The following is a 57671-nucleotide window of genomic DNA, read 5'->3' as shown; positions in this document are numbered from 1 at the left end:
TTTTTTACCAATGTCTTTGTAGAAGTGAATAACCAACCGTGAAGCGGTATAATTTACTGCAATGAACTTCGCTACTGCCTCCCTGATGGAACCTGCAAGACTTATGGTATCATCACCCTTGAAGCAGTCAAAGCCTTTGAAGATGCCCTCATTATTAAAGCAGAAAGCTGACCCTACAAATCTTGATTTACGGGTAACAGAATAGAATGCACCAACGCCCACAATAAGCTCATTGTTGGTTGGCCTGTTCAGCCTCCAGGGCACACCACCTAATTTTGCCAGCATGGCAATTTCTATGTGTGGCAGGAACGTGTTGAAGTATGAATTAGGCTTTCCGTTTTTATACAGGTGTTCACTTTTGATTACCTGCGAAAGCACACCTTCATACAAGAGGATTTCTTTGATCTTATAGTAAATGTTCTTCCGGGTTTCGTCTTTCTCTAATTTGGGCACAGGGTTTACAAAGAGTGCCATGTATTGCGTGTCGGGAAGCCAGTCTGCGTTCTTTACCGCATTGCGAACATCGGCTACTGCATTTTCAACGCTTTCAAACTCTACATTCTTTGTAATGTCTAACTCAAAAGGCACTTTGATGTAGTCCTGCATTTTTGGGAATGGAAAACGGTCGTCTTTCCATCCACTATGCAGATACCTGTATAGCTCAGTTACAGCAGTGGCTTTGTCTGCCTTTTGATAAATGAAAAAGAATTTGAAGTTGCTGGGCTTCTGCGGCAATTGGTAAGGACCTTTTGACTTAAAATCTTTCTTTGGTTCTTTACCTGTTCTGCCACCGGCATACAACAAATCATTCGAACTTGAACTAATGACACGGTATTGCTCTACCTGTGGCCGATAAAAACCTTCTTCGGTTATAGGAATGATTTTGCGGAAGGCTGGCGTATTCAGATACTTGGTGTAAAAATCATGCAGAATGTTCAAGTACTTAGGGTAACGGTTTTTTAAGTCCGGCACATCAAAAGCAATCTCCAGATGTGGTTTTAGTTCATTGCTCAGAATAGGGTAACAGTTCTGCGGCTGGTTGATTACTTCCTGCGGTCTGAATTTCCATTTGTAGATAACGCCATTACAAACTACCCAGTTGTACAGGTTGGTATTGAAGTTGTAAATCTCTGAAACGGGCTTTGCAAATACTTTGGTAGTGCCATCATAAGAAAGTACTAACTCGGGTTTATCTGTTACCCTACCATATTGGACTTTAAGCGTAAACTGATTGTACACTTTGTATTTGGCAGTGCTTTTCTCAGGACTGTGAAACCATACTTCTGTTTCGCTGGTAAAGTCCTGGTGCATGATGTCAGCAATGCCTTCAAAGTGTTTTCTAATAAGGTAACGATAGTAATGATTGGCAAATCGGGTGCTTACAGATAAATCAATATCCAACAGTATTGCACCTTCTCTGGGTGGCTGAAAATCGGTGTACAGCTTTTCTAACTCCAGCAATTCTAATGCAGACAGCTTATCATCAAGAAGCCCTTGCAGATCACCCTTAAACACCGGATAAAAGCCAGGCTGCTTCTGCCTGTAGAATGCAAAAGTTTGTTTACCTGCCGGAGGATTGAAAGGAATGATATTTAAGAGTAATTCTTGCTGCATTATTCGTTCATTTTATCATGGTCTAATTTTTCGATTTCCTTTTTCACTTCATCAATCAACTGCTGTTCAGTTGGCAAATACAATTGGTATTTGCTGGCTATAATGGTTTTATTGTTTTCTGGCAGTGTAATTTTTACCACTGCATCGTTTTTATCGGCACATAATAAAATGCCGATGGTAGGATTTTCAAATTCCTGTTTTTCAAAACGGTCGTAATAGTTTACATACATCTGCAACTGCCCAATATCCTGATGGGTGAGCTTGGTGGTTTTTATTTCAAACAGTACAAAACATTGCAGCAGCCTGTTGTAAAATACCAGGTCAATAGAAAATTCATCGCCTTCTATGTGTATGCGTTTTTGCCTTGCAACAAATGAAAATCCGTTGCCTATTTCCAGTAAAAATTCCTGCAAATGGGTTATGATGGCCGCTTCCAAATCTTTCTCGTAATAAGCCGCCTCCCTCTTTAAACCCAAAAACTCCAGTACCATAGGATCTTTGATGATTTCTTTGGCATCGGAGGGTTGCTTTTCATCCCTTGCTACGGCCAGCACCTCCTTTACATCATTGCTCAGGAGCAACCTTTCAAAAAGTTGGCTGTTTACCTGCCGTTCCAGTTGCCGGGCAGTCCAGTTATTTTTGGCTGCTTCGGCTATGTAAAACTCTCTTTTGTCTTGATTTTCAATGCGTATCAGTGTACGGTAGTGTGTCCAGCTGAATTGCGAACGCAGTGCGTTCGTATTTGGAAAAGTGCGGTAAAACTGGCGGCACATTTCCAACTGCCGTACAGAAAATCCGCTGCCAAACTGGGGTTGCAGGGTTTCGGACAATGACTTAATCAGAAACTCTCCATAGCCTGCCCGTTCTTTGCCCTGCTGCTCTTCTTCCTGTATTACCTGCCCAATTTGCCAATACATCAATACCCGTTCAGTATCTACCGAACGGATTGCCCTTTCTTTTGCCGTAGCAATGATGGACTGTATTTGCTGTATGAGTTCTTGTTTTAACTGCATGGTGTGTTTTTTATTGCAGGTTTTTACTATTGGCCGCCACCCCACTGAACTGTTTCCAAAATGGAAATAGTTGAACAAATGAACTACTCGAATTTTTCGAGCAGTTGCCATTTACATCTTTCACATCACCGGTGGGGGTGTTGTAAAATATGATGTCGTTATGTTGTGGTGTATCACTCATTTTAAATTACTTATTTTTTTAACGCTTACTTATTGGCATTGAACTTCATAAAATCTCTCTGCATTATCTGGAACATGGTTCCGGCAAAGAAATCCCTGAACTCCTTGTTATCATTATACTCCTTGAATACCTCGAAATTGGTCTCGATGTGGTCTATTAGTTTCCGCTTTAGTACATCTTCAAATGTAATCCTTGCATTTTGGGTGTCTGAGTGCTGGAAAGCATTAACAAACTCACTATCATTGGCTACATCTTGCATTAAATCTTCTGTCATTTTCTTCACCTTATCTTCATTGGTAAAGGCAGTACCAAATCTGTCATTAAATGCTTTTACAATGTTTGACAAGTACTCCATTTCAGGTTCGGCAACTCCACCTCTCATTTCAGTGGGGATAGGTTTTAATTCCTCACCCTGCTCAAGTGCAATATTGGTGGTTGCCTCTAATTGATATCGAAGGTTCTCCATGTCTATGTTATCCAAAATGCCTTGTGCTAAATCTTCCTCCTTCTGACGGCCTAACTTATTCTGTAAATGGTTTAAGAATAGGTATAGCCTTTCCAGATATGGGTTGATAAAAGGAACTATTTGAGCAAGGAAAACATAGAGACGAACAAACGTTTTGCATTTGGCACGGAAATCTTCTTGCTGTTCTTCGTTCAAGTGGCTTCTGAAAACTTCGGCAGCGGCATCCAAAATGCTGTGTAACTGATCAACCGGAACATTGGCAATTAGGCGTTGTGAAAACTCCTGCACTTGTTCGGGTGTGTAAACCTGAAAAGCATCTAAAGCCGATTGCAGGTCGAATAGTTTATTAGGGTCTGTTGCCTCACCCAAAATCGTGGTTTCGTAGAATGGGTCGAAAGACTTTTTGATGTCTTCTGCCTTGTTTGCAAAGTCTAATACGAATGTATCTGTTTTACCAGCCGTGGTTCTGTTCAGTCTTGAAAGGGTTTGAACAGCATTTACACCTCCCAATTTCTTATCAACATACATTGTATGTAATAGTGGCTGGTCGAACCCTGTTTGGTATTTGTTGGCAACGATAAGAAAGCGATACTCTGATTTCTTAAACTCATCTGGTATTGCTGAACTTGAAAAGCCATTCAATGAGGCTTCGGTTTGCCCGCCTATTTCACCTGAAAATGCAACAATAGCTTTGAAAGGGTTTCCCGTATCTGCAAGATATCTATCGAATGCTTTTTTATACTTAACTGCATTTTTACGGCTGCTGGTAACCAGCATCGCTTTTGCCAAACCATTTATTTTTTTTCGCTTAATCACCGAATCCATGAAGTGTTCAATCATGATGGCAGTTTTCTTCTCAATAGCCAGGTCATGGCTTTCTACATAGATGCGTAATTTCTTTTGTGCCTTTACTTTATCGAACAGTGGATCATCTTCAATGCGTTTGTATAACCCATAAAAACTTTGGTAGGTAGTATAATTTTCCAGCACATCCCGAATGAAGTTTTCTTCAATGGCTTGCTTCATTGAGTATAAATGAAAAGCCCTGAATTTTTCTTTACCGTTATCGTTAAACTTCTCACCAAACAATTCCAGTGTTTTGTTCTTAGGAGTGGCAGTAAAGGCGAAGTAGCTGGCATTGGTCAGCATCTTCCTGCCTTTTACAATATCTACCACCAAATCTTCAGAAGTAAGTTCATCATACTGGTCTTTGTCCACAAAAATGTATTCATCACCATCCACTTGTACTTTTTCAAAATCTTTGGCCAGGGTTTCATTGAGCTTACCAGCAGTATTACCACTTTGGCTACTATGTGCTTCATCAATGATGATAGCAAACTTGTTGCCCGGCAACTCTCCAATTTCATTAACGATGTAGGGAAACTTCTGAATAGTCGTAATAATTATCTTCTTGCCTTCTTCTAAGGCAGTTTTTAGCTGCTTACTACCTTCGGTAATGGCTTCTACAACCCCTTTTACCTGCTCAAATTGTTTGATGTTATTCCGTATCTGAGCATCCAGTACTTTGCGGTCGGTAACTACAATGACCGTATCAAATACTGTATTGGTATTTGAGTTATCAAATAAACCTACTAACTGGTGAGCCAGCCAGCTGATTGAGTTACTTTTACCTGAACCAGCGGAATGTTGAATAAGGTATCTGCGGCCTACCCCATTTAGTTTTGCATTTTGCAACAGACTGTTTACTGCAAACAACTGATGATAACGAGGAAATATGAGTTTCTTGACTTTCTCCTTTTTGATTTTACCATCAGGCAATATCTTCTCTACTTCCTCTTCAAACAACTGCACATAATTCTGAATGATATTGGTAAGGCTGTCTTTAGTCAATATTTCCTTCCACAAGTAGTCAGTTTTAATGCCCGATGAATTGGGGGGATTACCTGCTCCATTATTATGTCCTTTATTGAAGGGCAGAAAATATGTGCTGCCATTTTTTAAGTGAGTGGTCATCCAAACCTGCTCTGTATCTACGGCAAAGTGCACCATGCATCTGCCGAGGCGAAACAGTTCTTCTTTGCTATCTCTGCTTGTTTTGTATTGTTTGATAGCATCTTTTACATTCTGCTTGGTAAGCTCATTCTTTAATTCAAAAGTGATGATGGGTAAGCCATTGATGAAAATAACCATATCGAGGCTATTTTCATTTTGTGTGCTGTAATGCACCTGTCGGGTTACAGAGAATATATTCTTATTGTAGAGTTCAGTGTCTTGCTGGTTGAGGTTAGAAACGGGTTTATCATAAAACAATTTCAGCTTTATATTATTGTCAGTAATTCCTTTACGCAAAACCTCGATAATGCCCAGCAATTTGATTTGACTATTGAGGCGGTACAACACTTTACTTCTGTAATTGCTGCCATGAATAGCCTGCAATTTTTGTACTGCTTTTTCCTGTGTTGCTTCTAAAAATCCAAAAAACAATTCTTCATCAACACACTCAACACGATTGTACTGGGCATGATGGCGAAGTTGAAATGAATTACCGGCAATCGTATCGCAGAGATACGTTGCAATAAGTGCTTCTAATCCTTTTTCTGATGTATCTGTTTTCATTTTATATCATTCCATTTTTTTTCATCAATGCTGAAACTATATTGCCAATAAGCACTTTCTTTATTTTGCCCTCTGCCAACTGAATTAATGATGTCTCAATTTTTAGTTTTGTCATCCTTGTTGGAAAATCCCTCAACTGCTTTAATATTTCATCGTGTTTTTGAATAATTCCGTTTTGAATGTGAATTGGCATTCTTGCATTGAGTGTTTTAAGTTTATCACAACATTCTTTATACGATTTTAGTAGATTAGTTAAAATAGTATCATGGTTTTTCAAAAATTGAATATCATCGTCTAACCCTGTAACTGCTTCAAATATTTTTTGAACTTCCGTGCTTGTTCTTGAATGAATGAAATTGAAATTAAATTCATCAAATGAGTGATGTTCTTGATTTATTCCCTTGTAGTTTATTTCATCAGTATGCAAAACTTTTAAATGCTCGTTATCCGTTAGCTTTTCTTTTAGCACTCGATAAATTGAGCCTAACGATGGTTCAATTGCGACATGAAATTCATTCGGCTTTAAAGTTCCAGTGAGCTGAATATTGTTCTCCATGCAATACTGTTTGGCTATTGTCTCAAACCAAATACGGCTATATAACAAGGCTTGTCGAATATCAAAGTGGTCAAGTGCATTTTGTATTTTCTCTTTGAAATCTAATTTGTAATGGTAATGAACCACACCTTGCATTGAACATTTCAAAATATAACTTTTAAACTGCCCCCTTTGATTTTCGACACTGAATCGTTCCCAATACAACCTGTCATGAGTGGAAACCACTTGCTGCGTATTTTTTAAATAAGAATCGTTAACCATCATTTCAATAATATTAGCCCGATGGTCTGAATCAATTGCGTTAACTACATCGTCAAAAATTATAAACGGCAGGTTGTTGATTTTTGCATTTGCAAGTAATATTGACAAGCCTAAAGACCTTAAATGACCTTCACTGAATTTAATTGAAGCATCCTCTAAAACTGTTGACCCTTTTACCTGAAACTCAATTTTATAGTCAGAATCACTATTATTGATTTTAAATAAACTCACAGCGTCATGTTCTGCATCATGTTTGTTTATTTGTCTATAAAATCCTGCAATCTCACTCTCCAGTTTCCCAAATCTTGTTTGAAATTCTGTATCCTTAAAAGTTTGAAGTTGGGTGTAGAAGGAAGTGTAAGCGGTAACCAGGGAATCAATGAACGAATTGTAAGTGTCTTCAACAACCTTTTCAGTATTGAGTTCGCCTAAATCTGTCATGTAAGTCCCTAAGGCAAGGTTGACTGTATCTAATTTTGTTTGTGCATTTTCCCAATTGGTTTTAATTGATTCAACAGCCCTTTTTTTCCTATTAAATTCTGAAACTTTCTCATTGTTGGCATTAATGGTGATTTGCTTATGAGACTGTCTTTGTTGCAAAGAATCTACTTCATTAAAATAATTAGATATAGTTGATAATTGAGTTCTTATTGCTGAAACGGTAGTGTCTATCTGATTTCTATCTGATAGAGAATATTGAGGTGATGCTGTGTGTAAAGGCGTACCGCTTGGAATAAGTCCGTTAAGTATTGTTATTGTGGTTCTGTTAAGATTAAGGTAGTTATGTAAGCTCTCAAGCGATTTGAGATTTTGCTCAACAAGTGTTTTATGTGCAATAAATTCAGCTTCCTGCTCTTTAATACCTTGAAGTTTAGCTAATTCTTCAGCTGCCTTTGTAAATGGATTCTTTGTTACACTTGCAAGTGGTGTATCACATGCAGGACATGAATCAGTAACAGTAGTTTGTAGCTCTTGAATTGCAGTATAAAGATTTGAAAAACTCAAATCTGTTTTTGCAGCTATAAGTGCTGTATTCAACTCATCAAACTTTTGCAAATTGCTTTCAAGGGTTTGTATAGCTGTTTCAAAATCCTGTTGCGTATGTGAATGGACTGTAACAGAAGAAAGCGAAAGCGTATCAGCATTGGTTGCCTGTATTGCCTCGTCTAGTTTCAAAAGCTCTGCGTCCAAATCGGCAATCGTTGCATTTGTTTTTGCTAAAATTGTGTCGGCTTTTGTTTTCTCTGCATTGATTGTTTCTTCATGCTCTTTTTTAAGAGTAGTGTTGCTGACGTTAGCTGCATTTAAAGAAGCTATTTTATTTGCAACCACACTTCTCTTGAATGACAATAAATTTGTTCTAAACGCTGTCGGTTGCACAAATGCTTTTGCAAGGTTGGATAAATCATCCATCCCTATTAAAATCGAAAGAATTTGTTCTTTTTTAATGCCAGTATCTTTTGAACCGAACAAACTGAACTCCTGAATCCTGTTTTTCTCAATGAATGCTTGTGAATAATAATTTTTTTCGCTTTCGGAAAGCCTTTCCCCATCAATTGCATCATCAACAAACGAAATGGACAAAGAAGGATTGGCTGTTGAACCTATTCTTTTTATATAATCAGAAATTCTTCTATTTCTTCGAATAGCTTCTCTTACCTGACCAGTTAGTTTATATTCTAAAGCATCACACAATGACGATTTTCCACTCCCATTTGGACCATAAAAAATTGTGTTGTTAGAATCAAAATCAATACAAACCCCTTTACAATCTCCATTAAATCCCGAACCAAACCCTCTGAAATCTTTTACCTGAATCATTTTGATTTTAGAAACCGGAGAATTGAATGCTGTACTTATATCATCGCCCAAATTACGTAGAAGAAAAGTTGAAACATTTTTTATTCGGGTCACTGTTCGTTTATCGAAGTTGAAGTCCTTGATTCTCCTTTTAAGATGTTCCCAAATTTCGCCACCATGAGCTTCTATATCCATCAAGCTGCAATACACAAAATAGAGAAGCCAAACAAACTCGTCTGCTTCACTTTGTATTTTCTGCTTTGCAAATTTTTTGAAATAGTATTTCATCTATTTTACTTTTCTTTTTCCCATCACAGCCTCTGCAATCATTGCTTCTTTATGTTCTCTGATTAATTCAATTTCACGTTCGGCTTTGCTTATTGCTTTATCAATGGTCGCAGTATCAGCCTCCAAATTCAAAACGATTTCCTTCTGTTCTCCAATTGGAGGAATAGGTATTTTTATTGGACCAATCCTGTCAACATTTAAGTTATATTGAGTAGTCAGAGTTGCCTCCGAAAGAAATTTGGCTTTTAGAGCTTTTAAGGCATAGAAAAGGAAATCCAAATCAATTTCTTCATTTGGCACAATCCCCACAATACTATCAGGAAAGCAAGCATTAAAATTGAGAATTGCCACATCACCCACATTTGCTGCAATGGTCAGACAAAGAGTGCCTTTTGGAAATTCCTTACTTACAGAATATCCCCATTCATTCAGTGTTTGTCTATAGCCATTAATATATTTTTTTGCTTATGATACTTCACCAGTTTGTATGAAGGGAAATTCTCCGTCATAAAGTCTTTCATCATTTCTTGGCCTATGAGTGAATTTACCTCTAAGGATTTGAGAAAAACTCTTTATTCGTCTTTGAGGATAACCTTTACTTAACCCTCTTGAATGGATTTGGGTAAACGCAATTATATTTTTTTGCTCTTTCAACAACTCAATAAACCTTAGCTTCTTTACAATAAAGCGGTTTACCTTTTCCTCTTGTGCTTTGATGTATTGTACAATTGCATCCTGCTCGTCCTTTGGCGGCACAATTGAAAAAATGCTGAAGAATTTATCGGAGTATAAACGTAGGCGGCTATCAATAATACCTGTGCTGTGTCTGCGGAACTCGGCTTTAAATAATGCGGTAGTAAACAAATAGCCGAAATATTCCGGGTTATTGTCACCCTTAATACGATACACACAATAGGCAGGGCTGGTAATTCCGTTGTGTGGCGAAATGCCCATACTCCCATTCCACGCCAGCGTAATGTTTACTACCAAATCACCCGGTTCTACCATCTTATAACCTACAAGGCTTTCGGCATTGGTTAAATACTCATCATCACTTTCCAGACTTTCTCTCTTGAGGGTAACTCCAGTATAATGTGAAACAGAAAGCAGTTCTTCACTACCTGTTTCACTTCGGTTATCTACCTCCTGAAACAGATTTTTAATGCGAAGCACATGCCAGTGTGAGGGGAAATCACCCAGCCAAGCTATATTTTTATTGTTTACTGCCGCTGCTGTCATAACTTCTAAATTGTATCAACCGGGTCTGCCGGCCTACGGTGTTGTGGATTAAAATTGGCATCAAAACAAGCCATTGATGTATTAGGTAGACTATTTACAATGACCCTTAAAACATCTTTTACACCAGTAAAGGCATCAAACCAGATTGAAAAGAAACCATTCTTTTCAATCATTGGCGGTATAGCTGCCAAATAGGCTGCCCTTTGCTGTGGCGTTGTTAATGTATTCCATAATGCTCTTTGGGTGTTTGCAACTTGAAATGCAGTATACCTGTTTAGCCATCTTACATCCGTCATTTTTCGTTGGCGAACTGGCGTTTGCTCAATCCGGTTCAACTCGGTATAAGTAATTGTATTAATTGCTTTGGTTCTCTGATTTGGATTTAAAAGCGGATTGAAAACAGGAATACATGCGTACTTGCCGTTTTTCCTATGCTTTCTAATTGTGTAAGAAAAAATCATGTGCGTATTATTTGCGTTTGGCAAATAATGTGTTGCTGCTGTAGCAACTCTTGCAGACTTAGCCAAATTACACGGGCCACAAGCCAGAAATAAATTATTCCATGCAAGAGGAGGAACTATTCCTAAAGATTGAGCTACCAAATGCTCTACCTCAAACCTACTTTGCAACCTGTCATTGCAAAAAACACAATGTTGACCGTATGCATCAGCCAGGTCTTCACGCCATTCCTGATAATTGGTAAATGCTTTATTTACTCCATTTACCTGAGGTATTGGGCTATTCTCTATCGGTCTCATTAAATGATGTTTTTAGCAATTCTGTGAGTTTTTAAATAAGCCCGCAATCCAGTATCAGTGATGGAGTTTTCAAGCTGCTCCAATCGGATTTTATAGTCAGACTTATTATTACTTTTTTCGGCTTCACTTAAAAGATTGAAGTAGTCAACACTTTGCTTTTCTTCTTCCTTTTTCTCTGTACCATAAGATGCTTCAACATTCATCACTTCTTCAGATATTACTTCTATTGGATAATCCTTCGGATTTATAGTGGTGTGTACATCAAGATTAATCAATTCATCTGCATTTATACTTTGCACTATAAATGGCGAATGGGTTGTGACAACAAATTGCATACTCGGGAAAGCAGCTTTCAAATCTTTGATAACATGCCGCTGCCATGTGGGATGCAAGTGCATGTCTACTTCATCAATCAATACCACGCCAGGGCTTTTCACAACTGCATCATAACCCAACTTTCCATTCAACATGATGCAGCGGTAAGCAATTTCTGCCACCATGTTCAACATAGCCTTCATACCATCGCTTAGCATAGAGGCAATCTTTCTTTCAACCGGCTGCCCGTCATTAAAATCTACCAATACTTCAAACTCATCATACTTTGAGTTGTATTCAATTTCTTTTATGTAGGGTATGGCGGTTGTAATGGCATCATACATAGCTTGTATTGTGCCCTCAAATTCTACTTCATCTTTTACCTTCTTTTCGTAACTGTATAGCCATTCATACACACCTGTAAAATCAACACTGTCTCCTAGTGCAGTGTAATATCCTTTCTCCAAACGAGACATCCTCCGCCACTTTTTATCAACCCTTCTTACCTGTGCATTGGTTCGATTAATATAGAAATTAGCTAAAACTGGGTATAGCACATTCTTTTTAGCTGCATGATTGTCAAACAAATAATTAGCATAGCGAATAATATCAGCAGAATGCTCTTTTTTATGAGTAGTGGCATTACTTGGGAGATAGTGTCTTTCCCAACGAAACGGTTCTGGTATTTCACCAACTACATCGTTGTGATACCATTTAGCGGCAACAATTAAAGACGGATTTTCTTTATTGGGCAGATAGTCTTTTCTTTCGGGGTAATATTTTACAAACCGTTCTCCTTTCTTAAACTGCCTTCTGTAAATATAGTTTGCAGGCAATGTAGGCATAGATTGTAAGAAAGCACCTAAACCCACTTGCAATGCATTGAGTAAGGTTGATTTGCCAAGTCCATTATTACCTATGGCCACAGTAAACCTCTCCTTGAACTCGAAAGACTTTTCTTCAAAGCCCTTAAAGTTTTTTATGTGTATGTGTGTTATCAGCATCTTATTCGATTATTTCTTTTAATAGCCCCTCTGTTTCTTCCTCAATAGCCAGAATATCTTTTGCGATTTCAGCTAAAGGTCTTGGGGGCTGGTGTTTATAGAAGTATTTAGCAAAATTGATTTCATAACCCACCTTGTTATCCTTTTCATCCCACCATGCATCAGGAGCAAAAGGCAATACTTCTCTTTCAAAAAATTCCTGAATGTCTTCTTTCAAAGGAATGTTCTCTGTGTCCTTCAATTTGCTATCTGCCTTTGGCTTTCCTTTACTTGCATAAATGATATTGCCGTTTTCATCTCTTTCCGGACGGTTCACAGTAATTTGTGTGTAGCCAAAATCCTTGTTATCGAAAATTTTACTGTATTCATTTTCCTCAAAGTCGAGGTACATTTTTTCAATTACCGGTATATGACTTTCTGAAAATTCAACCCTCTTTTTGCCCAAAGGCTTCCGCATTTTAGTGTAGAACTTTTCAGATGTAGCATTAATCAGCTGAACCTTTCCTATACGGTGTTTTGCCTTTCTATTGGTGATTATGAAAATGTAAGTGGGAATACCCGTATTGTAGAACATATCATTAGGCAATGCTATGATGGCTTCCAATAAATCATTTGAAATGATATGCTTTCTGATTTCGCTTTCGCCTTGTCCTGCATCACCAGTAAATAAGGCAGAACCATTGTGAACTGAAGCAATACGACTGCCGAGTTCGGTATCCTTCATTTTACTGAGCATGTGTAATACAAACATCAACTGACCATCATTAACCCGACTGGTTACAGCTTCATTCTTATAGCTGCCATTCAGGATAAAACGCTTATCAATAATCTTTCCTTTTTCGCCCACTCCTAGGGCTTTCTTATCGGGAGCCCACGTTTTGCCATAAGGCGGGTTTGTGAGCATGAAATCGAACTTCAAATCGGAAGGAAAACCGTATGCACTTAATGTACTGCCATAGGCAATTTTGTTTGGGTCTTCTCCTTTTATCAGCATATCGCTTTTGCAGGTAGCGTATATAAAGGGAGTGCTTTCCTGACCGTATAAATGAACTGTTGCGTTACTTCTAATTGGACCTTCAGGATTCAACATGAAGTTCTTTGCGATTGTGAGCATACCACCAGAACCAACGCAAGGGTCGTAAAGCAAATACGTACCTTGTTTGATTTGATCTTTTACGGGAACAAAAACAAGATGCGTCATTAAATCGATGATTTCCCTTGGTGTAAAGTGTTCTCCGGCTTCTTCGTTATTTTCTTCATTAAAACGCCTTACTAAATCTTCATAAACATAACCCATAGCTAATGGGGGTAGCTTATCGGGATGTAGTTCAACTTTGGGAGAACAAAACTTTTCGATTAAAGAGAATAGAATTTGAGCTTCTTCAAGTGTTTCTATTTCATTTCTGAACTTAAACTTATTGATAATGTCTTGTACATTATCTGAAAAGCCGTTGAGGTAGTTTTCAAAATTAGAACGCAAGTTTTTTGGATCTTGCATTAACTTCTTTAATGTAAATGGCGAGGTGTTATAAAAGGCCAGTCCTGAACCATGCTTGCTGTTCGTTAACAATGAATCAAGATTTTGCAGCTTGTCCTTATACTCCGAAAATGTTTTAAGAACCTGGTCTTTCGTAGGCTCTAATAGTAAGTCTAATCTGCGAATAACAATCATTGGCAGAATAACATCTTTGTATTTGCCTTTCTGATAGGTATTAACTAAAACATCATCAGCAACCGTCCAGAGAAAGTTGATAATTGGTTGAAGTGATTGTGTATTTAAAGCCATGAGTTATTTATTTCTTTTGTTTCTTTTATTCGATTTCAATGTTTCTTGAGCAGCATCCATTGCCTTTAGTGCAACATCTTCATCCTTAACCACTTCATACAACTGATCGGCTAACCAAAGCACAAGCAATTCGTTGGAATCTGCTTTCAGTATTTCAGCCAATACCGGAATCTGATCCCTTTTAAGTAGTCTGCTCCCTTTTTCAATTTTACTCAGTTGGGCCGTATCCATTTCAAGCAATGGTGCTACCTGCCGCAAATACAAGTTTTGCTTCTCTCTGAGCTCCCTGACCCTCTCACCAAATTGACTTTTCATCGTTTTAATATTGACTTGTCAAATATTGGCAAATATAAGAAACCAAAAGCAAGTATTTACTAAAATTAATAGCAGGGCTGCAAACCCCGCCTGTACGGACGGGCAGGCTTGCAAAGTCTGCAAACAAAGCAAAAACCCCATCGGGTATGCCGTATGGGGAGCTATGCCGGAGGAAAGATGAAGGTTAAATTTTGCGGTAGTGGCCGGCTTTGAGTTTTTCCAATGCCTTGCCGGTGGCGTTGTGGAGTATATCGTCCACGGTACGGGGTGAAAGCTGGAACTGTTTGCCGATTTCAACGGCTTGCTGGCGGGTAAACTCTGCCGGTAACGCCTCAAAGAATTTGCGTTTGCTGTCGCCTGTTTTAAACTGGGTGGCTTCGCTTTGCTTGGGCAGGTAATTAAACATGAGGATGCTGTGGTGGAGGTAGATTTCAGCCAACCGCAGGGCGGTATTAAAATCTTCATCGGAACACACTATCCGTGTGGCTGCTTCTCCGTTCTCAAACTTCCGAAGGGAAGTAAATATCATGGCCATACGGTACAGGATCAAGCCCAGGCGTTTTACTATACTGGCGGCTTCTTCGGCTGTGAACATGGTTACTTCGTTGAGCCATGCCTCGCAGGTTTGGTTTAGTTGCTGCCATTGTTCGGTGGTTAACTCTATAATGGTTTCCTCCCGTTGCAGGAACTGTACCATATTAAACACCCTGCCAGCAAGGACTTTGAAATGCTCGGTGAGGTTGATGTTATTGGCATTAGGAGAAACATCTTTCCAACGCTGCTCCACCTTGAAGGCATAGAACAGGAAACGGCTGAACAAACCATCTTCAGAAGATGCTATCAAGCCTGTTACCTGATTGGGTGTACCGGATAGGGCAATGGACAAGCTGGGGGCATTTACCTCTGTAAATTCATTATTGCCTTTACGGGAACTGGAAAGCCTCTCGTGGTGAAACGATTTGCGAAGCATATCGGAATAGGAACCCCATTCCTGTTTGAATACATTGCCCAGGGTGTCGGCTTCGGTTTCGCAAATGATACCTGTACCCTCGTTCTGCTCCAAGTGCCAAAGGATTTTTGCATAGCTCGTATTGGCAGGAATGTACACCACTTTAAAGGTGGGTTTGGTGGGTGGCTCTTCTGTGGAGGTATCGCCTTTTTTCTTACTGCTGATACGCTGCTTGTGTTCTGACAACTCCTGATTGTATTGCAATTCTGCCTCACGGCTTGCCTTTAGTACAAAGCCGTGGTAATCGTCTGCCAGCATTTTTGCGAACTTCAAAGCACCCTTACCACTGGCAGCCGGAGCAATAGCAAAAGAAAATACGTTGGGGAATACTTCATTGCCTGCATAAACTCCCTTTACACCCGGCAGGCATCCGCTGAGAATAGCCAATGCACCTGTCAGGAAAACATCTCTCTCCCGTTCATCCGTAAAAGCCATTGCCCCATGCTGTAAAAGTTCAGGCATTTGCAAATAGAGTTCTTCAGGAATGGTTGGCGTGGCTTTCAGGTAGTCTTCCTGTGGTGGTTGCTGCTCTGTAGATTGCAGCTTTGTAGTGTCTGCAAACTTTGCAAACTCGGGTTTGTGGTGGGTGTAAGCACTCTTTATCGCTTCGAGAATTTCTCTCTCAGGTAGGTCAAAATGCTGTGTACATAAAAGTTCAACATCGGACTGCGATAAACCAGCTCTGTTGCAATTAGAAGCAAGCAGATAAATATAATTGTTCCTGTTTCCATCGGTGTATTGAGATTTTTGGTTGGTAAATTGAATTTGTTGATTGAAGATGAAAGCTGTGTTCAGATCCTCTTCGGGTTCTTCCTGAACTACTGGGATTACAGGCTTTACTTTGGGATGCGGCTCCGGTTGTGTGAAGATTTCGGGCAATTGCACTTTGAATTTTTCGTTGCGAATGTTCTTGTACAGCCCGGGGTGATAGCTCATGAAACAAAGCCGGGTGATGTCCTTGCAGCTTGGGTCTGCCTTTAATCCTGTTGCTTCCTCATAATACTGCTGCACCTGCAAATAGGCTGTATCGTGGTGCTCAATGCCGGTATTCACTTCAATGAATACTTTGAGGCCGTTACCGCTTGGGCTGATGAAGCATAAGAAGGTGTAGGGGATTTCCGCAATGACTTTGAAGGCCGTGTCTAACTGCTCCGGTGTCAGCTTATCAAAATCAAGATGCACAAAGCCACTGTACATTTCCAGGTAAGGCATTTGCCTTTTCTCGGTGAATACTGCGGATGGCGTGAAAGCCAATAATTGCTTTTTCTTATTGGCGGCTTCCTCCGCTTTGCCTTGTTCCAGCAATGCCCTGATTTCTTCTACCTCCGTTTTGTATTTACCATTGGCTATATCATTGCCAATAAGAAGCAATGATTTCTTTTCAACCGGAACGGTAAAGTTTCTGAATATGGTACTTGATGCCATTGTTCTGTTCTTTGTTCAGTTAATGAAAACTATTTTTATAGGTCTTCACGAACCGCCACAGGCGGTTTCAGTTAATAAAAGATTCTTACTTCTTGCGTTTGTTGCGGATAACATAATCGGCTGCCATCTGATCGATTTCATCTGCTGCTGATTTGCGGTTACGCTGTAACCAGTTATCCAACTCTTCCCGTTTGAAGTAGAGTTTTTTACCCTGCGGACAGAAATGGGGGATGTGCTTTGTACTGGTGAGTTTGTACAAATGCGATGGGCTTACATCCAAATATTTGCAAGCCTCATTAAAGTTCAGTACTGTTTTTTGTAACAGGTTTTGCTCATCCAGCTTGTTAGCGATTTCGGTGAGCTTGTCTAAGATTAAATCTTCGTTTGCCATCTTTTTACATTTTAAAGTTTGATGGCACAAACCTCTCAAATGCTTGAGGGGCAAAGGTTAAGGGGTTAATCCCTTACTCAGATTTCTGAATAATCTTAATGTTTTTTATTGCAGATGTTTGAAGATTTTGTCAATGGTTGCCTTTTCCTTCGGTTCAATTTTGTTCTTTGAACCACTAGCAGAAAGGTTGTTTGCAGTTATTAGAGTGTCCTTCTTTGAATAGAAGATTTTTGACTTCTCAATGTTTGCCAATGAAAGGCTATTGAAGTAAGGCATGAATTTATCAATGCAGTACCGGAAGTGTTTTGTTTCGCAGCCTAATTGAATTTTTACTGCACCCGGCAGGATGCTTTTTGCTATTAAGGCTTTTATCAATTCATCAGCACTTGTAACATCATCATTCAGCAACTCTATTTGATAGCACAACTGATTTACTACCGTTTTCAGTTTTTCAATATCATCTTTATATCCGAAGCAGATGGCTTCCTGGCTTTCGGTATATTCTTCGTTTTGCTTACTGGCTGGCTCCTGCTGGACAATGTATTCTAACTGTTGGATGCTGGACAATGGCAGTTCTAAATCCAATACATAAAAGTCTTCCAAACTCGTTGTGTGCTGCAAGCTGTTTTCAAATGAGTGTTGTACACTGAAGTAAAGCTGTATTAAACTGTGCTTTAGATAATGAAGTGCAAAGTGTAGATGATTGCTTTGCTCGTTGGGGTCTGTTGTGAAATCCCTTTCAATTAACTCGGCTGCGGTTTGCTTTGCCAATACTTTGATGCTGTTGAGCACCTTGTTAATCTGATACTGAATATCAACCAACTCAGTAAGTGATGCAGCTTTCAATAGGATGGAATTATATACCCTGAGTGTTTCTGCTGTGATTACTAAAAAATAAAAGTTGGTGATGGGGTCAATGTACTTAGGTAATGCAGCTTTGTATGGCAGCGGTTTTAGTGGGTCGTTTGTAATTGTAGTATCAGCCAGCACTTTCTTTAACTGCGGATAGTCAGCCAGCAGGGCAGTCATTTGTGACTGTAACTCGGCCATTGTTTTCGGTGAAGCTGCTTTTGCAGCTTTCACCAGTTCAGTAAACCGCCTTGTGTTGGTGGTATCAAGTTTCCACGGTTTCAAAGCACCGTGCATAATGCTATCTAATACTTTTATCTCCATCGCTATAAGTCTAATTTTATTTTATTGGCTGCCTCCTGTTTTTTATGGTCAATCACCTTAGCATAAATTTCGGTTGTTTTCAGGTGCCTGTGTCCTAAGAGTTTTGAAACGGTATAAATGTCTGTACCCAATGTAATTTGCAGGGTTGCGTAGGTGTGCCTTGCACAGTGAAAAGTGATGTGTTTGGTGATACCGGCTTTCATTACCCATTCACGGAGTTTTAAGTTATGCCATGCACTGTAATACAAACCTTCAAATACTTTATCCTCCGGCTTTCTCCTTTCACCTAACAACTGAAAAGCCTGTTCTGAAATGGGCAGGGTTTCTGCTCCCTTTGTTTTCTTCTGCCTGAAACGGATGTAATACCCTGACTGCTCAGAGTGCTGTACTTCTGACCATACCAGCTTTTCAATATCTGACCAACGCAAACCAGTTAATGCGGAAAAGATGAAAGCATTTTTGAGTACCGGCATTTCACACTCCACTTTAGCGGCTGCCTGTAGTTCTTCCAATGTGAGAAATTCCCTATCTGGATCATCAGCTTTAATGCCCTCCACCTGATTTGCAGGATTGGTTTGTATGATGCCTTCTTTTACGGCTTCTTTCAATGCTGCCGTTACCTTGCTGAAATAGGAAGATTGGGAGTTTTGCGATAGTCGTTTATTGGTTTTGCTCTTAGCTTCATACTGGAGGTAGTTTTTGAAATCTTCCAACCAGTTTTTGTCAATGTCTTTGAATGATGCCCCGTTCTTGGCAAACTTCTTCAGGTGTTTCAATACGCTATCCCAATTGCCCCAATTCCCCTGGCTGTTTCTTCTTTTCTCTGTGAGGCGTTCAAAGTAGGCAATGAAACTGCCTTTGGCTTTATCGGTATCACGAAAGCCGTATTCCTCATTCTTTATCTGTAACAAACGCTTCGACCTGATGGCCTCTGCCAATACCAGTGTTTTGCGGTTCTCTTCTTTCTGCTCTTTGGTGAGTTTGCCTTTTTCCGGCTCTGGTATCAGGTAGAGTTGCAAGTATTCGTAATCTCTTTTACCATCGCTGTAGTAATCAAGATACAGGCTTATTTTATCGCCCTTTTTGCGTTGCCTAAGTGTTACTGTCATGCTTCAGTTAGTTTGAATAATTCATTGATAGCTGCCCGGGGAATACGGGTACTTCTGCCCAGTTTGCCAGCTTTGAGTTCGCCTTTCTCAATGAGCCTGTAAATGGTCCATCGGCTGGCGTTGATTAACTGGCAGGCTTCCTCTACGGTCAGAAATTCCTTTTGAGCAATGGCAGGGTTGTACAGGGCTTTCTCGGTTTCCTCCTTGATGGCCACTTCAATTTTCTCGTTCCGCTTCCGCTGCTTGTATGCTCTCTTGGCACAGGTATCTGAACAAAACTGTGTAACAGTAGTCTTGGCGGTAAAGCGGTTACCGCAGTGCTGACAAGTTTTTTGAAGACGAATGTTACTGCTCATTTTGTTGCCTGTTGTTGCTACATGTTGCAGCTTGTAGCTGTATGTAGCAAGATTTCTCCCGACTGTTGCCTGATTTGTGGGCAACAAATCTGGGCAACAATTAGGCAACAAATATAGGTAAATAAGTAGAGTTTGGCAACAAAAAAGAGAAGGATAAATCAGCTAAAACCCAACAAAAACAAGCATTTATGAAACAAAGGAAATATACTTACTTCCCGATACAAAACTTCGAAAAAATATTCGCCAGCAAATCATCTGTGGTTACAGCCCCGGTAATCTCCCCGAGGTAATGCAAGGCTCGTCGAATGTCCATCGCCACAAAATCATTGGTCACTTCGTTGTCCAAACCTGCCAAAATATCCAAAAGTGATTCCCTGGTTTTAGTCAAAGAATCGTAGTGTCGGACATTGGTTACGATCGTATTTCCCGTCCGGAATTTGTCCAGGTTGACGAGCTCTAAAACGCGGGATTTGAGGCCTTCGAGGTTTTCTTTCCGGCCTGCGGAAATAAAAATAGTGTCAGGATATTGTCCCTTTAATTCATTGATAATATTTCCGTTAGCCTTATCAGCCTTATTTGCTACTTTCAAAAAGGGAACTCCCAAATTCTCGAGTTTAGTAATATCTCGGTTGATCTCCACCAAGTCCGTATCGCTCAGATCAAAGAGGTAAAGAATCAAGGATGCGGTCTTCATTTTCTCCTGCGTGCGGCTGACTCCGATTGCCTCGATGGCGTCTGTCGTTTCTCTCAAACCGGCTGTATCAATAAAGCGAAAGTTTACACCTCCGATGATGATTTCATCTTCGATAAAGTCTCGGGTGGTTCCTGCTATTTCTGAGACGATTGCTTTTTCCTCATTAAGTAAAGCATTGAGGAGGGTAGATTTTCCTGCATTGGGTTTGCCTGCGATCACGGTGGGAACACCGTTTTTGATCACATTTCCCAGATCAAAACTCAAAATCAGTTCTTCGACGATCCGAAGGATTTTTTCCACCAAAATCCGTAAATCATCCCGACTGGCAAATTCGACGTCCTCTTCAGTAAAATCAAGTTCCAACTCGATCATGGAAGCAAAATGGATCAGTTGGTTTCTGAGGACTTGAATCTCCGAACTAAAGCCTCCCCGCATTTGACTCAATGCGGCTTGGTGGCTGGTTTCGGAATCCGCATGGATCAAATCGGCAACGGCCTCAGCTTGCGCTAAATCAAACTGACCGTGAAGAAATGCCCGCTGCGTGAATTCCCCGGGCTTTGCAGGACGGATTCCTTTGCGGATAAACAGCTTCAAAACCTGATTGATGATGTAGGAGGAACCATGGGTGGAGATTTCTACCACGTTTTCCTTGGTAAAGGATTTGGGAGCTATAAAAATGGAGACTAAAACCTCATCGATGATTTTCTCACCATCCCGAATCGTTCCGAAATGAATGGTATGGGAAGGCTGATTTTCAAGATTTTTCCCAAAAAACACCTCATTGGTTACACTGATGGCATTTTTTCCGGAAAGACGAATCACTGCAATTGCACCGATTCCCTGTGGGGTTGCCAGGGCGATGATGGTATCATCCCGCTCTGCGAGGGAAAAACTCATGGCTTGGCTTTAAATGCTTTTTCGATTAATTCATTCAATCCGGCTAAAAATGCATCCGGTCCCCGATAACCGGGAAGTTGGGCGATATTCTGAAGTTTGGGTTCAATGACCACAAAGTTAGGGTAAGATCGAACCCGCATAGTTGCAGCCATTTGTGCCTCAGTATATTCTTTACCCATAAATTCAAAAGTCCGTTTGGTGTCTTCTGCGTTCATTTTGACGGGATAGAAATTACTGTTGATATATGCGATGACTTTTGGATCGGTGAAGGTGTCCTTGTCCATTTTCTTGCACCAGCCACACCAATCGGTGTACACGTCCACCAAAAGCATTTTAGGACTTTTTGCATTTGCAGCAATGGCTTCCTCAAATTTTAACCAGTTGATCTGATCCTGAGCATTTGCAGCAAAGCTCAATGAAAACGCGATGAAGAAAAGGCTTAAATATTTCATTTATAAATTTATCTATTGAAACTTCAGATTGACTGGCTCAAATCTTGGATCTAAAGTCTTTTCCAATTCAAACTCCAAACGGTTCTTTGACGGAAGAAGTTCCTCCCAGCCACATCGGCTTTTTGCTATGAACAAGGACACTGATCCCGAATAAAACCCCCGCTACTGTTACCATCATTCCGGCTATCGAACTGTCAATCCAGTAAGCAAGATAATAACCTAACACCGAAATCGAAATCCCCATCGCAGCGGTAAGTTTCAATAGTGGCATCAGGCTTTTGGTCCAAAGGAAAGCCGTGGCAGGAGGTACGACCAGTAAAGCTACTACCAATATTGCACCCACAGACTCAAAGCTACTTACCGTGGTATAGGAGACGATACTCATGAGTGCTAAATTGACTCCTTTGGCAGGAATACCCATCACAGAGCTAAAGTTTTCATCGAAGCTAGTAAGGATTAACTCCTTAAATAACAAGTAGATAAATCCACAGACAAAAAGAAAGTTTAATCCCGCCAACCAAGTAATACGGGGGCCTAAGTTCAAACCACTTTTGGTGATCCAGCTGTCGATAGGCAAGTAGGCGATCTCTCCATAAAGTACACATTCCTGATCCAGGTCTACTTTGTAGGCCAGGAGATTGATAAGAATAATGCCGATGGCAAATAGAAGGGTAAACGTGATACCAATGGAAGCGTCGAGCTGAACGCGGGCTCTTTTGCGAAGCCAATCGATCATCAGCGTAGCCAAAATGCCCAACAGTCCCGCTCCAATGATGACTTCCAGGCTTCTTTGGCTACCTGAAACGAAGTAACCAATGACTATACCCGGGAGCACAGCGTGAGAGATGGCGTCACCTGTCATGGACATTTTGCGCAGCATCATAAAGACGCCCAGAAATCCACAGGAGATCGCAATCAGCGAACCGGTGAATATGATCAGAAATGCGTTGCTATCGAAGGTCATTTGAGTAGCGAGTAGTTAGAATCAAGTATCAAGATTTGAGAAGCAAAAGAGCAGAGAGGCAAGTGGTAAAACTTGGAAAGTATAGCTTTTCATGGTTTGTCTGGTCTTGGAATGGGTTCTCGATGAGGATCTAGGATAGGGTAGTTGAGTCGCTTTTCAAGCAAGGTCTCTAACTCGGGAGTAATCAAATGCTCTAGCTGTTCGGCGGAATCGTGGACGTGATCCGGTGCGATATTCATGGACTCATTAAGGTATAATTCCCATAGTCTATGGAGTCGAACTATTCGCATTGCCTCGGATATTCCTTTTTCAGTAAGATTTATAAAAGATTGATTTTTAGATATAAATCCTATTTTATTTAAATCTCTGATTGATTTATCTGTTTCAGCTTTTTGGAAAGGGTAGAGCTCATAGATTTCTTCTATGAGCAAGCCGTCCTTGCCTTCTTCTTTGGCTTTGTACAAAGCCTTCATCAGGTGATCCCGATGGGTTTTTCGGAGGTATTTTTTTCTGGAAAAGTACCTGAACAGAATGCCGCTTTTTGGTGAAATCAAAAATGAGATCAAGGCAAACATCGAAAGGAAAACTACCACCCAAGGCCCCGTCGGCATTTGAGGTAACACGAAAGAAACATAGGTTCCAAGTATTCCGGAAAGTACCGAAAAAACTGCTGCCAAAATTAAAAGAGGATTCAACCGATCGGTCCAAAATCGGGCTGCCGCACCCGGTGTGATCAACAAAGCTGCCATCAAGACTACCCCGATGGCTTGAATTCCAATTACTACGGCCAGAATCATCAGGACGTTGAAAAGGAACGAAATGAATTTCATCGGAAAGCCTATTGCCTTTCCATACTGCGGATCAAAAACCATCAATCGAAACTCCTTAAGCATCAGGGTTAAAACCACGATGATGGCTAGCGAAAGCCCACCATACAACATCAAATCAGCTTCTGAAATCCCAATGGCATTCCCAAAAATAAAGGAGTTCAATCCGGCTATCTCCGGATTTCCACTTTTCTGAAGGGAGGTCAACAGGACAATTCCAAAACCGAAAAAGACGGAAAGAATCGTTGCAATGATGGTGTCATCACTGAGTTTGGTATTTCGCTTCAACCATGAACTTAAAAATGTAGCAACTCCTCCCGAAAGAAATGCTCCTGTGACGATGTAGACCGGATTTTTTTCTCCTGCCATCATAAAACCCAAACAAATCCCAGGAAGGACTGCATGCGAAATTGCATCGCCTAAGAGCGCTTTTTTGTCAAGAAAGGAGAAAGTACCCACATAAGCCGACCCAATCCCCAAGAGCGTAATTCCCAAAACCACCCATAGAATAGATGGATCCTGAAAGGTGAAGAAGTACACAAAATCTTCCATATTAGCTTTTCAATGGATTAAAGTCCTTTTGTCTGATAAGGTCTGTCACTCGGGTGAGGAGGTTGAGTTTGCCTCCGTAGGTTTTGCGAAGCATTTCCTCATTCATCACCAGCTCTTTGGGACCGGAAGCCACAAGGTGGAGGTTCAACATGATCAGCCAGTCAAAAAAAGTCATTGCCGAATGTATATCATGATGGACGACAATCACAGTCTTGCCCGATGCGGTCATTTCCTGAAGCAACTGAAAAATGGCAGTCTCGGTGGACATATCCACCCCTGCAAATGGCTCATCCATCAAATACAAATCTGCTTCCTGGGCCAAAGCCCTGGCAATAAAGACCCGCTGCTGCTGACCTCCGGATAGCTCAGAAATCTGACGGCCGGCAAAACCACTCATTCCGACTTGTTCGAGACATTTCAAGGCTAATTCTTTTTCTTTTTTTCCGGGACGGCGGAAAAGCCCCAACTTCCCATAAGTCCCCATCATGACGACATCGAGCACAGAAGCCGGAAAGTTCCAGTCCACTGATTCCCGCTGGGGCACATAGCTGATTCTAGCGCGGACGTCGTTCAGTGGTTTATCAAAGACCTTCACATATCCTGAAGTAGGAGTGATCAACCCCATGACCGCTTTGATCAGTGTTGATTTTCCTGCACCGTTGGGACCCAAAATTCCGACCAGACTCCCTGCTGGCAGGCTGAGATCGACATTCCAAAGCACAGGATTCTGATCGTAACTGACCGTGAGGTCATGAATTTCAAGTACTGGATTTTCTACCTGTGTGATCATGGCAATAAACTTTCGTATATGATTCGTAAGTTGGTTTCTACCATACCGATATAAGTTCCGGCAGGAGTTCCTTCAGCATCCAAACTATCGGTGTAAAGTGGTCCCGCTAAGCTCACTTGATGGTTTCGCTCGGCAGCACCAGCTGCCACTGCCCGGATTGCTTTGGGTGAAATGGTCTGTTCCGCAAAAATGGCCTTCACCTTGTTTTCTTGAACAATCGTGATGAGCTCAGTCAGATCCCGAAGCCCGGGCTCACTGAGGGTCGAAAGTCCCTGAAGGGATTTGACCTCAAGATCATACGCTTTTCCAAAATAGGCAAAAGCATCGTGCGCAGTCACTAAAACCTGTCCAGCTGACCGGAGTTCATTGACTTTGGTTCGAACTACCTCGTCGAGCGCTCTTAGCTTAACCAGGTAGGCGATTGAATTGGATTCAAGACTTGACTTCCATTCAGGCTTCCACCTAATAATTTCAGCAGAAGCGTATTCCATCGCTTTTGACCAAAGTTTAACATCGAACCAGATATGCGGGTCTACGCTGTGAGCTTCCGGCCCGGATCGAATCAGTGCTTCTTCGGGGAGTCCACGCGATATGTCAATGAGGGTTTGACTTAGGGCCAATTTTTCAAAGATCTCGGTCATTTTTCCCTCAAGATATAATCCGTGGTAAACAACCAGGTCTGCATTAGTCAAAAGATCCAAATCCCTGACCGATGCTTTATATAAATGGGGATCCACACCTGCTGGCATAAGAGCGATCACAGCTGCCTGATCCTGGACGATGTTTCTGATTCCATCTGCCAAAATACTCGTGGTGGCTACTATCACCGGTTTGGTTCTCGTTTCCTTAGAATCGCTCTTGCAGGCAAATGAAAGTAGAATCAGTAAAATCGGAATCAGATATTTGCTCATGACTGTAAGACCAAAATGTTGCATGATACATCTTTGGACATAAAGAGTGTCTTTTTCTGATCGACCAAAATCTCCAAAGAACCGTCAAATTCCACCTTATCGAGAACCTTAATTCGGGCTCCGATGTAGGCTCCAACCTTATCCAGATAGCGAAGAAATGCAGCAGAACTGTCTTTGACGGCAACGATCTGACCTGTCTGGTCCACGTCCATTTCATTGAGCTGAACTCGGGGTCGGGCGCGTACATCTCCAAACTCATCCGGGATCGGATCGCCATGGGGATCAAACTTGGGATAGTTTAGGTAAGCGTCCAGTCGCTGGACCAAAAGAGGGGAGTGGATATGCTCTAGCTGCTCCGCAACTTCATGAACTTCATCCCATGCAAAATTTAATTTCTCCACCAAAAATACTTCCCACAGCCGATGCTTCCGAATGGTCTGAAGTGCGAATCTTTTACCGGATTCAGTGATCTGTAGGCCGTAGTATTTGCGGTATTCTATGACTTCTTTTTCACCCAGTTTCCGAAGCATGTCGCTGACAGATGCTGCCTTGGTTTTCATCTCTGCCGCAATGTCGTTGGTAGAGACGCTTTTCTTTCCTCCATCTGATAGGTGGTAGATCGCTTTCAGGTAATTCTCCTCGGTACTTGTCAATTCCATAATAATCCAATCTCAATGATGAGTCAAATGTAAAAATTAATTTAGATATAGCTAAATATATTTTTAATAAAAGCTAAAACACCTGTTGATAACCTATTTTGAAATGTGTTTTACATTTTAGATTAATCTAAATAAATGTTTAGATAATTAAAAATAGTAGATTAAATACTTGTTTTTCAATTTGATATGGAGTTAAAATATTCTGGACAGAAGAATAGAGGTCCGATTTTTTCGGTTTCCGTTTTGAGAAAATGAGTGTAAATACTGGGGATTTGGTGGAAAACTTTCCACACTTATCCACTTCTGCCTGATTCCTTTGGGTTTTAAGAAAGCAAATCTTGAATAGCCTGCTGAAAATGAAGCTTTTCAGTTTTCCACAGGATGGATTCAGAAGGCGTAGAAGTAAAAAAAGTCTGGTCCAATACAACTTGAAGTCTTTTTGTGGCCTCAGCCGGGTTTAAAAAGTCAATCGAATATCCGCCACTGAAATCTGCCAGAAATTCCTCCCAAATGGGATTGGGACTGACCAAAACCGGAATGCCTAAAGCGGCGCACTCAAAAAGTTTGGTAGGCATTTTATTGCGAATTGCCGGATGATTTTGGTAGGGCAGCAATACAAAATCCGAACTCGTCATTACCGAAATCAACTCCTCATGATCAATTGGATTTTGATCCAGTTGAAGGCTGATACCGGGATTCTCTTTGGCTGCTATTTCAAGGGTTTCCCGGAATGAAAGTAAGGGACAATGACCTGCGATTACCAACTCAAATTCAGGGAAATTTTCGAGGATTTTATTAAACCAAACCACCGCATCACCGACCCCAAAAGCTGGTGTGATGGTGCCGGTGATGCAAAAGCGAATCACTCTTTTTCCTTTCAAATGAAAAGGAGTTTTTAGCTTTAATTCACCTTGAAATTTATTTTCTAAAACAAGAAAAGGTTTCTTTTCAGGCATTTCTTCGGCATAGCATTTTTCGGCAAGCAGGTATAAATCGACTCCCTCCATTGACTCTGCAGATTGAATTAAACCAGCCGCTTTTCGCTTTTTGACTTTGGATAATTCTGGATTGAGATCAAGGTTCAGTGTGTAGTTTTCCTGGACGTCATAGACGATTTTATAGTTCAGTAGAGGCTTTAGGAAACAGGCAATGGGAAGTAGTTCGTAGGTGCAACAGATCAGGATTTTTGGCCGGACTTGAAGTAGTCGAAGCAAAAACCTCAGTTGAGCAAAAATTCGATCCAAGCGGGAATCGAAATGACTCATAGAAGAAAAAAATCGGAACCCAGGGATTGAAGGCAGCCTTTTCCGAGAAAAACCTATGATAAATAAGCTGTATGTATTTGTTTCGCCAAGCGAAAGGGCAAGCTTTTCAAAAGCTCGTACATCGAGTAATGGCTTCAAGGTAGAAGCAATAAAAACAGGTACCATTTTGGTCGAAAACTGACGCATAAACGAAACTAATTAAAATAATGGAACTCAAGACTATCATCGAAGCTGCCTGGGAAAACCGGGAATTACTAAAAGAAAAAGAAACTGAAATTGCCATAAAAACAATCATTGCTGATTTGGACACAGGTCAGCTTCGCGTAGCAGAGCCAACAGCTGATGGCAACTGGAAGGTAAATGACTGGGTGAAAAAGGCGGTGATCCTTTATTTCCCGATTCAGAAGATGCAAACCATCGAAGTAGGACCGTTTGAATTCCATGATAAAATGGCACTTAAAACTAACTATGCCAAGCAGGGTGTTCGTGTAGTTCCTCATGCGGTGGCGAGATATGGGGCATATTTGGCATCCGGAGTAGTGATGATGCCAAGTTATGTTAACATCGGCGCGTATGTGGACAGTGGCACGATGGTTGATACCTGGGCTACGGTCGGATCTTGTGCTCAGATCGGAAAAAATGTTCATTTGAGTGGTGGAGTGGGTATTGGAGGAGTTTTGGAGCCTGTTCAGGCTGCCCCGGTGATCATCGAAGAGGGTGCATTTATCGGTTCGAGAGCCATCATAGTAGAAGGCGTCAGAATTGGCAAAGAAGCTGTAATCGGAGCTGGTGTTACCTTAACCGCAAGCTCAAAAATCATCGATGTGACCGGTTCAGAACCAGTAGAATACAAAGGATATGTTCCGCCTCGATCGGTTGTAATACCAGGTTCTTTGGCCAAAAACTTTCCGGCAGGGACTTACCAGGTTCCGTGTGCGTTGATCATCGGTCAACGAAAAGCTTCTACCGATCTAAAAACCTCACTCAACGACGCGTTAAGAGAAAACAACGTAGCCGTCTAAGCCAGCAAATATAAAATCGAGTAGGGTCAAGAGGTTCACAGACTGGTGTGATGATCAACCACTCGAAACTGTTCCGCATCAAAACTGCCAGTGGCATAGGCTTTGGACAGGCTATTAGGCCGCTGAAAATTTAATTAAAACACATGAAGTTATTACCCAAAGTTCTGATCGTCTCGGTTTTTGCCGGGACGATTTGGGCCTGTTCTGAAACAAAAAAAGATCCTGCGGATGTTTATTTTGAGCGTGCTGAATACGAACGCGCCGTTCAGACTTACACCGAGAATCTGAATCTAAAACCCACCGATGTCACACTGCTTTATAACAGGGGGAGAGCTTTTCAGGAAATGGGAGACCTAAACAAAGCAAAAATAGACTTTGAGTCTGCCTTGGCTTATGACCCAAATAACTTCCAGATACTTTTAAGCTTAGCAGCAGTTCAATTGGAAGAGAAAAACTATGCCAGTGCCTTACTTTATGCTACCAAAGCAGAAGAGATTGCCGGTGCTCCTGCCATGGCATCTTTCTTGAAAGGAAGGGCACTTCATCAATTAGGATTGCCGGAAGATGCACTGAAAGCTTACGGAAATGCGATTCAAATCGATAAAGAATTCGGTCAAGCTTATCTAAACAGAGGCTTGCTGAAAGTTGCTTTGGATCGAAAAAAACAAGCCTGCGAAGATTTCAGGCTAGCTGTGGTTTTAGAATATCCCGGCGCTCCCGAATCTTTTGATAAGTATTGCAGATGAAAATGAATTCCGTCTCAGGCGGGATTTTCTATTTTTCAACGACCCCTACGTGTTCGTGGGCTTTATGATCACAAATTTGATCTGAGGAGATTTTCCCTGAGCCGGCACAGGTCTTGCAGTCGCTCACTTCTTTCCCCGAACCTTCACACTCAGGGCAAGTTAAGCGGCCTCTTCCGGAGCAGCGCTCACATTCGAAGAATTCTACAATATTGAACACATTGGCTTTTTTGATCATCCCCGATGCCGCACATCTGCTGCATCCTACAATGCCTTTGGATTTGCAATAATTGCAGTCCTGTTCAATTTGTTTGGATCCATCACACGTAAAACACGCAGCAAAACGATAACCTCTTCGGTCGCATAGTTGACAAGACTGAATCTCAGCCAGGTAGGATTTCAGCTTTTCCTGAAGCTCTCGGGCTCCCTGATAATTTTCACCTTTGAATCCGGTCAATTCCAGATATTTGTTTAAAAAATTTGAGCTGTTATCATATTGCCCCAGCTCGAATAGCGTCTCTGAAAAATAGTATGGCATTTCATCCGGAAGGGGTAGACCCGAATCAATCAAATTTCTGAATATTGAATTGGCAGTTTGGTAATCTTTCCGCTCAATGGCTGCCAATGCTCCCTTCATCCATCGGTCGGTCTGACCTAGATTGGGTCCGGACTGAGCCAATGTATCCCAGGAGGACAGAGACACTAGGGTGAAGAGAATAATTCGAACTATAGTAAGAGAGAATTTCAATTGTATTTTAATCTAGTTGAGTGCAAGAAAAGCACAGATTTCAATAACCCAAAGTTAAAAATTGTAAGCGGTGCTATCAGAAAAACAATTTTACATTTTATCAGGAAATTTTTGTTTTTATTTTAGCCTGAAAAGATTAACTTTTTTCAATCCCGAGAAGTTGCCTTATCTTTTATTGAAACAATTAACCTTAACTCAACTTAAACTGGAAAAATATGGGAAAAACCATCTCAATGATCGAAGGAATCGGTGAAGTTTTCAAGGGAAAACTTGCTGATGCAGGAGTCACCACAGTAGAAGGCCTTTTAGAAAAAGGCGCTTCAAAAGCAGGTAGAAAAGCAATAGCTGAAGCATCTGGTATTGATGAAGGAAAAATTTTGGATTGGGTAAATATGGCAGACCTTTTCCGAATCAATGGCATTGGAAGCCAATTTGCGGAACTTCTAAAAGCTACCGGAGTGGATACTGTGAAGGAATTGAGAACCAGAAATCCTGAAAATCTACACGCCGCATTGACTAAAACCCAGGAAGAAAAAGGACTAACCAAAGTGGTTCCGCCACTATCCAAAATTGAGGATTTTATTTCTCAGGCGAAGTCTTTGGATCCTGTAGTGACACATTAATAAATACCAGTCCAAAACATCACTTAAACCTTGAGGCAGCTCAAGGTTTTTTTGTAGTTTGGATTTTCAAAACTTTTCCCATGAGCAAGATTGACCAATTCAAGACCCTGCTGACTGAAGGTCAGATTTTCAAAAAGGATTTCTTAATCCTAGGTACAGGTATTTTAGATGGCGAAGCAGTTTCCAATTGCCCTGTTAAAATTCCATTGAAAACCATGAATCGGCATGGTTTGATAGCAGGTGCTACAGGTACCGGTAAGACCAAAACCCTTCAGGTCATTGCTGAACAACTTTCATTAAAAGGTGTACCCTCTGTGCTTATGGACTTAAAAGGGGATCTTTCGGGACTCGCCATGCCGGGAGAAGCAAATGATTTTATTCTGAAACGCTCCGCCACCATCGGTGTAGAATACACTCCACAGGGTCTACCCGTTGAGCTGATGACCATTTCCAATGAAAAGGGAGTTCGGCTCAGAGCGACAGTTTCCGAATTTGGACCGGTTTTGATTTCGCAGATTCTTGAGCTAAATGATACACAGCGAGGCGTCGTGGCCTTGGTATTCAGGTATTGTGATTTGCATCATTTGCCCTTATTGGATTTGAAGGATTTTAAGCGTGTCCTCCAATTCGTTTCAAACGAAGGCAAAGAAGCCATTACCAAAGAGTTTGGACAGGTTTCCCCGGCCTCTGTGAACACGATTATGCGTAAGATCATCGAATTGGAGCAGCAAGGAGCAGATCGCTTTTTTGGGGAACGGTCGTTTGAAGTGGAGGATTTGGCCCGGACAAAGGAAGGGAAGGGCGTAATCTCTATCATCAGACTGACAGATATTCAAAGTAAACCCAAGCTCTTTTCCACTTTTATGCTGAGTTTGCTTTCTGAGATTTACGAAACATTTCCGGAACAAGGTGACTCAGATCAACCCAAATTGTGTCTTTTTATCGATGAGGCGCATTTGGTATTTTCCAATGCCTCCAAAGATCTCCTGGATAAGATTGAGGCCATCATCAAGCTTATCCGATCCAAAGGAGTGGGCGTATTTTTCTGCACTCAAACTCCAACTGATGTTCCTGACAGTGTTTTGGGGCAGCTGGGTCTCAAAGTTCAGCATGCCCTTCGTGCTTTCACTGCCAAAGACCGGAAAGCCATTACCAAAACAGCAGAAAACTATCCCGATTCACCCTTTTATAAAACTTCCGATGTGTTAACAGCAATGGGAATAGGGGAAGCTTTGGTTACTGCATTGAATGAAAAAGGAATTCCTACACCACTTGCACATACTTTGATTCGGGCTCCCATTACCAGAATGGACATTCTTGAAGAATCAGAAATCAAGGAATTGGTTGCAAACTCCCAGCTTGCTTCAAAATACAATCAGGAATTGGATCATGACAGTGCTTTTGAAATTCTCGAAAAAAAGATGGAACTCGTTCAAAAAGAACAAGAACATGTGCCGCTTCCCGGACCTGCTCAGAGAACGGCATCCCGAACAAAACAGGATGAATCATTTATCGAGGAGCTGAGTAAAAACACCATGGTCCGTCAAGTCGGAAGAACTCTTTTTCGTGAATTAGCCAGAGGGATTTTGGGTTCATTTATGGGTAAAAGAAGGTAATAGTAAGTTTCTGATATTAAATTATTTATATCCTTTGAAAATCGCTGTAATAGGAGGTGGAGCGGCAGGTTTTTTTGCAGCGATTCATGCCAGTGGAAATGGTAGAGAAGTTACAATTTTTGAAAAAAGCCCCAAGCTTCTTTCCAAAGTAAAAGTCTCCGGCGGAGGCAGATGCAATGTCACCCATCGACCCATGGAGATTTCCAAATTGGTAAAGAATTATCCACGCGGCGAAAAGTTCCTCAAACGGGTTTTCCGCTATTTTTCAATTAACGATACGTTTGAGTGGTTTGAGTCTAGAGGAGTTCAATTGAAAGTAGAATCGGACGGTCGTGTTTTTCCGGTATCGGATTCCTCCCAATCCATCATAGAGGTTTTACTTTCAGAGGCTGAAAAACTTCAAATCAGAATTCAGACTTCCACAGGAATCAAAGAACTGAATCCGACCAAAGTAGGCTATGAATTAATTACAGATAAGGGCGTTTACCGTGCCGATGCAGTGGTGGTAGCTACAGGTGGCCACCCAAAATCTGAAGGTTATAATTTTCTTAAATCACTAAAGCACAATATAAAAGATCCTATTCCTTCATTGTTTACTTTCAATACTCCCAAAGAGCCGATACGGGAATTGATGGGGGTAGCTGTCAGTGATGGTCACGTCAAAATAGAAGGAACGAAACTCAATTATCGAGGTCCGGTATTGATTACCCATTGGGGAGTCAGCGGACCTGCAGTATTAAAATTATCTGCCTTTGGTGCGGAATGGCTACATGAGCACCAGTATCAATCCCGTGCGATCATCAACTGGAATGGGAATCTTGGAGAACAGGACTACTTCTCGCAACTCAATAATTATGGAAAAGCCCACCCCAGTCGAAAGGTTTATTCTCACGCCCTGTTCGATATGCCATCCAGGCTCTGGGAGCATTTTTGCTTCAAATCAGAGGTAGAAAAAAATCAACTTTATGGAAATTTGCCAAAAAAACAATTGAATAGACTGGTTCAAAGCCTTTTTTGCTATATTTTGGAGGTCAACGGGAAAACCACTTTCAAAGAGGAATTTGTCACCGCCGGTGGCATTCTTTTGGAAGAGGTAGATCCGGAAACCATGCAAAGTTTATTTCACCCAAACCTATACTTTGCCGGAGAAGTCTTGAATAGTGATGGTATAACTGGAGGCTTTAATTTCCAGGCAGCTTGGTCGACTGGATTTCTTGCCGGTAAGTCTACTTATCAACACATACATGAGTAATTTTTACCCTGAATTGAATCTGCGAATTCTGGAAATGGCCGACGGCGACGAAGAGTTCAGAAAAGAATTAACGTTGGCCATTTACAATGGACTGGTAGAATTGCAGTCTAAATACCGGGAAGGAATAGAAGAAAAAGACGAAGTCAAAATCCAACAAATCCGGCACAAACTCAAGCCAACCCTGTCCATGTTTGAGTTTAATGATTTGACCGAATGCCTGAACGAAGGGAAAACCATAATCGAATCTCAAGGATTTGGAGAGGCAGCATTCGCTCATTATCAGGATTTTTCAAAAAAAGTGGTCATTGCAATCGCAGAAGTCAATCGACTGAAAAATTAAAAAAAAGGAGCGTACACTCGCAGCTCCTATTTCTGATTTTAAACCCTATGGTATACTTTGCTTAACAAAATAAAGACTCCGTTTCCTAAGTGTGATTACCACAAAATAAACTTCTGATGAAGTTTACCTACTTATCCAATGCCTATACTTACAAGCACCTACGGAAGTCAACCGAGCGATTTGTTTAATGGGCATTTGGAAACAATAGTCCCAAGCTAGTTCCGGAAAGTACTGGAAGAAGTCTACACACACTGGGATGATTATAATTCATGCGAGATTCTCCCGAAGAAAAATCGGGACAGGCTATCTGACCAATAAAAATCAAATTATAATCATATGAATCTACCTATCAGGAATAAGTATGGGCGGTAAGCAAACAATCAAATACCTGGGAGAAAAAGGAATTGACCTGCCAACGGAAATTAAGAAAGCAGCCGTCTATTCCACTCTTTGCAATTTACCCGCAAGTGCTGTCACCTTGAAATTGAAAAAGAATCTATTTTATAAAAATCTTTTTATTGCCATTTCAGCCACAGTACCCCCGATGGAAAGCGAACTCGTCGCAGCAGGCGAGGGAGCATTTAGGACATTAATCGAATAGTCAGATTCTCTGATCGCAAAATCATCCAACAAACCGCCCGTTCGATCGCAAGCCTGTGCACGGACTCCGGCACCGCCTTCGACCAGATCGTTTTCCTGTATTTCCGGAATCAATTCTTGGAGAGCCTTGGTAAATGCAGCTTTGGAAAAGGAGCGATACAGTTCTCCTAAGCCTGTTTTCCAATACTTGGCTGCCACTTTTTGAAAACCGGGCCATGCCAAGGTTTCCGCTAGTTCGCCTAAGTTGATCTGACTTTTTTTATAGCCCTCTCTTCTGAAAGCCAAAACGGCATTTGGTCCGGCTTCCACGCCACCTTTCATCATTCGGGTAAAATGGACTCCAAGAAATGGGAAATTCGGATCCGGTACCGGGTAGATCAGGTTTTTGACCAAATATTCCTTTTCTTTTTTCAGCTTAAAATATTCTCCTCTGAAAGGAATGATTTTCACATCATTGAAAGAGGAATCGTTCATCTCAGCTACTTTGTCAGAATACAGCCCGGCGCAATTAATGACCAGTTTGGACTCAAAGGTTTTATTTGCAGTTTCGATGTAGTTGATACTATCTTTATGACTAATTTCCAATACTTTATGATTTAAAAAAATCGCCCCTCCGGCTTGAATGATTTTCCGTCCATAAGCCAAAGCCACCTGAAAATAATCAACAATTCCTGTCTGGGGAACATGGATCGCAGCGACACCGGCACAGTGCGGCTCGTATTCCTTTAGCTCTTCCAAACTGATATATCGGGTCCCTACAAGCCCATTTTGAAGGCCTCGGTCAAAAAGCGTTTTTAGCAAAGGTTTCTGTTCCTCCTTCGTAGCCACGACTACTTTTCCGGTGATTTCAAACGGGATTTTCTCCTCGGTGCAAAATTGAATCAGTTCATGATATCCGTTGATGCAATTGGTGGCTTTGAGCGAGCCTGGCTTGTAGTAAAGCCCTGAATGTATCACGCCTGAGTTATTGGCGGTTTGGTGTTTTGCCAGCTGATCTTCTTTCTCCAAGATGGCGATTTTCAAGTCTGGACGTGCTTTTTGGATTTTCAAACCAGTGGCCAAACCTACAATGCCACCACCTACTATCACTACGTCGTATGTCATTTCAAAACCATTTTGGGTTCAAATATACAGGACGAAATGAGATTCCTGGAGCGTCTTGACTTCAGAATAAATCCTGATTTTTTAAAAATTAGCACTTCAAACGAACCAACAGTAATCGGAATGAATTTAACTTGCGACAGTTTTATCCTTCTTGTGAAAATTCCTTCAATGCTTCGATACCTTCTTTTTACAGGTTTTTTCCTTTTTTCTACTTCAGTCTGGGCCCAATTTACCATCAAAGGAAAAGTAACAGATGCAGAAACAGGTGATCCAATTCCTTTTGCGAATGTGATCTTAAAAGGTACCACGACTGGAATTACCACTGATTTTGAAGGAAATTACTTTTTAAGCCCCAGCGCAATTTCTGACAGTATTACAGTCAGTTATCTGGGGTATATCAGGCAAACGAAAGCTTTGAGGAAAGACCCAGATCAAACGGTTAACTTTCAGTTGCGACCGGAATCCTTCGAGTTGGAAGCTTTTGTATTTGAAGCAGGGGAAAACCCTGCATTTGAAATTATCCGAAGGGCCTCTGACCGCCGAAAAAACTTTGACAAAAGAAGCCTTGAAGCATACGAAACAAAAAACTACACCAAAATAGAAATCGACATCGATAACCTCTCGGAGGATTTTCGTCAGCGAAGGTCAGTTCAGAAAGTAACTTCGGTACTTGACAGCATCAAGCAATTGACTGACGATGAAGGCGAAAAAATACTTCCGGTGTTTTTTTCCGAGACTTTTTCCAAATTCTATTACCGAAATAATCCTGAACTGAAGAAGGAAGTCATTGAAAAATCGAAAGTAACCGGAGTTGGAATCACTGATGGATCGACCACTTCCCAGATTACAGGTTCGGTCTTTCAGGAATACAATTTTTACAAAAACTGGCTCCCGATTCTGAACAAGGATTTTATTTCTCCGATTTCTGACGGTTGGAAGACATACTACGACTATGATCTGCTGGATTCAGTTTTGATAGGTCAGGACACTACTTACAAGCTCCAAGTTTATCCTCGAAGAGAGCAGGATTTGGCCTTCACAGGATTCATTTGGATCAAAAAGGCTGACTATTCGCTCAAACAGGTCGATTTGACGATTCCCAAAGAGGCTAACCTCAACTTTGTGGATCGAATCAAAATCCAACAGGAATTGATTCCTACGCCAGCCGGTCCCTTGATTCCTTCCAAAACGCGCGTGCTGATCAAAATCGCACAAGTGAGTGACAACACCCCAGGACTTTTGGCAAAGTTTTATACCGTGACGGACAGCATCTTGGTCAACGACCCGATGGAAACGAAGTTTTTCAATCAGGCTGTGGAATTAAAACCCGATTACGGCATAGTTGAGTCAGACTTTTGGGAGAAATATCGACCTGATCCTTTAAGTGTAGAAGAACTGGCTGTGCTCCAGATGGTGGATACCTTGAAAAATATCCCAATCATCAAATTTTATTCCGAAGGATTAAAGTTTTTTGCCACAGGATATAAGCAGATAGGCAAACTTGATTTTGGTCCCTGGCCTGAATTCTTCAATTACAATAATGTGGAAGGAGTGAGGCTGGGAATGGGTTTGCGAACCAATTACAAGTTCTCTAAAAAATGGGAGTTGAAAGCTTATGGAGCCTATGGTTTTCAGGATGAGGAATGGAAGTATTCAGCTTCAGTGACTCGGATTCTGGATCGTGCACGTTGGACGACAATTCAGGCCTATTCCTCCCGAGAAATTGATCAGGTGGGATTGGAGATGTCAAATCTTCAAGGTAACAGTATCTTCTTGGCCGCCAGTAGATTCGGTACTTTGAGGAGTCCTTATTTCAGCTCCAATCATGGATTGAACATTCAGCGGGAATTTTTTAAAGGATTCTTGATGAAAGGTGGATTGAATCTTAGTCAATTTGATCCGCTCTTTGATTTTTACTTTTTGGATAAAGATACAAGAGAGTACAAATCCAATTTTGCCACCACTGAAATCCGGGCAGGAATCCGATACGGAAGGGATGAAATCATCATAATTAACGATAATGAGAGGGCGTCTTTAGGTTCGGTGAAATGGCCGATTTTTGAAGTAAACTACGCAAGAGGAATGGATTTGCTGGGGGGAGATTTGGATTATCAAAAGCTCAGTTTGTATGTCTACCACAGGATTAATTTGGGGCTGTTTGGAGTGGGAAGATATGAATTGGATGCGGGGAAAATTTTTGGAGAAGTTCCTTACCCAATTCTGAAAAATCACTTGGGAAATGAGACCTTGTTTTACACCACGGCGGCATTTAACACGATGAACTTCACCGAATTCACTTCTGATCGATATTTCAGCATTCGGTACAGACAGTCCTTTGAGGGATTTTTGCTCAATTCGATTCCCTTGATTCAGAAATTAAAGTGGAGACTTGTAGGGAATGTAAATGCACTTTGGGGGTCCGTGTCGGATCGGAATCTTGCTAATATTCCGACAGTAGATCCGGTGGGAAATCCATTGAATTCCTTTGGTCGCTTGGATTTTGGGACGCCTTTCCTGGAATTGGGCTATGGAGTTGAAAATATCTTCAAGTTTTTCCGAGTTGACTTTTTCCACAGGATGACTTATTTGGATAACCCGGGAGCTAAACCGTTTCATGTAAAGGTTAGTGCGCAGTTTATTTTGTGATTTTGGAATAAAATTCAATTTCTTTCGACTAAGTATTTGTGTTAAAAAAAAACTTTAATTTAAAGGGAAATTAAGCGTCTAAAAAGTTTATCTGACTTAGGATATATTTCAGGATATCAATTGCTTAGGACAAAAGAGACCAGAATTAATTAAAACCCATTTTAACATGAAATTCTCTTCCAAACCAGTGCTCATCGGATTTTTTCTAGTTTTCCTGACATTATCTCAATTCACTTTTGCTCAGACCGAACCCGAAACCTTCACCGCAAAAAATGCTGTTTATATTGAAGTCGGCGGAAGTTCTGGCAGATATGCAGTCAACTACAGCAAGATTTTTCATCAAAAAGGGAAACTAAAGCTAAGTGCGAGTGCAGGTTTTTCTATGTGGCCTAAGAAGTTTGACTCAAAGACAATTTGGCTCCCAAGTATTCCTATAGAGGTATCAGCCCTTTTCGGCAAGTCAAACCATCATCTGGAATTGGGAATGGGAATCACTTCTTACTTAACCAGAAGTTTGGCTTTTAATTCGGAAACATTTGAGAATATCGATAAAGTGGTTTTTGATGCGGCCATACCTGTAAGAATTGGCTATAGATTTCAAAAGCCAGAAGGAGGATTTTTTTTCCGCGTGGGATATACTCCAGTTATCAATTTTCCAACTGGCGGAAAAGGTGGATGGGGTTTTGATCCTTATTGGGCAGGAATAAGTTTTGGAAAGAGTTTTTGAGTTGGGTTGAATCTTTTTGATTCCATTAGGAAAAAAAACATGTATATCCGCAATTGCACCAGCACTACAGTGAAAGCAGAATAAGATTTATGAAGTTGGAATTTTTACAAAATCTCAAATAGCCTTCTTAAGTAGCTCCGAAGGAGCCAAACCATTCATGACCCTGTACGAAGTGCAGGGCAGCCATTGAAAATTTCCTTCCTTTGAGCCCTGAAAGGGTGAAACTTCAACGCGTCACCCTTTCAGGGCTTCTTTCCTTTTATTTTGACTTTGCCCCCGGCTACACCGGGGGTTATGAATTGTAACGATCCTTCGGATCTTAGGCTATCAAACATTGGACTTCAGATTTCCTAATTAAATTTGCCTAGTGGTGTCATTGCGGATGATCATGAAAAAAAATTATCATTTTATGTGTATCGTCATATCTGTTGGTTACTGAATATTGACCGTTTTCGAGATTCAGAAAATCCCCCTGCCCCATTTAAAAAAGGGGGAGTTGCCTAAATTGATCCTCAAATGTTGTTAGGAATAGTCTACGTGCAGTCATCCGTATACACATATAAGATTAGATTAATCCCAATCCTTTTTAGCTATAGGAGTAGAAATCGAATATCATTTCCATATTCTCTTCCCCTAAATTTTTCCTTTGCGGGCCGGTTGTGCATATTTGCAGCTTAAACCATTTGCCTGTTTGTATGGGCAGAAAAAACACGATACATGTCACAACTTATTAAAATTACCCTTCCGGATGGCTCCGTGAAGGAGTATGAAAAAGGGACTTCCGGACTACAGATTGCTGCAAGTATCAGCGAGGGTCTAGCACGAAATGTTCTTGCTGCCAAAGTCAACGGTCAGGTTTGGGATGCCACTCGAGCAATCCAAGAAGACGCTATCCTTCAATTGCTTACCTGGAATGACGGAGAAGGCAAAAACACCTTCTGGCACTCTTCGGCTCACTTAATGGCAGAAGCCTTGGAAGCGCTATATCCTGGCATTAAGTTCGGAATCGGCCCGCCTATTGAAACCGGTTTCTACTACGATGTCGACTTCGGTGATCACAAGCTGGAAGGGGAGGAGCTGGAGAAGATCGAGCAGAAAATGATCGAACTTGCCCGCGAAAAAGCCGATTTTATTCGCAAAGAAGTAGGAAAAGCTGACGCAATCGCATTTTTCAAGGAGAAAGGCGATGAATATAAGCTTGATCTTTTGGAAGGATTAGAAGACGGTTCCATTACTTTTTACGAGCAGGGAAACTTCACAGATCTCTGCCGTGGACCGCACATTCCAAATACAGGTTTTATCAAAGCTGTCAAGCTGACTAATATTGCCGGAGCGTATTGGAGAGGGGATGAAAAGCGCAAAATGTTAACCCGTATCTATGGCGTCACTTTCCCGAAAGCCAAACAACTTCAGGAATACTTGACTTTGCTGGAGGAAGCGAAAAAACGTGATCACCGTAAGATCGGTCGTGAATTGGAGCTTTTTACGTTTTCTGAAAAAGTGGGAATGGGCTTGCCGCTGTGGCTTCCAAAAGGAACACTTTTGCGCGAGCGACTCATCAGCTTTATGAAAAAAGCGCAGGATAAGTCAGGCTATCAGCAGGTGACGACACCTCATATCGGTAGCAAAGCATTGTATGAGACTTCAGGTCACTACGAGAAATACGGGAAGGATTCATTTCAGCCAATCACTACGCCTCATGAAGGTGAAACCTTCTTGCTGAAGCCGATGAACTGCCCTCACCATTGTGAAATCTACAAGCATAAGCCACGATCTTACAAGGATTTACCGATTCGATATGCTGAGTTTGGAACGGTTTACCGTTACGAGCAAAGTGGTGAATTGCACGGCTTGACCCGAGTGAGAGGTTTTACTCAGGATGATGCGCACATTTTCTGCCGCCCGGATCAGGTAAAGGAAGAGTTTATCAAAGTGATTGATTTGGTGCTTTATGTCTTCAAAGCCTTAGGTTTTGAGGATTACACAGCTCAGATTTCCTTAAGAGATCCGGAGAAAAAGGAAAAATACATCGGTTCGGATGAGGCTTGGGAAAAAGCAGAATCAGCGATTATTGAAGCGTCAGCTGAGAAAGGGCTGGAAACTGTAACTGAATTAGGCGAAGCGGCATTCTATGGACCAAAGCTGGACTTTATGGTCAAAGATGCCTTGGGCAGAAAGTGGCAGCTGGGAACCATCCAGGTGGATTACCAATTGCCGGATCGATTCCAGTTGGAATATATTGGTTCGGATAATCAAAAGCACAGACCGGTGATGATCCACAGGGCTCCTTTTGGTTCATTGGAGCGCTTTGTTGCGGTCTTGATTGAGCACTGTGCGGGTGATTTTCCGCTGTGGCTTTCTCCGGAGCAGATCAATATTCTTCCGATCTCCGAAAAATATATTGGGTATGCCGAAGAGCTTAAAAGCTTATTGGATGAAGCCGATATTACAGGAAGCATAGATAACAGGGATGAGAAGATCGGTCGTAAGATCCGCGATTCAGAGGTGAAAAAAGTGCCTTTCATGCTGATAGTAGGGGAAAAGGAGCAAGAAGAAGGCAAAGTTTCTGTCCGAAAGCATGGTCAGGGAGACTTGGGAAGCTTCACTCCGACAGAGTTTATCTCATATTTTAAGGAGATTATTTCAGAATCGCTGAATAAGCAGTAATTGGGTAATATTTAATTCTGCTTTTTAGAATTAGAAATAATTCCGATATTTGCAGTCAATTTCAATAAAAACAACCGAAAACACTTGAGAGAAAGACAACCACCTAGAGGTCGACAAGAAGAACCATATAAGGTAAATCAAAAAATCAGAGCTCGCGAAGTAAGAGTAGTAGGAGATTTCGTCGAAGGAGGGAACGAAGTATTGCTTCTGGAAAAGGCAATTAAACTGGCTCAGGACAATGAGCTGGATCTGGTTGAAATTTCGCCGACTACCAATCCACCTGTTTGTAAGATTTTGGATTATGCCAAATTCAAATACGAGCAGAAGAAAAAGCAGAAGGAAATCAAGTCAAATGCGGCAAAAGTTGTTTTGAAAGAAATCCGTTTCGGGCCTAATACAGACGATCACGATTACAGTTTCAAATTGAAGCATGCGATCAGCTTTCTAAAGGAAGGGTCAAAAATTAAAGCTTATGTACACTTCGTTGGCCGATCAATTGTTTTCAAAGAGAGAGGAGAAATGCTCCTGTTGAAATTTGCTCAGGCGTTGGAAGATTACGGAGTGGTAGAACAGATGCCTAAGCTCGAAGGAAAGCGTATGAATATCTTCATCGCTCCGAAACCGGGGAAGAAATAATTTCAACCAATTAAATACAGCAAAATGCCAAAAGTAAAAACCAAATCAAGTGCAAAAAAACGGTTTACCCTCACAGGAACCGGTAAAATCAAAAGGAAACACGCTTATAAAAGCCATATCCTGACGAAAAAATCTACCAAACGTAAAAACAACCTCACCAAAACTGGTTTGGTACACGTGTCTGACGAAGGTAGAGTAAGAAATATGTTGAAGATCTGATCTTCACCTCATTTCAATTAATAAGTAAGGTTCATTAATTCACCAGATGCTTTGGTAAAAAAGATCCCGAGAAATCAGGACACCAAGCGTCAAAAATCAAAAAACTATGCCTAGATCGGTAAACGCGGTAGCGTCAAGAGCAAGAAGAAAAAAGATACTTAAAGCCACTAGAGGCTACTTCGGAAGAGGTAAAAATGTGTGGACAGTAGCTAAAAACAAGTACGAGAAAGGTCTTCAGTACGCATACAGAGACCGTAAAGCAAAGAAAAGAGAATTTCGAGGTTTATGGATTCAGCGTATCAACGCCGGTGCAAGATTGCACGGTGTTTCTTATTCTCAATTAATGGGTTTGTTGAAGAAAGCTGAAATCGAACTTAACCGTAAGGTTTTGGCGGATTTGGCAATGAACCATCCAGAAGCATTCAAAGCTGTAGTTGAAAGAGTAAAATAAGGTCGGCACATCCTTATTTTGCAGAAGCCTTCCTTCGGGGAGGCTTTTTTGTTTATAATAATTTGAAAATGCCGTAGCAGGACACGGCCAAAATAGAAGTCACACTCAGCCAAAACATAATTTCTGAAAAAGATCCTGAGGTCAGCTTTAGTCCCTTATTTTTTATTCTAAATTTAATCGAGGCGAAAATCACCACAAGTAGTAACACAGATCCAACTACCCCGCCTGAAAGCACCATGAATCCGGGTAGTTTCACAAAAAGAAACGTCAAAATCCATAACGAGGGAAGTACGATAGCCAAGGCACTAACCCACTTGTTCAAAGACTTTTTGTCATCGTAGGCAATCCATCCAAATTGGGAAAAAATATCCGGGAAAAGCCTGGACCAATAGGCTAGGGTAGCAAAAACGCTGGAATATAATGCGAAAAAAGCACCGATGAGGTAACCATATCTAGCACCTTTCCCGAGCGATTCAGTATAGATAGCCGCCAGCGAATTGATCAAATCCATTCCATCAGGTAAAGCATCATTTCCGTGAAGAATTGCGGCCCCTAATAAGTAGAAGGATGCCGTCACCAAGGTATAGATTATCATGGCCAAAAACGCATCCAGATACATGATTTTGATCCAACCTTGGGCTCGATATCTCCAGTTTTCTGATCCGTCATTTGGACCTGTGAATGTTGCATAGCCTTTTTCCTGACACCAATAGGTATAAGCTATGATTTCATCACTTGCCACACCGGTGATCCCAAACGCGCCAATCGCCACAAAAAGAACTTCCTGAGGGAGTTTGAAACTCAACCCGGACACGACATCAGCAAGTGAAAATGCAAACGGGGTATAAAAAACTGCAAAAAGTGAGACAATGGTAAAAAGCGTAAACCCAAATACCATCAGCATGGATGCTTTTTCCACCAGACGATAATAGTTTTTATAGATTAAAAGGCTCAGGCTAATCCCCAACAGGACAATCCAAAAAACTACTGATGCAGCTGGAAAAAGTAAATTTAGTACAATGGCTGCTCCGCCAAGCATACCGCCCAACTGAAGAATTTTGAACAAGGTAAGCACAAAAGTCGCCCAAACGGCCCAATTTGCATGGAGCACTTTACCGCCTTGCAATAAATTAAACTCATGCATTAGAGGTCTACCCGATACAATTGCATTTTTCCCAAATTCGAGTTGAACTGCGACCTTAATCAGGCAGCTGACCAAAATCACCCAAAACGTGATAAATCCCCCTTTGGCCCCCAGAATCGTCGTGGCAATTAATTCTCCTGAGCCAACAATAGATGCCGAAAGAATAAATCCTGGACCTAAAAAATGAAGTTTCTTAAGAAAAGAATCAGGTGGATTTTGGGTTTGACTTGGGTTCATTTCCATGAAAGATAGTCAAAAATGAAAAAAGGCTTCCATCTCTGAAAGCCTTTGTAGCGAGGACGGGAGTTGAACCCGTGACCTCAGGGTTATGAATCCTGCGCTCTAACCAACTGAGCTACCTCGCCAAATATTTTATAAATCAACAGTTCAAATTAATCAGGAGATTTGAGTTCCCGTCCACCGCACCTTTGCGCCGTGACGTAGCGGATATGAATCCCACTCCCGAAAGCCATCGGGATACCTCGCATTACAAGTGATTTATTTTTTTTAAATATTGTTTTCTGAATTTAATCGTTAAATTAAACGACCGTCAGATTTTCAAAAACAAGGCGTTTTCCGTTTGAATTACGCCTTTTGATACCCTTTCCGAAAGGGAATGCAAATATGAGGTCTTGTACTCTGAAATGCAAGTTCCAATTTGATAAAAAGTGTGATTAAGTCACCCGTAAAATTACAAATCATGGTCAAAAATAAGTTTGTTGCTGATTATCAAATAAATGCTTCCAGAAAAATTGTATTTCAATATTTAAGTACAGCCAGTGGATTAGGAGAGTGGTTTGCGGATGATGTCCGGATAGATGAAGACAGAAATTACATCTTCAATATTGACAATGAGGATCATCATGCCAAGTTGACGTCACTTCGGGCAAATCTTCACGTAAAATTTGATTTTTTTGATCCCAAAAACCCAAATGATGCCGATCATTCCTTCATTGAATTTAAGCTTGAGGAAAATGAACTGACCCAATCACTTTTTCTGAAAGTAATTGACTATTCAAATGAGTATGAAGAAGAGGAGCTTGAAGCCATTTGGGATGGATTGATTGCCAAGTTAAAGGAGATAATAGGTGGATAAATTCCATCCAAATCGCCAACTTTGAACTCCTGTAGCAGAATTCCGTTTTCTGTTGGGGAGTTAGATTTTACGAATGAAAAAACTCGATAAGCTTATTCTGGGATCTTTTCTAGGTCCGTTTTTACTTACTTTTTTGGTGGTTGACTTTATCCTGCTGATTGTCAACATGCTCAAATACTTCGATGAGATATTCGGTAAAGGTTTGGGCTTTTTCATTTATTTAGAACTGATCGGATATTTTGTTATCAGTATTTCGCCCATGGCTTTGCCTTTGGCGGTATTGCTTTCGAGCTTGATGACTTTTGGTAATCTCGGAGAACATTTTGAACTCACGGCAATAAAAAGCAGTGGGATTTCTTTGATCCGGGCAATGAGGCCGATTGGGATATTTGTCGTGTTTTTGACGATTGGAGCTTATTTGTCCAATAACTATTTGGTTCCAAAAGTAAATCTAAAAACCTTCAGCCTCCTCTACGACATCCGAATGAAATCCCCGGCATTAGACATCAAAGAGGGGATATTTTACAGCGGAATTCCCAATTATAGTATTAAAGTAAACGAGAAACGGGATGATATCCGATTGAAGGATATCATTATTTACAACCATGCCGAGCAGCAAGGTAACCTGAATGTAACCTTGGCAGATTCGGGTAGGATGGAGACATTTTTCAGCGAAAGCTACCTGAAGTTGACTTTGTACAATGGGCTGAACTATAAGGAAGACCGATTGACTAGAGGGATCTCAGAAGGTCCTGTTAAATTTTCAAGGACGAAATTTGATGAAAATGTAATCGTCTTCGACTTAGGTGCTTTTCAGCTGAGCCGCACTCCGGAGGATCAATGGTCCACTAACCGGGCAATAAAAAATATCGCAGAGATCAAGGAAGGATTGGATTCAATCTACACGCTGGTCAATGATTTGAAATTTCAAAACTATCAAACCGCAGAGAGTATTTATCCTTTCTTTACGAAAAACAGAAAACTCAGTCCACCTGAAGAAATAAAAAAAAGGAAAGAACTGGATGATGCAGTCAGAAAAAGTAGAATCCAACGGGAAAGGAAGAAACGGGACTCCCTGGAAAGGTTAAAAACAAAAAGTGATTCGGCGGTTGTTAAACGTCTGGACTCGCTCCAAAACCGTGAATTAAAAATAAATGTAGCCGCGACCAGTCAGCCCTTGAAAACCGATTCCATTTTCAAACGCAAGCTAAGCCGAAATTCACTCAATAAAAACTCAGTCGACTCCTCAACCAAATTAATCACTTCGGTAGATACCACTGGAAAAGAAATACCCAAAAAGAATCCCCGGACTACACCGTTGACACCTGAGGAAAAGGCATTGATCGATTCTGTGATATTTAAGCGAGGATACATATCCAATGCTTTAACCATGTCATTGAACAATTCCCGCAACCTGAAGAATACATTCAATGTCAAAATGACTCAGATTGAAAATCACGAACGCGAATTCAGAAGGTATGAAATCGCTTGGTATCAAAAATACACACAGGCAATTGCGTGTTTTGTTATGTTTTTAATCGGAGCCCCCTTAGGATCTATTATAAAGAAAGGAGGACTTGGGATGCCAGTTTTGATTTCGATCATCTTCTTTATCCTGTTTTACATGCTGACAATAACCGGAGAAAAATGGGCAAAAGAAGGTGTGACAGACTCATTTTTTGGGACAATTTTCTCCAATCTTTGTCTTATTCCATTTGGTTTGTTCTTTTTAAGACAGGCAAGGAAAGACGCCCGACTGTTTGAGGGTGATTTTTATTCTGAAATCTGGAAAAAACTAACCGCATTTTTATCCAAATCATCGGCAAAGTCCAACTGAATATTTACTTTTTGAAATAATAATCTTACCTTTGTACCTAATTTAATTAATTTAGCTAAACATGTATTTAACACCAGAGAAAAAACAAGAGTTGTTTCAAAATCATGGACGGTTAAAATCTGCTACTGATACAGGATCTCCTGAATCACAGATTGCCCTCTTTACACACAGAATCCATTATTTGACTGAGCATTTGAAGTCAAATAAAAAGGATCACTCCACCAGGTTGGGATTGTTGAAGCTGGTAGGTAAGCGAAGAAGCCTTCTTAATTACCTACATAAGAAAGAAATCGAGCGCTACAGAGCAATCATCGCTGAGCTTGGAATCAGAAAATAACACCTCAGTAAGGTTTTCTAACTTGAAGACCTTACTTTTTTCTTTTTACGCTAGATGCCTAAATTTTTCAAACCGAAGAAATTACACTAATTATCAGTTATGTTACCAAATTTAATCACTAAGACCATTCACTTACGGGATGGCAGAGAAATCACTATTGAAACCGGTGCACTTGCCAAACAAGCAGATGGTGCTGTTGTTGTCAGAATGGGGAAAGCTATGATTTTGGCTACCGTTGTATCCAAAAAAGAAGCTTCAGAAGGAGTTGACTTTTTACCGATGTCTGTGGACTATCAGGAGAAGTTTGCTGCTTCGGGGAAAATTCCAGGAGGATTTTTGAAAAGAGAAGGCCGACTTTCTGATTATGAAATCTTAATTAGCAGAATCGTTGACCGAGCTATCCGACCGATTTTTCCTGACGATTATCACGCAGACACCAATATATCGATCACCTTGATGTCTGCAGACGAAAATATATTGCCTGATTGTTTGGCAGGCTTGGCCGCTTCGGCTGCTCTGGCTGTTTCTGATATTCCTTTCAACGGACCTATTTCTGAAGTAAGAGTAGCCAAGATTGATGGCGTGTTGATCATCAACCCAACACCAGCTCAATTGGAGAAATCCTCCTTAGAATTTATTGTAGCAGGATCTAAAGAATACATTCTGATGGTAGAGGGTGAAGCAAACGAAATCTCTGAGGATGAGATGGTCGAAGCGCTTCAATTTGCTCATGAAGAAATCAAAAGACACTGTGAAGTTCAGATTGAATTGACCAAAGTTGTTGGAAAAGAAGTAAAACGTGCATACAACCACGAAAAATCCGATCCGGCACTTTTCGATAAAATGAAATCTGAGCTTTACGATAAACTCTTCGAATGTGTTTCTAAGCAAATCCCAAATAAGTCTGAGCGATCAGATCTTTTAAAGAAGATAAAAGAAGAATTTGTAGCAAGTTTGGGACAAGATCATGGATTCGAAACAAGCCTGATCGGACCTTATTTCCATAAAATTCACAAAGAGGCTGCTCGAAACCTTACCCTTGAAACCAAAAAAAGACTGGATGGAAGAGACCTCAACGAGATCAGACCTATCTGGACGGTAGTAGATTATTTGCCTTCGGCACATGGTTCGGCCATTTTCACGAGAGGTGAAACACAATCCATCACCACCTGCACCCTCGGTACTAAGATGGATGAGCAAATGGTGGACGGAGCGATGATCTCCGGATTCAATAAATTCTTCCTGCACTATAATTTCCCGGGATTTTCCACCGGTGAAGTGAAAATCAACAGAGGTCCCGGTAGACGTGAAGTAGGTCATGGGAATCTTGCCATGCGGGCTTTGAAAAAAGTACTTCCTCCTGACAACCAAAATCCGTACACCATCCGGATCGTTTCCGATATTTTGGAATCTAATGGTTCCTCTTCCATGGCAACTGTTTGCGCTGGTTCATTAGCCCTGATGGATGCAGGTATTCCAATCAAAGCACCGGTAACAGGTATTGCGATGGGAATGATATCCGATACCAAAACAGGTAAATATGCAATTCTTTCTGATATCCTGGGAGATGAAGATCACTTAGGAGACATGGACTTCAAAGTGACAGGTACTGAAAAAGGAATCACTGCCTGTCAGATGGACCTTAAAGTAGAAGGTCTGGATTATTCAGTTTTGAAGGAAGCCCTCTATCAGGCAAAAGAAGGACGTCTGCACATTTTGAATGAGATCACTAAGACACTGGCTGCACCAAAACCAGATTTTAAGCCACATACCCCACGTTCGTTTATGATGTGGATACCTAAAGAATTGATTGGTGCGGTAATTGGACCTGGAGGAAAGGTCATCCAAGAGATCCAAAAGGATACAGCTGCTACCATCATCATTGAAGAAGTGGACAATCAGGGTAAAATCAATGTATTCTCAGCTAATCAGGCCAATATGGATGCCGCGATCCGACGGATCAAAGCTATCGTTGCGCAGCCGGAAATCGGTGAAACGTATACCGGAAAAGTGAAAAACATTCAACCATTTGGAGCCTTTGTGGAATTTATGCCGGGCAAAGATGGTTTACTTCATATCTCGGAGGTAAAGTGGGAGCGACTGGAAAGTATGGAAGGTGTACTCGAGCCAGGCGAAGAGATTATGGTCAAATTGATAGACGTCGATAAAAAAACAGGGAAATTCAAACTTTCTAGAAAGGCTCTTTTGCCAAAACCTGAAAAGCCTGTAGCTTAAAATCCATTTAAATCAAGTAATTGACGATCTTAAACTATTAAAAATTTATTTCTCAAATTCTATTCTGAATGAGGCAGCTAAAAATTAGCAAACAGATTACCAACAGAGAATCCCAATCCCTGGATAAGTACTTGCAGGAAATTGGTAAAGTTGACCTGTTGACAGCAGACGAAGAGGTGGTTTTGGCAAAAAGAATTCGTGAAGGCGATCAACTTGCCCTCGAAAAATTGACGAAAGCAAATCTTCGATTTGTGGTATCTGTAGCTAAACAATACCAAAATCAGGGACTGTCTCTTGGTGATTTGATCAATGAAGGCAACTTGGGGTTGATCAAAGCGGCACAGCGATTTGACGAGACCCGTGGTTTCAAATTCATCTCCTATGCAGTATGGTGGATCAGACAGTCAATCCTTCAGGCATTGGCTGAGCAGTCCAGGATTGTTCGCCTTCCTCTGAATAGAGTGGGCTCTCTGAACAAGATCTCCAAAACTTTCAGTGAACTGGAGCAGAAGTTTGAGCGTGAACCCTCTCCTGAGGAATTAGCTGAGGTCCTTGAAGTGACTGCTTCGGAGGTTGTGGATACCATGAAGATTTCAGGTCGACATGTATCAATGGATGCCCCTTTTGTACAGGGAGAAGAAAACAGCCTTCTTGATGTCTTGGAAAATGACGGGGACGAAAAGCCGGATGATGGATTGATGACTGATTCCCTGCGTAAAGAAGTACAGCGTGCCCTTTCTACACTTACCCAGCGGGAGGCCGATGTTATTACTCTTTACTTTGGATTGAATGGTGAGCATGCCATGACGCTCGAAGAAATCGGAGAGAAATTTAACCTGACCCGTGAGCGTGTGAGGCAAATTAAAGAAAAGGCCATCCGGAGGTTGCGTCATACTTCAAGAAGTAAGACCCTGAAACCTTATCTTGGATAAATCTTAAAAAAGGGGCTTAGGCCCCTTTTTTATTTGACTCCTTTTTAAGATTTTAATTTCTAGTTATAAGTAACGCTGCTCACTTTTGGGAATTTTAACTTTAGGTAATTTTGTTACCGAATTTGAAATGACAAAATTTAAACGATTTAATACAATCAATTAATGAATCAAGAAATTGAAAGGGCCAAAGTGTTGATCATTGGATCTGGTCCGGCAGGTTATACCGCTGCTATTTATGCTGCTAGGGCTGGGATGTCACCTATTTTGTATACAGGAGGGCAGCCCGGAGGGCAACTTACCATTACAAATGATGTGGAAAATTATCCGGGATACCCAGATGGCGTGATGGGACCCGAAATGATGGAAGATTTCCGCAAGCAGGCTGAAAGATTTGGTACGTCTGTACGTTATGGAATGGTGACAAGTGTGGATTTCAATGCTCACCCGCATACTGTGATCGTGGACGATCAAATCACAATCCACGCCGATACAGTAATAATTTCAACCGGAGCATCTGCCAAGTGGTTAGGGATAGAAAGTGAGACCCGACTGAATGGAAAGGGAGTCTCTGCCTGTGCGGTCTGTGATGGTTTTTTCTTCAAAGGTCAGGACGTTGCCATAGTGGGTGCAGGAGATACTGCCTGTGAGGAGGCGACCTACTTGTCAAACATTTGTTCCAAAGTCTACATGATTGTGAGAAGAGATGTAATGCGTGCGTCTCAGATTATGCAAAACAGGGTAATCAACAATCCGAAAATTGAAATTCTTTGGAATACTGAGACAGAAGAAATTCTCGGAGATGAAGAAGTACGTGGTGTCAGGGTGATTAACAATAAAACGGGAGAAAAGCGTGAAATAGCAATTTCTGGCTTCTTTGTTGCTATTGGACATCAACCAAACACCGAAATTTTCAAGGATTTCATTCACATGGATTCTTCCGGGTATATCAAGACGATTCCGGGTACTACCAAGACCAATGTGGAAGGTGTTTTTGCATGTGGTGATGCACAGGATCACGTTTACAGACAAGCAGTTACTGCAGCAGGGACAGGCTGTATGGCGGCATTGGATGCAGAGCGATACCTCGCATCACAGGAGAATCATTAAATCCAGTTAATGAGTAATTTTAATCTGAAAGTAATATTTGGAATTCTCTTGAGCATTGGTTTCAGCGAAGTCAATGCTCAAGTTTTTCCAAAGATTATCAAGAGAAACAATACCACTATTCCGGCAAATACCCAGGAGCGAAGAAATATCGAACTGAGAGAATTTGACCAAGATTCTTATCTGAGGACACTTTCTTCCCAGACAGATTCCATGATTTTTCAATATGATGTGAATCTGGCCCGGATTCGATCCATTGTGAGCGAGGATAGAAATACCTTATCCTGGGCACCGACTAATCAAATGATTCGTGTCTCCGAGCAAATTCAGATTGATAGCATATGGGTGACTGCCTTTGAATATTTTTCCAATTGGGATAGCCAAAAAGTAGATATCTACAATTACGATATCCGAAATTTCTCCGACAGTTTAAATCTCAGACTTTATGATCCCCGCTTTGGTTTGGAGTGGAAAATGCCCGTAGAAAATCCCCTGGTTAACTCCAAGTATGGCTACCGCTGGAGACGAATGCACTATGGGACCGATTTGGATTTGAATACGGGAGATCCGGTTTTTTCAGGTTTTGACGGTATCGTGCGCGTCAAGTCATACGATCGCTACGGATATGGCTATTTTTATGTCGTCAGACACAAGAACGGACTCGAAACGGTCTACGGACATTTGTCCAAACATGTGGCTGAGGTAGGAGATGAAGTAAGGGCAGGTGATCTCTTGGGTAAAGGGGGGTCCACCGGAAGAAGTACAGGCCCACATTTGCATTATGAGTTGAGATATAAAGGTGTGCCTTTTGATCCGGAGCGAGTTTATGATTTTGGTTCCGGAGAAATCACCGTCCAGGATTTGCTGGTTTCTAAAGCGCTGTTTGGACAAACGATCCAAGCCCGATCTGCCGCCTACCATCGGGTAAAGCGAGGGGAAAACCTAGGATCCATAGGCCGAAGATATGGTGTATCGGTGGCTCAATTGACCCGGCTGAATGGCATCACGACCAGAACGATCTTACGTGTAGGTCAAAATTTAAGAGTGAAATAATTAGCTATACTTATGATAAAATTGGACATACTGGTCATCGCCGCTCATCCGGATGATGCCGAATTAGGTTGCTCAGGAACCATCGCCGCGCAGGTTGCCCAAGGCAAAAAAGTGGGAATTGTTGACCTCACCCAAGGTCAAATGGGCACAAGAGGTACACCCGAACTTCGAATTCAGGAAGCCAATGAAGCTGCAAAAATTTTGGGTTTAAGTGCCCGTGAAAATCTGGGATTCGAAGATGTCTTTTTTAAAGATGACAAAGCACATCAGCATGAACTTATCAAAGTAATCCGAAAATACCAGCCTGAAATTGTACTGGCCAATGCCATTTCGGATCGTCATCCCGATCACGGAAAAGGCGCATCTTTGGCCACACATGCCTGTTTCATGAGTGGGCTGAGAAAAATTGAGACAGAATTGGAGGGGGTGACTCAAGATCCCTGGAGACCAAAGTATGTCTACCACTACATCCAAAACAACTACATCCAGCCCGATTTCATTTTTGATATCTCAGCCTACTGGGATACCAAAGTAGCCAGCATCATGGCCTTCAAATCTCAATTTTACGATCCAAACAGTCAGGAACCGGCAAGCTTTATCTCTTCACCGGAGTTCCTTCCCTTCATTGAATCCCGGGCCAGAGAGTTTGGTCACCGGATTTTAACCCAATACGGAGAAGGTTTTACCGTAGAACGGTACATTGGTGTCACCGATCTTTTTGACCTGAAATAATCAGGGAGCAAGCCTGAAAATATCCCAATTCCCTTTTGCTTGCTTTTGGTAGCAGATTCGGTCGTGTAGCCGGCTTGGTCTTCCCTGCCAAAATTCCACCCGAATAGGGAGCAATCGATAGCCGCCCCAGTGTGGTGGTCTGGAAATGGGTTCAGTAGAAAACCGCTTTTCCATGGATTCAAGCCGGGAGTTCAATTCTTCTCTGTTTTCGATAATCTGACTCTGAGGCGAAGTCCAAGCTCCTAGTTGAGAGCCTTTGGGTCGGGAATTAAAGTAGGCATCAGATTCCTGAGCACTTACTTTTTCGATTTCTCCCATGATTCTGACCTGACGCTCCAAGTCCGGCCAGAAAAAAGTCAAGGACGCCTTGGGATTTGCTGCGATTTCCTGACCTTTTTCGCTTTCATAATTGGTGAAAAAGACGAATCCGTGATCCAATTCTTTCAAAAGAACAATCCGGGCATTGGGAAACCCATTTAATCCCAGGGTAGACAGACACATGGCATTGACTTCCGGCACTTCCGAATCGATTGCTTCATCCAGCCATACCCGAAATTGTTGGAGTGGATCAAAGCTTACATCATTGAAATCCAGTGATTTGATAGTATACTCCTTGCGTATTTCAGAAAGCTTCATGATTGATTTCAAATAAATTTTAGATTGTTCATTAAAAGTACCACAGCCATTGGTTTTTTAAAATTTAAGCCTATATTTTTCCCGTAATAAGCAAGACTAGCCTATGATAAACGATCCTTCAAGAATTCCACAGGCAGGGAACTTACTGATCTCAGAACCTTTTTTGCAGGATGAAAATTTCGTCCGGTCGGTTGTTTTGCTCTGCGAACACAATTCCGAAGGGAGTTTTGGATTGGTACTGAACAAACCCTCCATTTTAAGACTGAGCGAATTGGTCGAAGACCTTTCTTTTTTGGAAAATGAGGTCTTTGTCGGAGGTCCCGTTGAGCAAAATACGCTACATTTCATCTACTTTGGAGAAAAAAGGCTCGAAGACAGCATTTCCATCGGTCAGGATCTGTGGTGGGGCGGAGCATTTGATGATTTGGTCTATCAATTGAAATCCGGCTTAATGGAACCCGAAAACGTCCGTTTTTTTATCGGTTATAGCGGTTGGGGTTCGGGGCAACTTTCCGATGAACTCAGTGAAAACACCTGGATTATTTCTGACTCCAAACTGGAAGCCACCGTATTTCAAAACACACCCGATGAGCTCTGGAGATTGGTCCTTAAAAACATGGGAGGGGAGTTTAAGGTAATGGCAAATTATCCCCTTGACCCGAGATTAAATTAGGCAAAATGCCTACTTTTGCCCATATTGCCTCGAAATAGTAGCGTTTTTATGACTGAGAAAAGTAACGAATTGTCTGATAAAGACAAGGTGACCCAAGCTTCTTCCGATGAAGCAAAAGGTATCAACAAAGAAGATCAAGTGGAGCAAAAAAAGGCAGATGCCGCAGCTTCCGATGAAGAAACTGAAAAAGTAGAATCCAACCTCCACGAAGTTGAGGCCGCCTTGGCAAGTCCTGTGGAAGGGAATCCGGTGGGTGAGGAGACTGAAGCAGTCGCTGACCCTATCCAAGAGACGAAATCAGAAGAAGCTGACAGCCCCGCTTCAATTTCCAATGAAGAAACTTCCGAAATTCAAGAAGTAGTTCAGTCCCAAGACGAGGAAGTTCCTTCCAATGATGCTGCTCAAACTGTCCCCCAAGAGGCAGCTGAAGTGGTTGAAGCTAAAGATCATACAGTCTAAAAAAACACTTCTGAATCAGAGTCAGAAGAGACTGAACAGGACGAAGATCACCCGGAAGAACCGGTCGAACTCTCAGGACTGTCTACAGTGCAACTTTTAAAGCTCTTAAAAGATAAAATTCAAACTACCCCGATTCTTAGGCTCGACAAAATTGCCCACGAAATCAAGGCGGCTTTTGATGAATTGATTTCCAAGGAAAAAGAAGAGGCGCTGGCAAAGTTCAAAGCCGAGGGCGGAACCGAAGAGGAGTTTGAATACCGTCACCACGAGGAAGAACGTGAATTTTTAAAGGTTTTCAATGACTTCCGATACCAATTAAATTCCCTCAGAAAAGAAGCGGAACGCCAAAAAGAAAAAAATCTAACAGCCAAAACGGAGCTCTTGAACAAACTCCGGGATCTGGTAGACGGGGAGGAGACTACGCTCAGTATGTCTACCATCAAGGCGATTCAGGAAGAATGGAAGGCTATAGGTCCCGTACCTGCTTCCCAAAACAGAAACCTTTGGGCAAGTTTCAATGCCCTGATGGATAGATTTTACGACAACCGCAGTATTTACTTCGAACTGAAGGAGCTCGATCGTAAAAAGAACCTGGAAAGCAAAACCGAACTTTGTGAAAAAGCGGAAGCACTCAAGGATGCCCCTGAACTGAAGGAAGCGATCCGTCAGCTCAATGAACTTCATGAGGAATTCAAGCACATCGGCCCGGTACCGAGAGAAGATCAGGAAAAACTTTGGCAACGCTTCAAGGCGGCATCCGATGCGGTTTATGACCGGAGAAAGGATTTCTACGAAGGTCAAAAAGAAGTCTATCTCCAGAATCAGGTAGAAAAAGAAGCCCTTATCGCACAATTAGCCACTTTTGCGGATTTCAAGGCGGATCGGATCAAGGATTGGAATACCAAGACTAAGGAAATCCTGGATATCCAAAAGGCTTGGGAAAAAATCGGCCCGGTCACCAAAGAAGCCGGTAAGGAAATCAACAAAGCCTTCTGGGCGGCATTCAAGCATTTCTTCCACAATAAGAACTTATTCTTCAAAGAACTGGATGAAATCCGTGCGGCTAACCAAAATAAAGCCGAGGAGCTCATTGCCAAAGCCGAGGAACTGATGAACAATACCGACTGGCAAAATACCGCCAATCAGCTCGTCAAGCTCCAGCAGGAATGGAAAAAACTGGGGCCAATACCGGAAAAGAACAGAGACAATCTGTACAAGAAATTCAAGATTGCCTGTGATACCTTCTTTGAAAACCGCAGAAACTCCAATAAGCAATCCAATAACGAGTTTGACGAAAACCTGAAGAAGAAGCAGGATATCATCAGGCAAATCCACGAGGCAGCAAAAGGGGAGGACTTGAGCGAAAATACCCTTTCAGAGCTGGTATCTGAGTTTAACGAAACCGGATTTGTACCCAGAAAAAACATCAAGGAAATCCAGGCTCAATTTAAAGATGCTGTGGACCGCTATCTCGAAAAGATGGACCCAAGTGGATCAGGTAGAGAAGACTTCCTGTTTAGACTCAATCTGAACCGGATTCAGGCTGACCCCAATTCCACCAAGACCCTGAATCGGAAAGAGCACGGCATCCGCAAGCAGATCACCGATCTGGAAAACAGCATCACGCTGTGGAGAAACAACCTGGAATTCTTTGCAGCCTCCAAAACCGCCGACAAACTCAAGGATCAGTTTGACATCAAGATCAAAAAGGCAGAAGAGGAGATCGATAAGCTGAAGAGCAAATTGTCGATTTTGAAAGAATTCTAAATTTTTACTGCTCAAAACCTGAGAGATAGAAAAAACTTAGGGGATGAGTTTGGAGTCAATAGAGTGAAGGTATATATTTGCTCCACCAATACGGAAAGCCTCTTTAGCTCAGCTGGTAGAGCAACTGACTTGTAATCAGTAGGTCGCTGGTTCGATCCCGGCAAGGGGCTCAAAAAAGGGAAACAGAAATGTTTTCCTTTTTTTATTTATGCCTAGTTCATTTTGATCCTCATTTCCTTAGGTTTCACCTAGGGCTATTGAGAAGTTCGATCCTTTCAGGATTGTCATTTTTTTCTCCAATCTTTTCTGATTCCAAATTACTGTCGTCCGACTAATTCCACAAAGTACAGAAAAAGTGCTTCAGATTAATTTTGGAGGGCTTTTTTTATTCGTTTCAAAAAGTACCCCCTATCCAGAGAAGAACAATTCTGTTTGTACATTTTTAAGATCCTTTTGAAATATACTTTTAAAATAGGCCTCTGTGTGAAGCAGAAACTTTTCAAGGCTGACATAAGAGCATAGATTTTTCGCCGCCACCATCACCATGGTGGAAAAGTCCTCGGCTTCCTTAACCCGTTTATGAAGCACCGTGAACAGCAGATTTAGGATCAGGGCCACCCATATC

Annotated in this window: 50 protein-coding genes, 2 tRNA genes and 1 pseudogene (1 of these 53 running past the window's edge); 24 read left to right on the top strand and 29 right to left on the bottom strand. The window is 41.4% G+C overall.

All coding sequences use genetic code 11. The features are described from left to right. The 23 genes from C4S61_RS16540 to C4S61_RS16435 all read right to left on the bottom strand — a co-directional run. Nucleotides 1-1614, bottom strand: the 5' portion of a protein-coding gene (locus C4S61_RS16540) for a Piwi domain-containing protein (protein WP_103925908.1). The gene continues 465 nt to the left of window position 1, outside the view; only the first 1614 of its 2079 coding nucleotides appear in the window; the start codon lies at nt 1612-1614; its stop codon lies beyond the left edge, outside the window. Next, complete coding sequence (locus tag C4S61_RS16535; RefSeq protein ID WP_235010055.1) at nt 1614-2705, bottom strand: PDDEXK nuclease domain-containing protein; 1092 nt, start codon at nt 2703-2705, stop codon at nt 1614-1616. The genes C4S61_RS16540 and C4S61_RS16535 overlap by 1 nt, the downstream gene beginning before the upstream one ends. A 128-nt stretch (nt 2706-2833) precedes the next feature. Next, nucleotides 2834-5851 (bottom strand): type I restriction endonuclease subunit R, encoded by a 3018-nt coding sequence (locus tag C4S61_RS16530; RefSeq protein ID WP_103925907.1) that lies wholly within the window; start codon nt 5849-5851, stop codon nt 2834-2836. Between the two features lies 1 nt (nt 5852). Further along, nucleotides 5853-8756, bottom strand: a complete 2904-nt coding sequence (locus C4S61_RS16525) for an AAA family ATPase (RefSeq protein ID WP_103925906.1) — start codon at nt 8754-8756, stop codon at nt 5853-5855. Further along, nucleotides 8757-9188 carry a restriction endonuclease subunit S gene (locus C4S61_RS22095; RefSeq protein WP_262495024.1) on the bottom strand — a complete coding sequence of 144 codons (432 nt, stop codon included), beginning with the start codon at nt 9186-9188 and terminating at the stop codon, nt 8757-8759. A gap of 33 nt (nt 9189-9221) precedes the next feature. Beyond that, nucleotides 9222-9995: a restriction endonuclease subunit S domain-containing protein gene (locus C4S61_RS22090; protein WP_200820602.1), complete on the bottom strand. Its 774-nt coding sequence runs from the start codon at nt 9993-9995 to the stop codon at nt 9222-9224. A 5-nt stretch (nt 9996-10000) separates the two neighbouring features. After that, a complete protein-coding gene (locus C4S61_RS16515) occupies nt 10001-10753 on the bottom strand; it encodes an HNH endonuclease (RefSeq protein WP_103925905.1) in 753 nt (250 codons plus the stop codon). Next, entirely contained in the window at nt 10753-12072 is a 1320-nt protein-coding gene (locus C4S61_RS16510; RefSeq protein ID WP_103925904.1) for an AAA family ATPase, read from the bottom strand. Before C4S61_RS16510 ends, C4S61_RS16515 begins: the two co-directional genes overlap by 1 nt. Nucleotide 12073: 1 nt before the next feature. Next, a complete protein-coding gene (locus C4S61_RS16505; protein WP_103925903.1) occupies nt 12074-13858 on the bottom strand; it encodes a type I restriction-modification system subunit M in 1785 nt (594 codons plus the stop codon). A gap of 3 nt (nt 13859-13861) precedes the next feature. Then, the gene (locus tag C4S61_RS16500) at nt 13862-14173 is read right to left on the bottom strand and encodes a helix-turn-helix domain-containing protein (protein ID WP_103925902.1); all 312 of its coding nucleotides are present in this window, start codon (nt 14171-14173) and stop codon (nt 13862-13864) included. Between the two features lie 184 nt (nt 14174-14357). After that, nucleotides 14358-16607 carry a DUF3987 domain-containing protein gene (locus tag C4S61_RS16495; RefSeq protein WP_103925901.1) on the bottom strand — a complete coding sequence of 750 codons (2250 nt, stop codon included), beginning with the start codon at nt 16605-16607 and terminating at the stop codon, nt 14358-14360. 85 nt (nt 16608-16692) lie between these two features. After that, nucleotides 16693-16998 carry a helix-turn-helix domain-containing protein gene (locus C4S61_RS16490; protein WP_051417250.1) on the bottom strand — a complete coding sequence of 102 codons (306 nt, stop codon included), beginning with the start codon at nt 16996-16998 and terminating at the stop codon, nt 16693-16695. A gap of 105 nt (nt 16999-17103) precedes the next feature. Beyond that, nucleotides 17104-18171, bottom strand: a complete 1068-nt coding sequence (locus C4S61_RS16485) for a DUF6617 family protein (RefSeq protein WP_103925900.1) — start codon at nt 18169-18171, stop codon at nt 17104-17106. 2 nt (nt 18172-18173) lie between these two features. Further along, the gene (locus C4S61_RS16480; RefSeq protein ID WP_103925899.1) at nt 18174-19280 is read right to left on the bottom strand and encodes a site-specific integrase; all 1107 of its coding nucleotides are present in this window, start codon (nt 19278-19280) and stop codon (nt 18174-18176) included. After that, complete coding sequence (locus C4S61_RS16475) at nt 19277-19636, bottom strand: helix-turn-helix domain-containing protein (protein ID WP_103925917.1); 360 nt, start codon at nt 19634-19636, stop codon at nt 19277-19279. The genes C4S61_RS16480 and C4S61_RS16475 overlap by 4 nt, the downstream gene beginning before the upstream one ends. Before the next feature lie 208 nt (nt 19637-19844). Next, entirely contained in the window at nt 19845-21227 is a 1383-nt protein-coding gene (mnmE, locus tag C4S61_RS16470) for a tRNA uridine-5-carboxymethylaminomethyl(34) synthesis GTPase MnmE (RefSeq protein WP_103925898.1), read from the bottom strand. Further along, nucleotides 21224-21679, bottom strand: a complete 456-nt coding sequence (locus C4S61_RS16465; RefSeq protein WP_103925897.1) for a thioredoxin family protein — start codon at nt 21677-21679, stop codon at nt 21224-21226. The genes mnmE and C4S61_RS16465 overlap by 4 nt, the downstream gene beginning before the upstream one ends. 67 nt (nt 21680-21746) lie before the next feature. Continuing rightward, nucleotides 21747-22643: a metal ABC transporter permease gene (locus C4S61_RS16460; RefSeq protein ID WP_103925896.1), complete on the bottom strand. Its 897-nt coding sequence runs from the start codon at nt 22641-22643 to the stop codon at nt 21747-21749. 89 nt (nt 22644-22732) lie between these two features. Beyond that, nucleotides 22733-24022 (bottom strand): metal ABC transporter permease, encoded by a 1290-nt coding sequence (locus C4S61_RS16455; protein ID WP_103925895.1) that lies wholly within the window; start codon nt 24020-24022, stop codon nt 22733-22735. Nucleotide 24023: 1 nt separating this feature from the next. After that, nucleotides 24024-24812 (bottom strand): metal ABC transporter ATP-binding protein, encoded by a 789-nt coding sequence (locus tag C4S61_RS16450; protein ID WP_103925894.1) that lies wholly within the window; start codon nt 24810-24812, stop codon nt 24024-24026. After that, complete coding sequence (locus tag C4S61_RS16445; protein WP_103925893.1) at nt 24809-25723, bottom strand: metal ABC transporter solute-binding protein, Zn/Mn family; 915 nt, start codon at nt 25721-25723, stop codon at nt 24809-24811. Before C4S61_RS16445 ends, C4S61_RS16450 begins: the two co-directional genes overlap by 4 nt. Further along, complete coding sequence (locus C4S61_RS16440; RefSeq protein WP_407640579.1) at nt 25720-26382, bottom strand: metal-dependent transcriptional regulator; 663 nt, start codon at nt 26380-26382, stop codon at nt 25720-25722. Before C4S61_RS16440 ends, C4S61_RS16445 begins: the two co-directional genes overlap by 4 nt. A gap of 323 nt (nt 26383-26705) precedes the next feature. After that, nucleotides 26706-27647, bottom strand: a complete 942-nt coding sequence (locus tag C4S61_RS16435) for a glycosyltransferase (RefSeq protein WP_160111262.1) — start codon at nt 27645-27647, stop codon at nt 26706-26708. A gap of 206 nt (nt 27648-27853) precedes the next feature. Between C4S61_RS16435 and C4S61_RS16430 the strand changes: the two genes are divergently transcribed. Together C4S61_RS16430 and C4S61_RS16425 are read left to right on the top strand one after the other, a co-directional pair. Further along, a complete protein-coding gene (locus C4S61_RS16430; RefSeq protein WP_103925890.1) occupies nt 27854-28669 on the top strand; it encodes a 2,3,4,5-tetrahydropyridine-2,6-dicarboxylate N-succinyltransferase in 816 nt (271 codons plus the stop codon). A gap of 143 nt (nt 28670-28812) precedes the next feature. Next, on the top strand, nt 28813-29415 hold the full coding sequence (locus C4S61_RS16425) for a tetratricopeptide repeat protein (RefSeq protein WP_103925889.1): 603 nt from the start codon (nt 28813-28815) through the stop codon (nt 29413-29415). Between the two features lie 28 nt (nt 29416-29443). Here the strand turns inward: C4S61_RS16425 and C4S61_RS16420 are convergent, their stop codons facing one another. Next, nucleotides 29444-30160: a molecular chaperone DnaJ gene (locus C4S61_RS16420; RefSeq protein ID WP_235010053.1), complete on the bottom strand. Its 717-nt coding sequence runs from the start codon at nt 30158-30160 to the stop codon at nt 29444-29446. 215 nt (nt 30161-30375) lie between these two features. Between C4S61_RS16420 and C4S61_RS16415 the strand changes: the two genes are divergently transcribed. From C4S61_RS16415 to C4S61_RS16400, 4 genes are all read left to right on the top strand, one after another. Continuing rightward, on the top strand, nt 30376-30783 hold the full coding sequence (locus C4S61_RS16415) for a DUF4332 domain-containing protein (RefSeq protein ID WP_103925888.1): 408 nt from the start codon (nt 30376-30378) through the stop codon (nt 30781-30783). Between the two features lie 80 nt (nt 30784-30863). Next, entirely contained in the window at nt 30864-32399 is a 1536-nt protein-coding gene (locus tag C4S61_RS16410; protein WP_103925887.1) for a helicase HerA-like domain-containing protein, read from the top strand. 34 nt (nt 32400-32433) lie between these two features. Next, nucleotides 32434-33651 carry a BaiN/RdsA family NAD(P)/FAD-dependent oxidoreductase gene (locus C4S61_RS16405; RefSeq protein ID WP_103925886.1) on the top strand — a complete coding sequence of 406 codons (1218 nt, stop codon included), beginning with the start codon at nt 32434-32436 and terminating at the stop codon, nt 33649-33651. Next, nucleotides 33644-33991, top strand: a complete 348-nt coding sequence (locus C4S61_RS16400; RefSeq protein WP_103925885.1) for a hypothetical protein — start codon at nt 33644-33646, stop codon at nt 33989-33991. The genes C4S61_RS16405 and C4S61_RS16400 overlap by 8 nt, the downstream gene beginning before the upstream one ends. Nucleotides 33992-34492: 501 nt before the next feature. On the opposite strand, the gene lhgO is transcribed toward C4S61_RS16400, so the two are convergent. Continuing rightward, nucleotides 34493-35695: an L-2-hydroxyglutarate oxidase gene (gene lhgO, locus C4S61_RS16390; protein WP_103925884.1), complete on the bottom strand. Its 1203-nt coding sequence runs from the start codon at nt 35693-35695 to the stop codon at nt 34493-34495. A gap of 168 nt (nt 35696-35863) precedes the next feature. Between lhgO and C4S61_RS16385 the strand changes: the two genes are divergently transcribed. From C4S61_RS16385 to rplT, 6 genes are all read left to right on the top strand, one after another. Further along, a complete protein-coding gene (locus tag C4S61_RS16385; RefSeq protein WP_103925915.1) occupies nt 35864-38341 on the top strand; it encodes a DUF5686 and carboxypeptidase-like regulatory domain-containing protein in 2478 nt (825 codons plus the stop codon). A 166-nt stretch (nt 38342-38507) separates the two neighbouring features. After that, nucleotides 38508-39068, top strand: coding sequence for a hypothetical protein (locus C4S61_RS16380; protein WP_200820601.1), 561 nt, complete (start codon nt 38508-38510; stop codon nt 39066-39068). Between the two features lie 717 nt (nt 39069-39785). Continuing rightward, on the top strand, nt 39786-41735 hold the full coding sequence (thrS, locus tag C4S61_RS16375; RefSeq protein ID WP_103925883.1) for a threonine--tRNA ligase: 1950 nt from the start codon (nt 39786-39788) through the stop codon (nt 41733-41735). 84 nt (nt 41736-41819) lie between these two features. Beyond that, nucleotides 41820-42371, top strand: a complete 552-nt coding sequence (gene infC / locus C4S61_RS16370) for a translation initiation factor IF-3 (protein WP_103925882.1) — start codon at nt 41820-41822, stop codon at nt 42369-42371. 24 nt (nt 42372-42395) lie between these two features. Then, a complete protein-coding gene (rpmI, locus tag C4S61_RS16365) occupies nt 42396-42590 on the top strand; it encodes a 50S ribosomal protein L35 (protein WP_103925881.1) in 195 nt (64 codons plus the stop codon). Nucleotides 42591-42696: 106 nt separating this feature from the next. Beyond that, a complete protein-coding gene (gene rplT / locus C4S61_RS16360) occupies nt 42697-43041 on the top strand; it encodes a 50S ribosomal protein L20 (RefSeq protein WP_103925880.1) in 345 nt (114 codons plus the stop codon). Nucleotides 43042-43093: 52 nt separating this feature from the next. On the opposite strand, the gene C4S61_RS16355 is transcribed toward rplT, so the two are convergent. Beyond that, nucleotides 43094-44422 carry an Nramp family divalent metal transporter gene (locus tag C4S61_RS16355; protein WP_103925913.1) on the bottom strand — a complete coding sequence of 443 codons (1329 nt, stop codon included), beginning with the start codon at nt 44420-44422 and terminating at the stop codon, nt 43094-43096. Nucleotides 44423-44476: 54 nt separating this feature from the next. Beyond that, nucleotides 44477-44550 (bottom strand) — tRNA-Met (locus C4S61_RS16350). 335 nt (nt 44551-44885) lie between these two features. Between C4S61_RS16350 and C4S61_RS16345 the strand changes: the two genes are divergently transcribed. The 8 genes from C4S61_RS16345 (at nt 44886) to bshB1 (ending at nt 53511) form a co-directional block, all read left to right on the top strand. Beyond that, nucleotides 44886-45281: an START-like domain-containing protein gene (locus C4S61_RS16345; RefSeq protein WP_103925879.1), complete on the top strand. Its 396-nt coding sequence runs from the start codon at nt 44886-44888 to the stop codon at nt 45279-45281. Between the two features lie 73 nt (nt 45282-45354). Further along, the gene (locus tag C4S61_RS16340; protein ID WP_103925878.1) at nt 45355-47118 is read left to right on the top strand and encodes an LptF/LptG family permease; all 1764 of its coding nucleotides are present in this window, start codon (nt 45355-45357) and stop codon (nt 47116-47118) included. A gap of 61 nt (nt 47119-47179) precedes the next feature. Then, nucleotides 47180-47455: a 30S ribosomal protein S15 gene (gene rpsO, locus C4S61_RS16335; protein WP_103925877.1), complete on the top strand. Its 276-nt coding sequence runs from the start codon at nt 47180-47182 to the stop codon at nt 47453-47455. Between the two features lie 99 nt (nt 47456-47554). Further along, nucleotides 47555-49690 (top strand): polyribonucleotide nucleotidyltransferase, encoded by a 2136-nt coding sequence (gene pnp / locus C4S61_RS16330; RefSeq protein ID WP_103925876.1) that lies wholly within the window; start codon nt 47555-47557, stop codon nt 49688-49690. A gap of 68 nt (nt 49691-49758) precedes the next feature. Then, entirely contained in the window at nt 49759-50622 is an 864-nt protein-coding gene (locus tag C4S61_RS16325) for a sigma-70 family RNA polymerase sigma factor (protein ID WP_026951708.1), read from the top strand. 162 nt (nt 50623-50784) lie between these two features. Beyond that, complete coding sequence (trxB, locus tag C4S61_RS16320) at nt 50785-51729, top strand: thioredoxin-disulfide reductase (RefSeq protein ID WP_103925875.1); 945 nt, start codon at nt 50785-50787, stop codon at nt 51727-51729. Between the two features lie 9 nt (nt 51730-51738). After that, on the top strand, nt 51739-52779 hold the full coding sequence (locus C4S61_RS16315) for a M23 family metallopeptidase (RefSeq protein WP_103925874.1): 1041 nt from the start codon (nt 51739-51741) through the stop codon (nt 52777-52779). 15 nt (nt 52780-52794) lie between these two features. Beyond that, complete coding sequence (gene bshB1, locus C4S61_RS16310; RefSeq protein WP_103925912.1) at nt 52795-53511, top strand: bacillithiol biosynthesis deacetylase BshB1; 717 nt, start codon at nt 52795-52797, stop codon at nt 53509-53511. On the opposite strand, the gene pdxH is transcribed toward bshB1, so the two are convergent. After that, nucleotides 53512-54147, bottom strand: a complete 636-nt coding sequence (gene pdxH, locus C4S61_RS16305) for a pyridoxamine 5'-phosphate oxidase (protein ID WP_103925873.1) — start codon at nt 54145-54147, stop codon at nt 53512-53514. 103 nt (nt 54148-54250) lie between these two features. Between pdxH and C4S61_RS16300 the strand changes: the two genes are divergently transcribed. The 4 genes from C4S61_RS16300 (at nt 54251) to C4S61_RS16285 (ending at nt 57216) form a co-directional block, all read left to right on the top strand. Continuing rightward, entirely contained in the window at nt 54251-54820 is a 570-nt protein-coding gene (locus C4S61_RS16300) for a YqgE/AlgH family protein (protein WP_103925872.1), read from the top strand. 48 nt (nt 54821-54868) lie between these two features. Further along, a complete protein-coding gene (locus C4S61_RS16295) occupies nt 54869-55279 on the top strand; it encodes a hypothetical protein (RefSeq protein ID WP_103925871.1) in 411 nt (136 codons plus the stop codon). A gap of 87 nt (nt 55280-55366) precedes the next feature. Further along, a complete protein-coding gene (locus tag C4S61_RS16290; RefSeq protein WP_235010051.1) occupies nt 55367-57046 on the top strand; it encodes a DUF349 domain-containing protein in 1680 nt (559 codons plus the stop codon). 97 nt (nt 57047-57143) lie between these two features. Further along, nucleotides 57144-57216, top strand: a tRNA-Thr gene (locus tag C4S61_RS16285). Between the two features lie 238 nt (nt 57217-57454). Here the strand turns inward: C4S61_RS16285 and C4S61_RS22360 are convergent. Continuing rightward, nucleotides 57455-57671, bottom strand: a pseudogene (locus tag C4S61_RS22360) (IS4 family transposase); the annotation flags it as partial.

It is taken from the genome of Algoriphagus boritolerans DSM 17298 = JCM 18970 (genome assembly GCF_900108085.1).
Lineage (GTDB): Bacteria > Bacteroidota > Bacteroidia > Cytophagales > Cyclobacteriaceae > Algoriphagus > Algoriphagus boritolerans.
The sequence above is the reverse complement of the archived record's forward strand: the minus strand, read 5'-3'. Positions and strand labels throughout refer to the sequence as shown.

Bases quoted from the DNA above. Each gene is read 5' to 3' on its own strand.
- C4S61_RS16460 (WP_103925896.1), bottom strand. From the start codon at position 22,643: ATGACCTTCGATAGCAACGCATTTCTGATCATATTCACCGGTTCGCTG.
- C4S61_RS16385 (WP_103925915.1), top strand. From the start codon at position 35,864: ATGCTTCGATACCTTCTTTTTACAGGTTTTTTCCTTTTTTCTACTTCA.
- C4S61_RS16475 (WP_103925917.1), bottom strand. From the start codon at position 19,636: ATGAGCAGTAACATTCGTCTTCAAAAAACTTGTCAGCACTGCGGTAAC.
- C4S61_RS16410 (WP_103925887.1), top strand. From the start codon at position 30,864: ATGAGCAAGATTGACCAATTCAAGACCCTGCTGACTGAAGGTCAGATT.
- C4S61_RS16440 (WP_407640579.1), bottom strand. From the start codon at position 26,382: ATGGAATTGACAAGTACCGAGGAGAATTACCTGAAAGCGATCTACCAC.
- C4S61_RS16435 (WP_160111262.1), bottom strand. From the start codon at position 27,647: ATGAGTCATTTCGATTCCCGCTTGGATCGAATTTTTGCTCAACTGAGG.
- pnp (WP_103925876.1), top strand. From the start codon at position 47,555: ATGTTACCAAATTTAATCACTAAGACCATTCACTTACGGGATGGCAGA.
- mnmE (WP_103925898.1), bottom strand. From the start codon at position 21,227: ATGAGTTTTTCCCTCGCAGAGCGGGATGATACCATCATCGCCCTGGCA.
- C4S61_RS16295 (WP_103925871.1), top strand. From the start codon at position 54,869: ATGACTGAGAAAAGTAACGAATTGTCTGATAAAGACAAGGTGACCCAA.
- C4S61_RS16400 (WP_103925885.1), top strand. From the start codon at position 33,644: ATGAGTAATTTTTACCCTGAATTGAATCTGCGAATTCTGGAAATGGCC.
- C4S61_RS16485 (WP_103925900.1), bottom strand. From the start codon at position 18,171: ATGGAGATAAAAGTATTAGATAGCATTATGCACGGTGCTTTGAAACCG.
- C4S61_RS16525 (WP_103925906.1), bottom strand. From the start codon at position 8,756: ATGAAATACTATTTCAAAAAATTTGCAAAGCAGAAAATACAAAGTGAA.
- C4S61_RS16430 (WP_103925890.1), top strand. From the start codon at position 27,854: ATGGAACTCAAGACTATCATCGAAGCTGCCTGGGAAAACCGGGAATTA.
- C4S61_RS16315 (WP_103925874.1), top strand. From the start codon at position 51,739: ATGAGTAATTTTAATCTGAAAGTAATATTTGGAATTCTCTTGAGCATT.
- C4S61_RS16415 (WP_103925888.1), top strand. From the start codon at position 30,376: ATGGGAAAAACCATCTCAATGATCGAAGGAATCGGTGAAGTTTTCAAG.
- trxB (WP_103925875.1), top strand. From the start codon at position 50,785: ATGAATCAAGAAATTGAAAGGGCCAAAGTGTTGATCATTGGATCTGGT.
- C4S61_RS16480 (WP_103925899.1), bottom strand. From the start codon at position 19,280: ATGACAGTAACACTTAGGCAACGCAAAAAGGGCGATAAAATAAGCCTG.
- rpsO (WP_103925877.1), top strand. From the start codon at position 47,180: ATGTATTTAACACCAGAGAAAAAACAAGAGTTGTTTCAAAATCATGGA.
- pdxH (WP_103925873.1), bottom strand. From the start codon at position 54,147: ATGAAGCTTTCTGAAATACGCAAGGAGTATACTATCAAATCACTGGAT.
- C4S61_RS16515 (WP_103925905.1), bottom strand. From the start codon at position 10,753: ATGAGACCGATAGAGAATAGCCCAATACCTCAGGTAAATGGAGTAAAT.
- C4S61_RS16495 (WP_103925901.1), bottom strand. From the start codon at position 16,607: ATGGCATCAAGTACCATATTCAGAAACTTTACCGTTCCGGTTGAAAAG.
- C4S61_RS22090 (WP_200820602.1), bottom strand. From the start codon at position 9,995: ATGACAGCAGCGGCAGTAAACAATAAAAATATAGCTTGGCTGGGTGAT.
- rpmI (WP_103925881.1), top strand. From the start codon at position 42,396: ATGCCAAAAGTAAAAACCAAATCAAGTGCAAAAAAACGGTTTACCCTC.
- C4S61_RS16455 (WP_103925895.1), bottom strand. From the start codon at position 24,022: ATGGAAGATTTTGTGTACTTCTTCACCTTTCAGGATCCATCTATTCTA.
- C4S61_RS16425 (WP_103925889.1), top strand. From the start codon at position 28,813: ATGAAGTTATTACCCAAAGTTCTGATCGTCTCGGTTTTTGCCGGGACG.
- C4S61_RS16300 (WP_103925872.1), top strand. From the start codon at position 54,251: ATGATAAACGATCCTTCAAGAATTCCACAGGCAGGGAACTTACTGATC.
- C4S61_RS16465 (WP_103925897.1), bottom strand. From the start codon at position 21,679: ATGAAATATTTAAGCCTTTTCTTCATCGCGTTTTCATTGAGCTTTGCT.
- thrS (WP_103925883.1), top strand. From the start codon at position 39,786: ATGTCACAACTTATTAAAATTACCCTTCCGGATGGCTCCGTGAAGGAG.
- C4S61_RS16490 (WP_051417250.1), bottom strand. From the start codon at position 16,998: ATGGCAAACGAAGATTTAATCTTAGACAAGCTCACCGAAATCGCTAAC.
- C4S61_RS16355 (WP_103925913.1), bottom strand. From the start codon at position 44,422: ATGAACCCAAGTCAAACCCAAAATCCACCTGATTCTTTTCTTAAGAAA.
- C4S61_RS16445 (WP_103925893.1), bottom strand. From the start codon at position 25,723: ATGAGCAAATATCTGATTCCGATTTTACTGATTCTACTTTCATTTGCC.
- C4S61_RS16500 (WP_103925902.1), bottom strand. From the start codon at position 14,173: ATGAAAAGTCAATTTGGTGAGAGGGTCAGGGAGCTCAGAGAGAAGCAA.
- C4S61_RS16325 (WP_026951708.1), top strand. From the start codon at position 49,759: ATGAGGCAGCTAAAAATTAGCAAACAGATTACCAACAGAGAATCCCAA.
- C4S61_RS16510 (WP_103925904.1), bottom strand. From the start codon at position 12,072: ATGCTGATAACACACATACACATAAAAAACTTTAAGGGCTTTGAAGAA.
- C4S61_RS16345 (WP_103925879.1), top strand. From the start codon at position 44,886: ATGGTCAAAAATAAGTTTGTTGCTGATTATCAAATAAATGCTTCCAGA.
- lhgO (WP_103925884.1), bottom strand. From the start codon at position 35,695: ATGACATACGACGTAGTGATAGTAGGTGGTGGCATTGTAGGTTTGGCC.
- C4S61_RS16450 (WP_103925894.1), bottom strand. From the start codon at position 24,812: ATGATCACACAGGTAGAAAATCCAGTACTTGAAATTCATGACCTCACG.
- C4S61_RS16505 (WP_103925903.1), bottom strand. From the start codon at position 13,858: ATGGCTTTAAATACACAATCACTTCAACCAATTATCAACTTTCTCTGG.
- rplT (WP_103925880.1), top strand. From the start codon at position 42,697: ATGCCTAGATCGGTAAACGCGGTAGCGTCAAGAGCAAGAAGAAAAAAG.
- C4S61_RS16340 (WP_103925878.1), top strand. From the start codon at position 45,355: ATGAAAAAACTCGATAAGCTTATTCTGGGATCTTTTCTAGGTCCGTTT.
- C4S61_RS16530 (WP_103925907.1), bottom strand. From the start codon at position 5,851: ATGAAAACAGATACATCAGAAAAAGGATTAGAAGCACTTATTGCAACG.
- C4S61_RS16380 (WP_200820601.1), top strand. From the start codon at position 38,508: ATGAAATTCTCTTCCAAACCAGTGCTCATCGGATTTTTTCTAGTTTTC.